Origin of the sequence: Comamonas sp. Z3 (assembly GCF_008121565.1) — a bacterium.
Taxonomy (GTDB): domain Bacteria; phylum Pseudomonadota; class Gammaproteobacteria; order Burkholderiales; family Burkholderiaceae_C; genus Comamonas; species Comamonas brasiliensis.
Map to the genome: position 1 here is coordinate 1 of NZ_VOQU01000001.1, position 56,255 is coordinate 56,255.

The following is a 56,255-nucleotide window of genomic DNA, read 5'->3' on the forward strand; positions in this document are numbered from 1 at the left end:
AGTTTATGCCTGATGACCATAGCAAGTTGGTACCACTCCTTCCCATCCCGAACAGGACAGTGAAACGACTTTGCGCCGATGATAGTGCGGGTTCCCGTGTGAAAGTAGGTCATCGTCAGGCTCTTACAGTGAAAACCCCGTAGTCGCAAGATTACGGGGTTTTTTATTTGATCAATCGGTATTCTTGATATTGCTTGCGCAGTAGCGGACAAGGAAAGGATGAGCATGCAGCTGCAGGACATGTTGTATTCACAGGGCTTTGGCATTCGCCGCGTGTGCTCAGGCTTGGTGCAGCAAGGCTGGGTGGAGCTATGGAACCCGCAGACCTCTGACTGGGAGAAGGTCCTGGATTCCACCCAGCAGGTGGATCCTGAAGGTCTGCGCTTCAGGGTGCAAGGCGTGGAGTGGGAGTATCACGAGCTGGGTTATGTGCTGCTGAACAAGCCAGCCGGCACCGAGTGCTCGCAAAAGCCATCGGCCTATCCCAGCATCTATACCTTGCTGCCGGCTCCGCTGCGTCAACGACCCAACAAAGGGGCGGTACAAGGTGTTCAGGCGGTGGGGCGCCTGGATCAGGATACGACCGGTATGCTGCTGCTCAGCGACGATGGCCAGTTCATCCACCGCATGTCGTCGCCCAAAAAGCATGTCTCCAAGGTTTACCGGGTGACCTGCAAGCATCCGGTGGATGCCAAGCAGATACAGCGGCTGCTGGATGGCGTCGTTCTCGACGATGATCCCAAGCCCGTCAAGGCGGCGGCCTGCGAGCAGGTGGACAGCCATGTGCTGGATCTGACGCTGACCGAGGGCAAGTATCACCAGGTCAAGCGCATGATTGCGGCCGTGAGCAACCGGGTCGAAGGTCTGCATCGCAGAAGAATCGGCGGCATGGAGTTGCCTGCCGATCTGGAGCCTGGCCAATGGCGCTGGCTGACGGCACATGAGCTGGAATTGTTCAAGCCGGGCAAGTAAAACCGAGCAAGATAAAAAGCCTGCTGGCTTGCGCCAGCAGGCTTTTTGATTGGGGACACGGGCAATCAGTGTCGCTGCGCAGGGAGCATGGACGTCTGCTGGAGCTTGCCCGAGGCTTGCAGCGCAGCGCCAGGCAGGAATTCGATGCCGGTGCGGCGCACCAGCTCTGCGTAGCTGATGGGTTCGGTGACACGGGCCGCATCATCATTGGCCTGCCAGTGCGCCCAGGCACGCTGGCTCTGAGCGTCGTAAACCAGCTTGTAGAGAAAGCTGGGCACACGCACCTGGTTGTGGCCGACGGAGGCGGCGCCAGCATCAAAGACCGGGCCGGTGATGATGTAGACATCGCCCTGAGCTCGTTGTGCGTAGCTGCGCGTGTCTTTTTCGATGCGGGCCCAGGGGCCGCCGTTCTGCTTGATGGACTGGGGCACCATATTGGCCAGCGAGAAGCTCTGGGCCATGGCCTGTGCGGTCGGCATGTCGCCAGCGGGAGCCATGTGGCCGCGTGAGTAGCCGGAGCGCTTGTAGTCGTCCAGCTCGGCGCGTTCATCGCGGGGCAGGCGGGCGTCGCTGTAGAACTTGTTGGTGCGCTTTTCGTCGGCATCGGCGACCAGGGCCTTGTTCAGACGTTGAGCAACGAAGACGGGAGTCTTGCTCTGGCCGCTGTGCAGCACGGCAAACGCGTCATAGCACAGCGCACGCAGCTTGGGCTGATCGCTGAGCACGGGAGCTTTGCCATTGGCAAAGAACTGCGGGCATTGCTCAAAGCCCTGGGTGCTGCGCGTGGGATTCTTGACCTGGATGAGCGATGTGGGGCTGACCGCTGCCGAGGGTGCAGGCATCCGGGCGGAGCAGGCCACGCTGCTGATGGCCAGCATTGCGATGCCGGCATGGCGCAGCCATCGGGGGGAGCGTGAGGAGAAAGAGGAAAGCGGTGCTGAAAAAGCGGAAGACATGCGCGAGGAAGGCCGAGGGAGATGAAAAGAGTGCCAGCAGCCCAGGCGCAAGAGCGAGTCTGGCCGTCATCGAGGAGGATTGATTGCTACTTGAATAAGAGCTGCTTACGCAAGCTTTGAAAGCTTTTCAAGGTAAAAGTTTCCTGAAAAGCTTTGTAATAAAGCGCTAAGTGCTCATATTTTATAAGGGCTAGACTTTGCAACAGTCCTGACCCTGCTTACGTCGCCAAGCTTCGGATCCCCGATGGCGTTCCATGCATGAGCAGGATCTGCAGCGCGGCTTGGGTTTTCAGATGCAGCTGCTTGAGCGCCTCATCTTTCTGGGGCGGCAAAATGTACTGGCCCTGTGCGTTCCTCGCATAGGGCTTGCCCAGAATGTCGGCCATATCGATCTGGTAGTAGCTGCGGTCGCCGTATGGCCGCTTGCCGTCGATATAGGGCAAGGGCCAGATCGCCTGGCCGTCTTCCTCCTCGGCCAAAACATAAGGCAGGTCATCGGTACCGACTTCTCGCCACAGGGCGGCATGCAGCAGCGTCAGGTGTTCGGGACGAAAGTCGAAGCTGCTGTCTGGCGCCTGATCTGAGAAGTCGGGCGGCAAGGCATAGCGACCGGGCGCCAAGGTGGCGTTTGCCACAAACTCCGGCAGCCAAAGGCAGACCTCGGCCAGGAGCCTGGTGGCCAGAGCAGGATCGTGACTGCGCAGCACCTGCTGGGCAGTGTCGAGGGTGGACAGATCGCCGCCAAAGGGCTGCACGGGATCGAAGCCGGGTGCTCCCGACTCTATGGGCATCCACTGCACCCGCAGCAGGCGTATCAGCTGCAGATGCTGGGCGCTCAGTGGCGGCAGCGCCTGGCTGAAGACGGTCTGGATCACGGATCGACGTTCGGTACTGCCCGGACGCTTGCGCAGCCACGACCAGCTCAAAGAGCCGGTTGCCGCAACTGCCAGGGTGGAGAGTGTGGAGATCAGCAGCCTGCGCTTCATGGGCGAAGGCTTTCAGTCATCGATGGAAGCGCTCCAGCGGTCGCCCCAGCCGCTGCTGCGTTGCACGCGGTCGATATCCCGGCGGTCACGCTTGGTGGGGCGGCCGGTGTGCTGCGCCGCCAGTGTCGCTGCAGGTTCGGGAGCCAGACGGCGCTGCTCGGCCAGCTGTTCTCGCTGGGCAATGCTTTGCGCTGTTTCCTCGTATAGCTGTTGGGCCACGGGTGCCGGGCCGCGCATGCCGCTCAGCCCGCGCACTATGACTTCCCTGGGAATATTGCCCTGGCGCAGGTGGATATGGTCGCCCGGACGGATTTCACGCGAGGCCTTGGCATTGGCGTTGTTGACCGTGACCCGGCCTTTGCCAATTTCCTCCACAGCCAGGCTGCGGGTCTTGTAGAACCGCGCGCACCACAGCCATTTGTCCAGACGCATGGATTCAGTTTCACTCATGTCGGTATTTTGCGGCGTGAAGGGATGGCGATTCAAGTCAGAGCAGTATCCATGTCCTGGGCATCGCCATTGTGCAGGGGCAGCTGAATCAGCGCCTGCAGGCCACGCACGCGGCCGAGTCCGTCATGCAGATTGCGCAGCTCGATCTGGCCGCCCAGGGTTTGGACGATCTCCTGGCAGATGGCCAGGCCCAGGCCCGAGCCGCTGCGCGCGTTGCCCGCCGAAAAAGGCTGAAACAGCCGCTGGGCCAGTTCATCGTCGATGCCGCTGCCGCTGTCTTCGATACTCAGCTGCGCCATGCCGTTGTGCGCGCGCACATCGACTTGCAGACTCCCGTGCCTGGGTGTGTGGCGTATGGCGTTGTGCAGCAGGTTGCGGGTCAGCTCGCGCAGCATCCATTCATGGGCGGCCACGCAGCAGGCCTGGGTTTCGATGCCGAAGTCCATGTCGTGATCGGCAATCAGCGGCGATAGCTCCAGCGCCACGTCGCGTACGATATCGTCGAGCTGGGCGAGCATGGCGCTGCTCTGGCTGCTGTCTTCCTGGCGCAGCTGCTCGACCTTGGCCAGGGCCAGCATCTGGTTGGCGACGCGGGTGGCGCGGTCCACCGTGTCGTCGATCTCGGCAAAGGCCTGGGCCGGTGGAATATCGCCGCGCTTGGCCGACTGCACCTGGACCTTGAGCACCGCCAGCGGCGTGCGCAACTGGTGCGAGGCGTCGCGCACAAAGCGCTTCTGGTTGCTCAGCAGACCTTGCAGGCGCTGCATGGTCTGGTTGGTGGCCTCCAGCAGGGGCTGGATTTCGCGCGGGGCCTCGGGGGCCGCCAGCGGGCTCAGATCCCCCTGGGCCCGGCCTTGCAGGTCCTGGCTGAGCTGGCGTATGGGCTGGGTGGCGCGCTGCACGACGATGATGACGATCAGCGCGACGACCAGCACCAGCAGGGCCTGTCGAATCAGGGTGTCGCGCAGAATCTGCAAGGCCAGGGATTCGCGCAGCTCCAGGGTTTCGGCGACCTGGATCACGGCCATGCCGCGCCCGTCGGCACTGGCAACCGGCTGCAGCAGCACGGCGACGCGCACGGGGTGGCCGCGAAACTCGTCGTCATAGAAGTCCACCAGCGCCGCATAGGGCGGGCGCTGCGGAATCCTGCCGTTCCAGACAGGCAGCTCCGCAAAGCCCGAAATCAGTTGTCCATCCAGCGTGGAGACGCGGTAGAACATGCGGCTCTGGTTGTCGGCCTCGAAGATTTCCAGCGCCGAATAGGGGACGATGGCGCGCAGCTGTGCGTGCTCGTCGTATCCGGTAACGCCGATCTGCTCGCTGATGCTCTTGGCCGAGGCCAGCAGGGTTCTGTCGTAAGCCGTGTGCAGCGATGCCAGCGTCTGCTGATAGAGGCTCCAGGCATTGAGGGCAATCAGCGCCAGCACAGGCAGCAGGATGCCGGTGAGCAGCAGGCGCCTCAGCGACCAGGCTATCTTCGGCCGCGTCCTTGCCGGATTGGCTGTCACGCCGCCGCCTCGGCTTTGACCAGATAGCCCAGACCGCGCAGGGTGACCAGCTGCACGCCGGTGCCGCCCAGCTTTTTGCGCAGACGGTAGGCCACGACTTCCACGGCCTCGTATTGCACATCGACCTCGCTGGGGAAGACCAGGCTGAACAGCCTCTCCTTGGTGACCGCATGGCCGGGGCGCGCCAGCAGCGCATGCATCATGGACAGCTCGCGCGGGGTCAGCTCCAGGACCTTGTCGTCGAGATAGATCGCGCCGCTTTCCTTCTCATAGCGCAATGCGCCCAGGGCGATTGCCTCGGAACCTGACCGGGGTGTGAAGCTATCCTGACTGCGGCGCAGCAGGGCGCGCAGGCGCGCTTCCAGCTCGTCGAGGTCAAAGGGCTTGGCCAGATAGTCGTCGGCGCCGGCATTCAGGCCCATGACGCGGTCGCCCACGGTGCCGCGCGCGGTCAGGATCAGCACCGGCGTGCGCAGGCCCAGGGCGCGGGCGCGCTCCAGCACCTGCAGGCCGTCGAGACCGGGCAGACTCAGGTCCAGCACCACGGCATCGGGTTCGCGGGTTTGCCAATGGGCCAGGGCACTGGGGCCGTCGGCCGCCACATCCACATTCAGGCCGCGACGCATCAGTGTGCGCTGCAGCGTGGTGCGCATGGCGGAGTCATCTTCAACAAGCAGTAGTTGCATGTTGCCGAACATAGCACTGCGCTGCGAATGCGCAGACAAGTCGTGAAACGACCGGGGCTGCTTAAGGGATAGCCCTAGGTGATTGGACAGCTGTTTGACAGGCAGGCTGTCCATGATTGCATCCACTAACTACATAAGGAGTACATCATGCGTCGTGATACGTTTCTGAAGTCTCTGGCAGCCCTGGCGGCAGCCGGTGCTTTGCCCCTGTCGGCCCAGGCCGCGGCAGCCATCAAGATGATGCTGCCCGCCAACCCGGGTGGCGGCTGGGACACGACAGGCCGTGCCCTGGGCAAGGCCTTGCAGGACGCAGGTGTGGCTTCTTCCGTCACTTATGACAACAAGGGCGGTGCTGCCGGTGCCATCGGCCTGGCCCAGTTCGTCAACGGCAGCAAGGGTGATCCCAATGCCATGATGGTCATGGGCGCCGTGATGCTGGGCGGCATCATTACCGGCAAGCCTCCCGTCAATCTGAGCCAGGCCACGCCTCTGGCGCGCCTGACCAGCGAGTACAACGTGTTTGTGCTGCCCGCCAACTCGCCGTTCAAGAACATGGCGGAAGTGGTGGCCCAGCTCAAGAAGGATCCCGGCTCCGTCAAGTGGGGCGGTGGCTCGCGCGGCTCCACCGAGCACATTGCCGCGGCCATGATCGCCCGTGAAGTGGGCGTGGACCCCGCCAAGATCAACTACGTGGCTTTCCGTGGGGGCGGCGAGGCCATCTCCGCCATCCTGGGCGGCAACGTCACCGTGGGCGGCAGCGGCTTCAGCGAGTTTGCCGAATACATCGCGACCGGCAAGATGAAGCCCATCGGCGTGACCTCGGCCCAGCGCCTCAAGGGTGCGGCATCCAGCGTTCCCACGCTCAAGGAGCAGGGCATCAACGTGGAAATCGGCAACTGGCGCGGTGTGTATGGCGCTCCCGGCATCTCCAAGGCCCAGCGCGACGAGCTGGTCGCCCAGATCGAAAAGGCCACCAAGAGCAAGGCCTGGGCCGAAGCGCTGCAGAAGAACGACTGGACACCTGCCTGGCTGGGCGGCGATGCCTTTGGCAAGTTCGTGGACGATGAGTTCGCCAGCCTGCGCGCCACCATGGCCAAGTCCGGCATGATCTGACGATCACTAGGCCGCTGCGTTCTGCAGCGGCCTTTTCAGGGCATGGCACAGGGCTGGCGACTTCAGCCCTGATCGCGTTGTGTCCTGCTGTTTTCCCCCGCACTGATTGATGGCCTGCCCCTGACGGCGCAAGCCAGGGTTTGTGCAACCCCATGATGCCGTGGGAGCTGCCGCAAGGCGACTCTGGCGGGTTCCGAAAACCATTGAAATCACACACATTCATCATGTCTGATTCCTTCCAAGATCTGGCCCGGGCAGCGGAGGCCGCACAGGTTTCGGCCTATGCAGACCCCGACGAGCCGCAGAGCCCCAACGTACCGTCCAAGAGAGCGCAAACCATTGTCGGTGCGGGCGTGCTGCTGGTCGCTGCGGGACTGGCCCTTGGCGCACTGCAAATTCCTTCGGACTCCGGCTACGGCGGCGTCGGCCCCAATTTCCTGCCCTGGGTCTGCGCAGTGGTGCTGGGTATCTGCGGTGCCCTGCTGATCTGGGAAGCACGCAGCGGTGGTTTTCGCCATGCGGCCGACCCGGGCGGCCAGCCCAAGGTCGACATCCTGCCCTTTGCCTGGGTCTCGGCCGGTCTGCTGGTGAATGCGGCCTTGATCGGTACCCTGGGCTTTATTTTCAGCTGCACCATCTGCTATGTGCTGGCCGTGCAGGGCCTGCGCCGAGCCGCGCATCAGTCGCAGGCGTCCGCACCGGGCACCTGGGTCAAGGATGTGATCACGGGGCTGCTGATTGCGGCACCGGTGTTCTGGATGTTTACCAAGTTCCTGGCCATCAATCTGCCTGGTCTGACTGAAACGGGGTGGCTGTAATGGATATTTTCAATGCTTTGATGGCTGGCTTTGCCACGGCCATCACGCCCGCCAATCTGCTGTGGGCTCTGGTGGGCTGTGCCCTGGGTACGGCCGTGGGCGTGCTGCCCGGTATCGGCCCGGCCGTGGCCGTGGCCATGCTGCTGCCCATCACCGCCAAGGTGGATGTGACGGCATCCATGATCTTTTTCGCCGGCATCTACTACGGTGCCATGTATGGCGGCTCGACCACCTCGATTCTGCTGAACACACCTGGCGAGACGGCATCCATGGTCACTGCCATGGAAGGCAACAAGATGGCCAAGAGCGGCCGAGCCGGGGCGGCGCTGGCAACTGCCGCGATCGGCTCGTTTTTCGCGGGTACCTTTGCCACCGTGGTGGTGACCCTGTTCGCTCCCTATGTGGCCGACTTCGCCGTGAAATTGGGCCCGCCCGAGTACTTCATGCTCATGGTGCTGGCCTTCACCACCGTGAGTGCCGTGCTGGGTCAGAGCACGCTGCGCGGCATGACGGCGCTGTTTGTCGGTCTGGCTGCGGGTTGCATCGGCATGGACCAGATCTCCGGCGCGGCGCGCTATACCGGCGGCAAGATGGAGTTGCTGGATGGCATCGATATCGTGCTGGTGGCCGTGGGTCTGTTTGCCGTGGCCGAAGTGCTGTATGCCGCCATGTATGAAGGCAAGGTCGAGGAGTCGCAGAACAAGCTGACGCGTGTGCACATGACCAAGCGCGACTGGAAGCGTTCCTGGCCCGCCTGGATGCGCGGCACGCTGCTGGGGACACCGTTCGGTTGCATTCCTGCCGGCGGTACCGAGATCCCGACCTTTCTGAGCTACGCGACCGAAAAGAAGCTGGCCAAGGGCGAAGACAAGGCCGAGTTCGGCGGCAAGGGCGCCATCGAAGGCGTGGCCGGTCCGGAAGCCGCCAACAATGCGACCGTGACCGCGGCTCTGATTCCGCTGCTGACTCTGGGCATTCCCACCAGCAACACCACGGCCGTGCTGCTGGGCGCTTTCCAGAACTACGGCATCAACCCCGGCCCCCAGCTGTTTACCAGCTCTGCGGCCCTGGTCTGGGCGCTGATCGCCTCGCTGTACATCGGCAACGTGATGCTGCTGGTGCTCAACCTGCCCATGGTGGGCCTGTGGGTCAAGCTGCTGAAGATTCCGCGTCCCCAGCTGTATGCCGGCATTCTGATCTTCGCAACCGTCGGTGCCTACGGCATGCGCCAGAGCGCATTCGATCTGTTCCTGCTCTACGGCATCGGCGTGCTGGGCGTGATCATGCGCCGCTTCGACTTCCCCACCGCTCCCGTGGTGGTGGGCATGATCCTCGGCCCACTGGCCGAAGCCCAGATGCGCAACGCCGTGTCTATCGGCGAGGGCAGCTGGTGGATCTTCCTGCAGCGCCCCATGTCGCTGACGCTGATCATCATCGTGCTGGCTGTGCTGATCATTCCCCGCGTGCTCAAGCGCCTGTCGCAGGCCAAGCATGCCCGGGAGGCAAGCACCGCCTGAGTCCGCTTTCCTAGCCTGCTGCGGGTGCTTCACGCATGGAGCCCGTTGCATTCACATCCCCTGTCCGGTGAGCCGGACAGGGGATTTTTTTATGGAGGCAGGCTCAGTTCATGGGCGTGGATGCGTTGTCCGCTCAGGCATGGGTGGCGCCAGGAGCGCGGCTACAGGTCTGTGCTGATGGTTGGGCTTCAATGTCGCCCTACCATGACGCGATGGAAATGAGCCAACTGCTACCCCACGATTTCGCTTGTGAGCTACCCGAAGATGCCGACGGCATCTATGCCCTGGCGGCACGGTCCATGTTTCAGCTGTTCTCTTCAATGAGCCAGGGCATGTTTCTGGTCGACAGAAGCGGGCGCATCGTCTGGGTCAACAAAGGCTACGAGCGTTTTTTGCCGCGCCTGGGTGTGGCCGGTGTGGGCGACTTTCTCGGGCATATGGTGGAGGAGGTCATCCCCAACACCCAGATGCGGGGCGTGCTGGAGACCGGCAAGCCGGTCCTGATCGATCTGCTGACCAATAGCGCCGGAACCTTTGTCGTCAGCCGCCTGCCGCTGCATGACGATGAAGGAGGCGTGATCGGTGCCATCGGCATTGTGTTGTTCGACCAGCCAGAAACGACCTTGCAGCCGCTGATCAGCAAGTTCGCGATGCTGCAGCGCGATCTCGATGAGGCGAGGCGCGAGCTGGCTGCCCAGCGCAGCCGCAGCTTGCACGCGTCCGTACAGGGCGCGCGCCGCAGCAAATACAGCTTTGCCAGCTTTGTGGGCAGCAGCCCGGCCGCGGTCGAGGTCAAGCGCCAGGCACGGCGGGCGGCCCAGTCCATGAGCCCGGTGCTGTTGCTGGGCGAGACAGGTACCGGCAAGGAGGTGCTGGCTCATGCCATCCATGCCGCATCGGCGCGGTCTGCCGGTCCTTTTGTGAGCGTCAATATCGCGGCCATTCCCGAGACGCTGCTGGAGGCAGAATTCTTCGGTGTGGCACCGGGCGCATTTACCGGAGCCGAGCGCAAGACACGCGACGGAAAGTTCAAGCTCGCCGATGGCGGTACCCTGTTTCTGGATGAAATCGGCGACATGCCCGCCAGCCTGCAGGCCAAGCTGCTGCGGGCCTTGCAGGAGGGCGAGATCGAGCCGCTGGGCTCCAATCAGATCGTGCATTTCGATGTGCGCGTGGTGGCCGCGACTTCTCGCGATCTGCTGCAGATGGTGCGCGACGGGCGCTTCCGCGAAGACCTGTTCTACCGGCTGCATGTGCTGCCCGTGCGCGTGCCGCCGCTGCGCGAGCGCAGCAGCGATATCCCGGCCCTGGTGGAAATGCTCTGCGAGGACCTGGCACTGCGCAACGACATGGTTCCGCCGGAGCTGGGCAAGGGCGCGCTGGAACTGCTGGTTGCGCAGGCTTGGCGCGGCAATATTCGCGAGCTGCGCAATGTGCTGGAGCAAGCCGCCATGCGCTGCGATGACTCGCACATCGATGCCGGCCTGCTGGCACAGGTGCTGCGCTCGTCCGGGGTCGAGCCTCAGGCTCCGCATCGGCAGCCCCCGGCTCAGGAGACCATGGCGGCAATGCCGGCAACGGGTGATCTTCTCAAGCCGCTGGCCGAGCAAATGGCCGATCTCGAAACCCGCGCCATACGGGCAGCGATGCAGGCCCATGGGGGTAACAAGCTGGCGGTGGCAAGGACGCTCGGCATATCGCGCGCCAAGCTGTACGACCGGCTCGAGACGCTGAATTTCTGAGCCATGCTAGGGATTGCCCTTGGTGGGTAGGACTTGGTTTGTTTTTATAGTTATAAAAAATATCTAATTTAAGTCCGGAGACAGCATGGCATTGGTACAAGGGCAGGAAGTGTGGAGGCCCACCCAGCAACGGCAGGAGCAAAGCGGCCTGTGGCATTACATGAACTGGCTGCGCGACAGCCGTGGCCGTGACTTCTCCGACTATGAGGCGCTGTGGCAATGGTCGGCAACCGATATCGAAGGCTTCTGGCGCTCCATCTGGGACTACTTCGACGTTCAGGCCGATGGTGACCCCACGCAGGTGCTGGCCAGCCGCAGGATGCCCGGTGCCGAGTGGTTTCCCGGCACCCGGCTGAACTACGCAGAGCACATCTTCCGCCAGGCCAGCGATCAGCGTCCGGCCATCATTGCGCGCTGCGAGGGCCAGACTCCGGTCGAAGTCTCCTGGCAGCAGTTGCAGCGCGATGTGGGCGCCCTGGCGGCAAGCCTGCGCGGTCTGGGCATAGGGCGTGGCGATCGCGTGGTGGCCTATCTGCCCAATGTGCCGCAGACCGTGGTGGCGTTTCTGGCCTGCGCCAGCATTGGCGCCATCTGGTCTAGCTGCGCGCCGGAGATGGGTGTTTCCGTGGTGCTGGACCGCTTCCAGCAGATTGCGCCCAAGCTGATTTTTGCGACCGACAGCTACACCTACGCCGGCAGGCAGTTCGATCGCCGTGAAGTGCTGGACGAAGTGCTCCAGGGTCTGCCCGATATCGCCCAGGTGATTCATGTGCCGGGGCCCTTGTTCGGCAGCGATGCCGAGCATGCAGCCGTGCCCTGGCGTGACTGCATGAGCTGGGACGAGGCAACGCGCCATGCAGTGCCACTGCAGTTCGAGCGCCTGCCGTTCTCCCATCCGCTATGGGTGGTGTACTCCTCGGGAACCACCGGCCTGCCCAAGGCCATGGTGCACAGCCATGGTGGCATCGTGCTCACCCACCTCAAGACCAATCGCCTGCAGCACGATGTCTTGCCCGGCGATCGGTTCATGTTCCTGGGCAGCACGGGCTGGATTGTCTGGAATCTGATGATAGGCAGCCTGCTGGCCGGCGCGACCGTGGTCCTGTCCGACGGCAACCCGACGGCGCCCCATGATGATGCGCTCTGGGACTTCATCGACCAATACCAGGTCAGCATCTTTGGTTGCGGCGCGGCCTTCCTCATCAAGAGCATGAAGGATGGTGTCTCGCCGAAGAAGGGGCGCCAGTTCGAGAAGCTGCGTGCCATCAACTCCACGGGCTCGCCGCTGCCTCTCGATGCCTATGCCTGGGTCTATGAGAGCGTCAAAGGCGATCTGTGGCTGGCTTCGATCAGCGGCGGCACGGATATCGCCTCGGGCTTTGTGGCCTGCGCTCCCATACTGCCCGTCAACGCGGGCGAGATCCAGTGCCGCGAACTGGGCGTGGCCGCCCATGCCTTCAACGAGCAGGGCCAGAAGGTGGTTGCCGAAGTCGGCGAGCTGGTGATTACCGAGCCCATGCCCTCCATGCCCGTGTTCTTCTGGAACGACGAGAGCGGGGCGCGCTACCACGACAGCTATTTCGATGTGTTTGCCGGCTACTGGCGCCATGGCGACTGGATCGAGTTCAGCGAGCGCGGCACGGCCGTGATCTACGGGCGCTCGGACAGCACCATCAACCGCTTCGGCATACGCATGGGCACGGCGGAGATCTACCGTGTCGTCGAGGAGCTCGACGCCGTCAAGGACAGCCTGGTGGTCGACCTCGAATACCTGGGCCGACCTTCCTTCATGCCGCTGTTCGTGACTCTGGCCGAAGGCCAGGCATTGACGGGCGAGCTGACCGCCCAGATCAAGAACGCCATCAAGACCAAGGCTTCGGCACGCCATGTACCCAATGTGGTGGTACAGGTGGCCGAGATTCCGCGCACCCTCACCGGCAAGAAGATGGAGGTACCTGTGCGCAAGCTGCTGCTGGGCGCGGACGCCGCCAAGGTGGCCAGCCCCGATGCCATGGCCAATCCATCCAGCATTGATTTCTTCATTCAATTTCGAGAGCAGGTGCCGCAGGCGTGACAAGCGCTTGAGGCTGATTTGACTCAATACCCAAAGCAGACCCACCCATGAACCATCAAGATCTGATCGCCATCGACTTCCACACCCATGCGGAAGTCAGCTGCCGCAATCCCTTTGACAGCTATGGCGAGGAGTACGACCGCGCGGCCGACAAATACTTCGGCAGCTCGCTGCGTCCGACGATCGCCGAAACCATTGCCTATTACCGCGAGCGCAAGATCGGTCTGGTGATGTTCACGGTGGACAGCGAGGCGCAACTGGGTCGTCGCCGCATCCCCAATGAAGAGATTGCCGATGCTGCGCGCGAGAACAGCGACATGATGGTGGCATTCGCCAGCATCGACCCACACAAGGGCAAGATGGGCGCGCGCGAGGCCGAGCGCCTGATCACCGAATGCGGCGTCAAGGGCTTCAAGTTCCATCCCACGGTGCAGGGCTTTCATCCCTACGATCGCATGGCCTGGCCCATCTACGAGGTCATCAACCACTACAAGCTGCCCGCCATCTTCCACACCGGCCACAGTGGTATCGGCAGCGGCATGAAGTGCGGTGGCGGCCTGCGTCTGGCCTATAGCAACCCCATGCTGCTGGACGATGTGGCCGTGGACTTCGGCGATATGCAGATCGTCATGGCGCACCCGAGCTTTCCCTGGCAGGACGAGGCGATCTCGGTGGCGCTGCACAAGCCCAATGTCTGGATCGATCTTTCGGGCTGGAGCCCCAAGTATTTCCCCAAGCAGCTGGTGCAGTACGCCAACACCTTGCTCAAGGACCGTGTGCTGTTCGGCAGCGACTTCCCGCTGATCACGCCGGAGCGCTGGATGAAGGACTTCGAGGTCGCCGGCTTCAAGCCCGAGGTCATGTCGGGCATTCTCAAGGACAACGCCGTGCGGCTGCTGGAATTCGACAAAAAGCGCGATGCCGCGTAAAGAACACAAGGATCACCGCAGTGATCCTTTTTTCATGGCGCTTGAACCTTGGCCGAGGCCAAGCCTGAAGCAGTGTATGGAAAACGCGCAGTGTCTTTTTTGAAGACACTTTCTGTCTGATTTTCAGGCAATAGGGCGCTGACCATCACAGTCCTCAGAGGAAAACCAGACTGGCACGAAGACTGCTAACTGCACACCATACAAAGACAAGCGGAACCACCGCAAACACCGTCAAGGAGACAAACCATGCACAAGCGCAGCCTGCTGCAGTTCGCGGCCCTGGCCGCCATGGCCGCCCATGTTCCGGGGGCTCTGGCTCAATCCGAAATCCGCATCGCCCATGTCTACAGCAAGACCGGGCCGCTGGAGGCCTACGGCAAGCAGACGCAGGCCGGGCTGCTGATGGGACTGGAATACGCCACAGGCGGCAGCATGACGGTGGCAGGCAAGAAGCTGGTACTCATCGAAAAGGATGACCAGGGCAAGCCCGACCTGGGCAAGAGCCTGCTGGCCGCCGCCTATTCGGACGACAAGGCCGATCTGGCGGTCGGCCCCAGCGCGTCGGGCGTGGCGCTGGCCATGCTGCCCGTGGCCGAGGAGTACAAGAAGATCCTGATCGTCGAGCCCGCCGTGGCCGACTCCATCACCGGCGACAAGTGGAACAAGTACATCTTCCGCACCGGCCGCAACTCCAGCCAGGATGCGATCAGCAATGCCGTGGCCATCGACAAGCCCGGAGTGACGATTGCGACACTGGCCCAGGACAATGCCTTCGGCCGCGACGGCGTCAAGGCCTTCAAGGAGGCGGTCAAGAAGGGCAAGCTGGTGCACGAGGAGTATCTGCCAGCGGCCACCACCGATTTCACGGCCGGCGCCCAGCGCCTGATCGACAGGCTCAAGGATGTTCCAGGCAAGAAGGTGATCTGGATTGTCTGGGCCGGTGCCGGCAATCCCTTCAAGATCGCCGACATGGACCTCAAGCGCTACGGCATCGAGATTGCCACGGGCGGTAACATCCTGCCGGCCATGGCTGCCTACAAGAATCTGCCGGGCATGGAGGGCGCCACCTACTATTACTTCGGCATCCCCAAGAACCCGGTGAACGAAGCCATGGTCTCCATGAGCTACAAGCAGTTCAAGGCTCCGCCGGACTTCTTCACGGCGGGCGGCTTCTCGGCCGCGATGGCTATCGTTACGGCACTCAAGAAGACCGGCGGCGACACCAAGACCAACGCCTTGATCAAGGCCATGGAAGGCATGAGCTTCGATACACCCAAGGGCGTCATGACCTTCCGCAAGGAAGATCACCAGGCCATGCAGAGCATGTACCACTTCAGGATCAAGAACGATCCGGCCATGGCCTGGGGCGTTCCCGAGCTGGTGCGCGAGATCAAGCCTGAGGAAATGAACGTTCCCGTGCGCAACCAGCGCTGATCCGGCAGGGAGATCTTCCCGCGCCCACCCGTCCTCTCAATTGATGAACCCTCGGAAACACGAGGGCTGGCATTGCTCATTCCTATTTCAACGATTCACGGAGACAAAGCATGCGAGTTCAATCCTGGAGAAGCGGCGTTGCCGCGCTGGCGCTATGGGGCGGCGTGAACCTGGCCGCGGGGGCGGCCGTGCCGCTGGGGCAATACAACATTGCCACCGACCAGATCAGCGTTTCGGGCCTGTCGTCGGGCGGCTTCATGGCCAATCAGCTGGGCAATGCCTATTCGGCAAGCTTCATGGGGGTGGGGATCTTCGCGGCAGGCCCGTATATGTGCGCCGGCCTGAACAATTACACGGCCTGCATGTACAACGCCAGCATCAGCAGCGCGCAGCTCAATGCCATGCAGTCCAGCATCGACAGTTACAGCAGCGCTGCCAGCATCGACGCCAAGAGCCGAATCGCGGCACAGAAGATCTATATCTTCACGGGCACCAGCGACTACACGGTGGGGCCGAATCTCACCGATGCGCTGCAGACCCAGTATCTGAACAATGGCGTGCCGCAGGCCAATATCGCCTATGTCAAGCGATCGGGGGCTGCCCATGTGCTGCCCACCGACTTCGACAGCAGCGGCAACAATGCCTGCAGCAGCAGCGCTTCGCCCTATATCAGCAATTGCGGCTATGACGGCGCCAAGGCTGCACTCACGCATTTCTATGGTGCGCTCAATCCGCGCAACGATGCTCCGACCACCGGCAACTACATAGAGTTCAACCAGGCCAGCTATACCAATGCCAATCCTGGCATGGCCAGCACCGGCTGGCTCTATGTGCCGCAGAGCTGCGCCAGCGGCACGCAGTGCAGGCTGCATGTGGTGCTGCACGGCTGCCAGCAGAGCACGGACAAGATTGGCGACAAGTTCGTCAGGAACACGGGCTTCAGCCGCTGGGCGGATACCAACAACATCATCGTGCTGTATCCGCAGACCCAGGTGGACAACAACAACCGCAGCACGAGCAAGAGCGGTTCGCTGGCCAATCCCAATGCCTGCTGGGACTGGATAGGCTGGTATGGCAATAACTTTGCGCAAAAGAGCGGCGTGCAGATGACGGCCATCAAGGCCATGATCGATCGCATTGCCTCCGGCGCGGGCTCCGGCACCGGTGGCGGCAACGGCGGAGGAACCCCGACCCAGCCAGCCCTGGCGGCTCCTACGGGACTGGGCGCGTCGGCTGCCACCAGCACCAGCATGCAGCTGGACTGGGCTCCTGTGACCAGCGCTGCGGGCTATAACGTCTATCGCAACGGCAACAAGGCCAATGCGCTCACGGTCTATGCCACCAGCTATGTCGATGCGGCGCTGAACCCTGCCACCAGCTACAGCTGGACGGTGCGGGCCGTGGACGGCAATGGCGCAGAAAGTGCCGACTCTGCCGCAGTGAGCGCCTCGACGCTGACCGGCAGCAATCCTGCGGGCACTTGCACGACGGCCAGCAATTACGCCCATGTACAGGCCAACCGCGCCTATCAGCAAGGCGGCTATGCCTATGCCAACGGCTCGGGCCAGAACATGGGCTTGTGGAATGTGTTCTACACCACCACGCTGAAGCAGACCGGCAGCAACTACTACGTGATCGGTACCTGCCCCTGAGCAGCGACCGCACGCATTCGAGAAGGAAAGATCCGCTTCCATGGGCATTCTGGCAACGCAAGATCTCACCATCCGCTTTGGGGGCCATGTGGCCGTGAACGCTGTGACCTGCTCGTTCGAGCCGGGCACGCTCACGGCCATCGTGGGCCCCAATGGGGCCGGGAAGACCACTTATTTCAACCTGATCTCGGGCCAGCTCAAGGCCAGCTCCGGTACGGTCACCCTGGGGGGGCGCGATCTGAGCGGCCTACCCGCGTCGGCGCGTACGCGAGCCGGGCTGGGCAGGGCCTTTCAACTCACGAATCTCTTTCCGAATCTGAGCGTGCAGGAGAACGTGCGGCTGGCGGTGCAGGCCAGCATGACGGGAGCGCATCGCCGCGGCTTGAACCTCTGGAGCATCTGGAGCGATCACCGGGCGGTTACGCAGCGTGCGCGACAAATCCTGGAGCGGGTCTCCATGTCCGAGCGTGCCGACACCATCGTCGCCAGCCTGCCGCACGGCGATCAGCGCAAGCTGGAGGTGGCTCTGCTGATGGCGCTGGAGCCGCAGGTCTATATGTTTGACGAGCCCACGGCGGGCATGAGCCATGACGAGGCACCGGTGATTCTGGACCTGATACGCGAACTCAAAAAAGACCGCAGCAAGATCATCCTGCTGGTGGAGCACAAGATGGATGTGGTGCGCGAGCTAGCCGATCGCATCATCGTGCTGACCAACGGGCAGCTGGTGGCCGACGGCAAGCCTGCTGAGGTCATCGCCTCGCCCGTGGTGCAGCAGGCCTATCTCGGCAATGCCGTGAAGGAGGACGCATGAGCCAGACATCCGCCCCTTTGCTGCAACTGTCCGGCGTCCATACCCATATAGGCGCCTATCACATACTGCATGGCGTGGACCTGATCGTGCCGCAGGGCGAGGTCACCATGCTGCTGGGCCGCAACGGCGCCGGCAAGACCACCACGCTGCGCACCATCATGGGCCTGTGGCAGGCCAGCCAGGGCCGCATCCAGTTTGCGCAGAAGGACATTGCCCAGCTGTCCACGCCGGCCATTGCACGCCTGAATATCGCCTATGTGCCCGAGAACATGGGCATCTTTGCCGATCTCACGGTCAAGGAAAACCTGTTGCTGGCGGCACGCGCCGCCGCCCATGCGGGCCAGATGGATGCCGCCCGGCTGGACTGGATCTACCAGCTGTTCCCGGCCGTGCAGAAGTTCTGGAATGCGCCTGCGGGCAAGCTCAGCGGCGGGCAGAAGCAGATGGTGGCCGTGGCGCGCGCCATTGTCGAGCCGCGCGATCTGCTGATCGTCGATGAGCCCAGCAAGGGCCTGGCTCCCGCCATCATCAACAACATGATCGAGGCCATTGCCCAGCTCAAGGCCGGCGGCGTGAGCATCTTGCTGGTGGAGCAGAACATTGACTTCGCCAAACGCCTGGGCGACGGCGTGGCCGTGATGGACAACGGCCGTGTCATCCACGCGGGCCGCATGGCCGATCTGGCGGCCGATGCGCAGCTGCAGCAGACGTTGCTGGGGCTGTCCTTATGAAGGGAGTCGTATCCGACATGCCATCCGTCTTTATGTCTCACTCGCAAGCCGCCATGGATCTGGCCGTGTTGGCGGGCAATCGGAGGGAGCCTGCATGAGCTTCAAGGATATGGATTACAAGCCGCTGTTGCTGGTGCCGCTGCTGGCGCTGGTGACGCTGCCGCTGGTGGGATCGCCCAGCACCTGGCTGACGCTGACGGTTGCAGGTTTGGCCATGGGCATGATCGTCTTCATCATCGCTTCGGGTCTGACGCTGGTGTTCGGCCTCATGGATGTGCTGAACTTCGGGCACGGCGTGTTTATCGCGCTCGGCGCCTTTGTGGCCACCAGCGTGCTTGGCGTCATGGGCGACTGGACGGGCTCGGACCAGCTCTGGCGCAATCTGGCCGCCGTCTTTCCGGCCATGCTGGTGGCGATGCTGGTGGCCGGCGCCGTGGGTCTGGCGTTCGAGCGCTTCATCGTGCGCCCGGTCTATGGCCAGCATCTCAAGCAGATTCTCATCACCATGGGCGGCATGATCATCGGCGAGGAGCTGATCAAGGTCATCTGGGGCCCGCAGCAGATACCGCTGCCCCTGCCCGATGCCATGAAGGGGGCGTGGTTGCTGGGCGATGCGGCCGTGGAGAAGTACCGCGTGTTTGCCGTGCTGGTGGGCGCGCTGGTGTTTGCAGGGCTGGCCTGGACGCTTGCTCGAACCAAGCTGGGCCTGCTGATCCGCGCCGGCGTGCAGGATCGCGAGATGGTCGAGGCGCTTGGCTACCGGGTGCGCAGCCTGTTCATTGGCGTGTTTGTGGCCGGCTCGGCCCTGGCCGGGCTGGGCGGCGTGATGTGGGGGCTGTACCAGCAGAACGTGATTCCGCAGATGGGTGCCCAGGTCAATGTGCTGATCTTCATCGTCATCATCATCGGCGGGCTGGGCAGCACCGGTGGCGCTCTCATCGGAGCGCTGCTGGTGGGGCTGATGGCCAACTACACGGGCTTTCTCGTGCCCAAGGTGGCGTTGTTTTCCAATATCGCACTGATGGTCGCCATCCTGCTCTGGCGGCCCCAAGGTGTCTATCCGGTGGCGAACCGATGAGATATCCCCTGAGTCGTTTAGCGCCTTTGCCTGGCCGGGCGCCCCAAGGGGACGCAACCCTCGCTGCGAGGCGGCCCCTGCTTGTTGGCCGCTGGCCGGGGGCATGCTCAGTTCGAGCAACTCGCCACCAAAGAGATGAAAGGTTGATTGGATGTTGAACCGTTTGCTCTCCGGCGATCTGCCGCGCAGTCGCATCCTGGCACTGATGCTGCTGGCGATCTTCCTCGGTCTTGCCGTGGCGCCGTTTGCCTTTCCCGGTGTCAAGGCGCTCAATGTGGCGGCCAAGGTGCTGATCTTTGTGGTGCTGGTGGCCAGCTTTGACCTGCTGCTGGGCTATACCGGCATCGTCAGCTTTGCCCACACCATGTTCTTCGGCATAGGTGCCTATGGCGTGGCGATTGCCTCCGGCAAGCTGGGGGCGGGCTGGGGGGCGCTGGCCCTGGGGCTGGGGGCGGCGCTGCTGTTGTCGCTGCTCTTGTCCCTGGCCATCGGCCTGTTTTCCCTGCGTGTGCGCGCCATCTTCTTTGCCATGATCACGCTGGCCGTGGCGGCCGCATTTCAGACCCTGGCTTCGCAGCTGTCCGACTGGACGGGAGGCGAGGACGGCCTGACCTTCAAGATGCCCGAATGGCTGTCGCCCAGTTTCGAGCCCTTCGAGAACGAGATCTTCGGCACCCTCATCGACGGCCGCATCATCAGCTACTACCTGCTGTTTGTGCTGGCGCTGCTGCTGGTGCTGATGCTGCTGCGCATCGTCAATTCGCCCTTCGGCCGCGTGCTGCAGGCGATTCGCGAGAACGAGTTCCGTGCCGAGGCCATCGGCTACCGCGTGGTGATCTATCGCACCACATCCAGCGTGCTCTCGGCCCTGTTCGCCTGCGTGGCCGGTGCCATGCTTGCGGTCTGGCTGCGCTACAACGGGCCGGACACCACGCTGTCCTTCGAGATCATGATGGACTGCCTGCTCATCGTCGTCATCGGCGGCATGGGCACGATTTATGGCGCGGTGATCGGCTCCGTCATCTTTCTGGTCGCGCAAAGCTATCTGCAGGATTTGCTGCGGCTAGGCAGCGAGGCCACCGTCAGCCTGCCATGGCTGTCGGCCCTGCTGTCGCCGGACCGCTGGCTGCTGTGGCTGGGGCTGCTGTTTGTGCTCTCGGTCTATTACTTCCCCACGGGCGTTGTCGGGCGGCTGCGTGCTGCGGCATCGCTCAAGGAGTGATCATTTCAATTTTTATAGCTTAAAGCGCTTGATGCATAAGCGTTAAAGGCCAATTCATCCAAAAAATCATGAGCCAGACATCTCCCGCCTTGCCCCTGCCCGCATCTTGCTATGCTCTTTGCGCGGGCTATGAGATTCATTACCTTGACTGGCAGCCGCAAGGCCCCACCAAGGCCACGGTGATCGCCTGGCATGGCCTGGCACGCACGGGCCGCGACATGGATGCACTGGCGCAGTTTCTCGTGGCGCAAGGCTATCGCGTCATCTGCCCGGATACGCTGGGCCGCGGCCTGAGCCAGTGGAGCCGCAACCCGCGCGAGGAATATCGGCTGCGCTTCTATGCCCGTCTGGCGCACGAGCTGATGGATGCGCTGGCGCTGCAGCAGGTGCACTGGGTGGGGACCAGCATGGGCGGTGCGATAGGCACAGTCTGCGCATCCGGCCTGTTCGAGCCGGATCTCAGACACCGCATTCTCACGCTTACGCTCAACGACAATGCGCCCGAGCTGGCCGAGCCTGCACTGGCCCGCATCAAGAGCTACGCCGGCCGGCCACCGGTGTTCGACACCGTCGCCGAGCTGGAAGGCTTTTTCCGCGCGGCCTACAAGCCCTATGGCTGGCTCAGCGATTTCGAGTGGCGCAAGCTGACCGAGACCAGCACGCGCCGTTGCGACGACGGCCGCGTCACCCCGCATTACGACCCGCGCATGATCGAGCAGTTCACCGAGCATGACAACGACTATCTGCTCTGGGATCACTATGACGCGTTGCAACTGCCCGTGCTGTTGCTGCGCGGCGAGGAGTCCGATCTGGTGCTCAAGCCGGTGGCCGAGCAGATGCAGCAGCGCGGCCCCGGTGTCCGAGGTCTGCTGACCTGGCTGGAAGTGCCGGACTGCGGCCATGCGCCGGCGCTCAATGTGAGCACGCATTTCGAGGCCGTTCTGTCCCATCTGCACCAGGCTTGAAGCGCAACAACCTCGCAGCCCCGGGGATGTTCACGTCTCGCTAGCATCGGTGGCTAAGCCCGGTCGGGGTAAGGAGCGTGGGTCATGGGTTTTGTCGTCGATCTGATTCGGGAATACGGCTTCGGCATTGTCTTTCTCAACGTGCTGGTGGAGCAACTGGGCGCTCCCATCCCGGCCTATCCGGTGCTGGTGGTGACCGGAGCGCTGGAAGGCGGCAGCCTGGCACGCCTGGGCTGGCTCACCGTGATTGCGGTGGCCGCAGCGCTGATTGCCGATGTGCTTTGGTACCACGCAGGCAGAGCCTATGGGCACCGGGTGCTGGGACGTATCTGCCGCATTTCGCTCTCGCCCGATGCCTGCATCCGTCAGACAGAGTCCGTCTATGGTCGCTGGGGCGCCAGGTCTTTGCTGGTGGCCAAGTTCGTGCCGGGCTTTGCCTCCATCGCCAGCGCGCTGGCCGGCGTGGTGGGCACACCGCTGCGCACCTTCGTGCTGTTCGATACGCTGGGGGCCCTGATCTGGGTGGGCTCGGCGGTGTTTCTGGGCTCGCTGTTCAGTTCCACGGTGCAGGATCTGCTCGATGTGCTGACGGCCCTGGGCAAATGGGGGCTGCTGCTGCTGTGCGTGGCGTTCGCGGTCTTCGTGGCGCGCAAGTGGTGGCAGAGGCAGCGCGTGGTGCGTTCGCTGAAGATGCCGCGAATGTCAGTCGAGGAACTGGCGGGGCTCAACGCCCAGGGCATCATGCCGACGGTGATCGATGTGCGCGAACCCCTGCTCTTCGGTCGGAGTCATATTCCCGGTGCCAGCTCCTGGCTGGAGCATCAGGGCAAGGGCAGGGCGGCCTACGAGCACTTGCTGCCGCGTGAGCGGCATGAGCATGGCCTGGTCGTGTATTGCGACTGCCCCGACGAGATCTCCGCCGCGCGCGTGGCCAGGCAATTGCAGCGTGCGGGATTTCGCAACGTCCGGCCATTGTCCGGTGGCCTGACGGCCTGGGAGGCGGCTGGCTTTGAGCTGGAAAAGCCCGAGGCCTGAGCAGGCCCCAAAGAAAAACGCCCTGACCATTTCTCGGGCAGGGCGTCGGGTGGGGTCGAGGCGCTTACTTGCCGGCAGGCATGGAGCAATGCCCGCCCTGTGCGGCCTGGCCGGAGCCGGCGGCAATCAGCGGTGCTTCGAAGCGCAGGTCAATGGCCGGCGATGTATGAAAGTCCCAGGCCAGAAAGACGAGCAGCACGGCCCAGAATACGGTGCGCAAGGTGCTTGGTGAGGTCATGGTGGTTCCTTGCTCAGAAGCCGAAATGGCGGCGGATGCGCAGGCCGAAGATGGTGCCTGCAAATGCCAGTGGGACCCAGATCCAGCCGTGGATGGAGCCGGTGGAGATGCCCGAGAGCATGGCGCCCACATTGCAGCCGAAAGCCAGGCGCGAGCTGTAGCCGAGCACCAGTCCCGCCACCAGGGCCACGACCCATTGTGTGCCTGTCAGTGCCTTGGCTGCCGCGGGCTTGCCGGCGGCAATCCACAATGCGCCGCCCAGAATCCCGATATTGGTGATGCTGGTCACGTCCAGCAGCACGGTCTCGTGCAGGCGCGCCGCATTGCCGGGCTGGCTCCAGAACCAGTTGCTGGCCAGATCGACGGCGCCAGTGGCATTGGCGATCTTGGCGGCCCACAGACCAAAGCCGTAGACCACGCCCCAGGGCTGGCCCGCAATGATCAGGTTGAGCGTAGCCAGGATAGCCAGCAGCACGGCACCCACCAGCCATTTACGCACCAGCAGCGGCTTGGCCGGGCGGCTCAGGGCGGCATTGGCCTTTTTCACATACAGGGCCACGCCTGCCGCGATCACGGCCAGCGCGACCAGCGTGGCGATCAGCGCTGGAGCCCAGCCCCATTGCGTGACCAGGCCCACGGGTGCCGTATTGCCCAGGTCCAGCCACCAGCCAAGGTGCAGGCTGCCCAGAAAGCTGCCGATCGCGAACAAGGGCAGTATGGCCGTGTTCATGGGGATGCCCATGCCGGCTTTGTACAGCGTGCCGCTGCCGCAACCGTCGGCGATCTGCATGCACAGGCCGAAGACAAAGGCTCCAACCAGCAGGCTGATGCTGGGTGGGCCGAGAGCTGCCGTCAGCTCCGGGAAATGGCCCAGCAAAGGCATGGCCAGTGCCGCAGCCAGCGCCAGCAGCAGCAACTGGCCAAAGATGCCGCTGCCGTCCTTTTCCTCGACCAGCATGCGCCAGCCCGTGGTGAAGCCAAATCGCTTGCCGGCCAGCACCGCGCCCAGGCCTATGCCCACGGCAAACAGCGCCGCCTGACGCACCGAGACCGACCACAGCAGCCAGCCAAAGAAAACCGCCAGCAAGGCGGTTATGGGAAGTCGTTTCATATGTCTTTATGGAATTGATGGGTAAGGACTGCGACGCACTTTCCGCAAAGGGCATGCACCCAGATCAGAGACAACGAGCAAAGGCCGCCCTGCAGCGAAGTTGTCGTCCCCCTTGGGGGCGCCCGGCTTGGGGAAGGCGCGAAGCGACTCAGGGGAGTCATTTAAAAGTTTTTTCCCACCATTTTTGGGCGTCATAGGCCAATGACTGGGCGCGGCCCGGCTGGTTGGCCATGCGCGGCGCGTCCTTGGATTGCGTCCAGTCGACCATGGACCCCGCATACAGCTTCACATTGGGCAGGCCTGCCATTTCGGAGAGGCCGAACCAGTCGGTGGCCGCCCAGTGACCGGTGTTGCAGAAGGCCACCATGTCCTGGCCTTGCGGGCGCTGGACCTTGGCAGCGATTTCCCGGGCCTTGGCTGCATCCACGAACCGCGAGGTACCGGGCACAAACCATTGATTGAAATCCAGTTGCTGGGCGCCGGGCAAGGTGCCCGAGAGCTTGGCGGCTGGCGCGCGGGTCTTGCCCAGATAGAAGGCGTCGGGGCGCGAGTCCACCAGGGCTGCGTTGGAGAGGTCGATATGCTTGCCCACGTCCTGCTGGGTGGCCAGCCAGTTGGCGTCAAAAGTCGGGGCGTAGCTGCTGGGCGCAATCTGCACCTGGGTCTTGCCCAGCGGCTTGCCTGCACCCTCCCAGGCCTTCATGCCGCCGTTGACGATGGACAGCTCCTTGAGGCCCAGGCTCTTGAGCGTCCAGTACACACGCGCCGCGGCACCGAAGTCCGTGGCATCGGCACCGCTGGAGATCACGATGGCATGCGTGGCTGGCGTCAGGCCCAGGGACTGGACCAGCGCCACCAGCTTGGCCTGGTCGGGCAGCTCGCCAGGATTGGTGGCCGGGCCGCGCCATTTGCCGTAGGGGGCGTTGGCGGCCTGGGCGATATGGCCGGCCTCGAAGGCTTTGGGGTCGCGGATATCGATGAGGCGGACATCGGCCTGCTGCAGCAGTGGCTGCAGCTGTTCGGGGTTGAGCAGGGGCTGGGCCGCGAGCGCCCAACCGGTGGCGCCCAGGCTCAAGCCCAGACCCAGTGCATAGCGTGTCAGAGAGTTTTTCATGGCAGGAGTCGGCAAAGCCGATTCGTCAGGGGCATGGCTATGCCCAGGGCCTCTATTGTCCGGCCTTGCCGCGAGAGGGCCAACCAAGAAAAACTTGTCTGCTTATTGCCTGGGGTCATGAACCGGCGAACAAACAGCGTGATTTCTGATAAATGTGGTTAAAAGTGGCTGAGTCGCTTTGTGAGTAAGCGATTGCAGCTATTAATCTTGAACAATCATGCGCGTTGCCCGGCCGCAAACAGCTCCTGCACCGCCCTTCGGATACCGCCATAGCCCGTACAGCGGCAAAGGTTTCCGCACATCTGGGCCTCGGCCTCGGCGGCCGTGGGGCGGGGCTGCTGCTGGTGCAGCCAGCTCATGCTCATGACCATGCCGGAGGTGCAATAGCCGCATTGCACGCCGCCGCAGCGCGCCAGCGCGTCGCGCACCGGTTCGCTGGCGCTGTCCTGTGCCACGGACTCGATGGTGCGCACCGTCTGGCCCTGGATCTGATAGGCCATCAGCAGGCATGCGTTCACGGGCTCCGCATTGAGCCAGACCATGCAGGCGCCGCAGCGCCCCACTTCGCAGCCGGGCTTGGCCCCGGTGAGGTGCCAGTGCTCGCGCAGCAAGGTCAGCAGCCGGGTATCGGGGCTGCAGCTGGCGCTGACCGGCTGGCCGTTCAGATTCAGCTGCAGCACAAAAGCCGAGGCCTCCTTTGCGCTGGCTGCGGGTGGCTTGCCGCCGTGCTCCGGGATGTGGGTCGTCGTCATGGTGTGGAGGACTCCGCGCCCGCTTCCAGCAGCGCGATCACGCGCTCCGGGGTCATGGGCAGTTGCGTGATGGGGCGCTGCAGTGCGGCAGCCAGGGCATTGGCCACTGCGGGCAGGGCCAGGTTGACGCTGATCTCGCCGGCTCCGCGCGGTCCTATGGGATCGCCCTCGGGAATGTTCTCGATCGCCAGCACCTGCATTTCAGGGGCATCGGCCAGCGTGGGGATCAGATAGCCGTCGAGATTGCGTGCCTGGTAGTGGCCGTCCAGGCAAGCCAGCTCCTCCTGCGTGCCCATGGCCAGGCCCATGAGGGCGCCGCCTTCCATCTGGCCCAGATAGCCCTGGGCCGATGCCACGGGGCCCAGGGCCGTGCACATCACCAGCCGCTGCACCCGGACCATGCCGCTCCAGGTGTCGACGCGTACCTGGGCAATGGCGGCGCAGGCTCCGAAGACGAAGTGGGTGTCATGCGCGTTGCCCTCCGGGTCCTCTGCGCGCAGGTCGATGTAGATACAGGGCGCTTGTTCGCCCGATGCCTTTGCCAGATCGGCGTAGCTCAGGCACAGGCCCGCAGCGCTTTCCAGGCCCCATGCGCCGCAGCGCAGAGGGATATCGGGCAGCAGTCTTGCGGCGGCCAGGAGCAAGGCTTGCTGCCAGGGCTGGGCCGCCTCCTGCAAGGCGCGCCATACCAGCGTGGTGGCGCGCGAGGCGGCGACCGGGCCCGAGTCGGGTGTCAGCCGGGTATCGCCCAGCACCGGCCGGATCGCGTCGGCGGAACAGCCCAGATGCTGCGCGCCCAGGCTCTGTATGGTTCCGACCAGGTTCTGTCCCAGTTCGGTGAAGCCACAGCGCAGCTCGATCGCACCGTCGGCGGCCAGGGCCAGCTCCATGCGGCAGTCGCTGGGCCCGCCCTTGCCAAAGCCGTCGCTGCGATGGATCAGCGTGAGGCCCACGCCGTGCAGATGGCGGCCGTCCGCGCTGGCCCAGCGATGCGGCCCGCGCCACAGCGGCTGCTGGCGGGCGACATCGAGTGCGCGCTGGGCGCCGTCAAACGGCACGACATGCTGGCCCAGCGGGCCGGGCGCCTCGGGAGCGGCGAGATTGAGGGCGCGAAACGCGTCAGCTGTCATGCCGACCAGCGCAGCCAGTCTGTCCATCTGCTGCTCGAGTGCAAATTGCACCTGCACGGCGCCGAAGCCGCGGAACGCACCGGCGATACCGTTGTTCGTATAGGCCAGCCTGGCGCCGAGGTCCAGAGCCAGATATCGGTAGGGGCCGGGGGCATGCTCGAGCGCGGCATCCAGCACCTCGGGGCCATGCGTGGCATAGGCTCCGGTGTCGGCCACTATCTGCACCTGGTGGTAGGTGAGCCGCCCCTGTGCATCGCAGCCGGTCTGCATTTCGATCTGCATGGGATGTCGCTTGACACCCAGATCCACGGATTGCGGACGAGTCAGATGCAAGCGCACGGGGCGCTGCGCCCTCCAGGCCAGCAGGGCCGCGATGGGTTGAATCGTCAGCTCGTCCTTGCCGCCGTAGGAGCCGCCCACGGGCGTGGCCACGGCGTGAACCCTGTCGTGCGGCAGGCCCAGCATGTCGGCGATGACCTGCTTTTCCCGCGCGGGGTTGTGGCCGCCGAAGAACAGGCGCAGCCCGCCCGCGCCATCGGGCTCGGCCACACCGCCTTCGGTCTCGAGAAAGGCATGCATCTGGCGTGGCGTGACATAGCTGTCCTGTACCCGGTGCACTGTGCTTGCCCGGGCCGCAGACATGTCGCCCTGGCGGTGGCTGGCGGCATGCAGCAGATTGCCGTCCTGATGGACCGGCTGCTCGGAGGCCGCCGTGCCGTCAAGGGCGGCGTCCGGGTCGCAGACCGGGGGCAGGGGTTCGTAGTCAACCCGGATCAGCGCCAGAGCCTGCTGCGCCGTCTCCATGTCCACGGCCGCAACGGCGGCGACCGGGTCGCCCACATGGCGCACCTTGTCGATGCAGAGCACAGGCCGGTCCACCTTGCGCAAGCCATAGTGCTTGATGCCGGGGATATCGGCATGGGTAACCACGGCATGGACGCCTGGCAGGGCTTGGGCGGCGCTGGTATCGATACGCAGAATGCGCGCATGGGGATGAGGGCTGCCGAGAATCGCTCCACGCAGCTGACCCGGCTGAATGCGGTCGCTCAGAAAGCCCGGGTTGCCGCCGAGCTTGGCCCTGGCATCGGGCCGTACCGGCAAAGCCTCCAGGCCCAGCTCGCGGATGTGATGAGGGGTGTGGAATTCCATGATGGCTCAGGCCAGCAGCCCGCAATGTCCGGCAATCAGGCGGCTGGCAATCCGGGCCAGATCGGGAGGCAGGCTTTGCTCGCAGGTGGTGCGTATATCGCCGAGGGAGGGACGGATCTGCAGCTCCTGCGCATAGCTCAGCAGCTTTTCCGTGGCTTGCAGGCGGTGCACGCCTATGCCCGGGGCTGCCGCCGCAATGCGGTCCAGGTTCAGGCGCTTTTGTGCATCGCTCCAGCGCAAGGCCATGCGCAGGCGCGCGGGGGAGAATGCCGCGCGATAGCCGATCTTCTCGAATACCAGTGGCCGGGGCTCCATCACATCGCCGCGCGGCAGCAGGAACGAGAGCATCAGGGGCCGGTCCATGAGCTTGAGCGTCTGCGCGAGCGACTGCAGGTTGCCGTCCGTCAACTCGACCTGCGCATCCATGGCCAGCAATACCGGGCAGCAGTCGCCTTCGCCCCAGCCTACATTGCCGCCCAGAGTTCCCAGGCGGCGTATTCCCATGGCCCCTAGCTGATCCAGGGCCTGGACGAGCACGGGGGCGTGCTGCTGAACCCAGGGGTGACAGCGGACGGCCTCCAGCCGCATGCCTGCACCGATGTGCAGATATTGCGGGCCGAGGCTGATCTGCTGCATCTCGGGCCAGTGCATCACATTGATGAAATGCGTGGCCGACGGCGCCAGGCGAGGCTCTGCCCATGACTGCTGCAGCAGCGTGCCCCCGGCGATGAAGCAGGCAGCGTTGCCGAGCTTGCGGGCCAGGGCCTGCGCGGCCTGGGGTGACGAGGGATGGGTGAGCAGCATGGCAGCGTCCTGCTGGCGTGGTTCTCAGCGCTGCGCCCAGAAGGCTTGCTGCTGGGCGGCGATCTCGGCCTCCATCTCGGGTACGGGGCCGATCAGTTCCACGGCCTTCTGGCAATGATCGAAGACATAGCGCGACGAGACGCTCATGGTCGGATTCTCGCCATGGCTGCCCGTGCACTCCAGCAATCGGTGCTCGGTCATGCCGAACACGATGCGGCCGATATTGGCCCAGTAGGCCGTGCCGGCGCACATGCAGCAGGGCTCCACATTGGTGTAGAGCGTGCAGCCCCAGAGAAACTCGGCCGTGTAATTGGTGGCCGCCATGCGAGCCAAGGTCGATTCCGCGTGGTTGACGGTGTCGATATTGCACTGCTCCATGAGCACGGTCTCCTGATCGGGGCCCACCAGCACGGCGCCGAAGGGGTGGTGGCCCATCTGGGTGGCGCGCTGGGCCACGTCCTGGGCGCGACGCAGATTGCGCTGGATTTGCTCGGTAGAGGGCGTCAGGCCCTGAGGGGGGAAGTTCTTGTCTGTCATGGTGGCGGTCCTTGTGTTGATCAGGCAGGAGTGCTCTGGCTCCAGGGAAAGAAGCGCTTGTGCAACTGCTGCACGCCACCATAGAGCAGCAGGCTGCACAGCACCAGCAGTGCCAGTGCGGCAAAGGCCACGGGCACCTTGAAGGAGGAGGTGGCAAACAGAATCAGATAGCCCAGGCCCTTTTCCGCAGCCACGAACTCGGCGACCACGGCGCCCACAATCGCCAGCGTGATGGAGACCTTGAGGGCCGAAAACACATAGGGCACGGCAAACGGCATGCGAATCTGCCAGTACTGGCGGCTGGTGGTGGCGCGCAGCGAGCGCGACAGCTCCACCAGCTCAGCCGGCACCGAGGCCAGGCCCAGGGCGGTGGAAACCACCAGCGGGAAAAAGGCAATCAGCGTAGTGATGACCACGCGGGGCAGCAGGCCGGCGCCCAGAGTGACGACGATGATGGGGGCGACGGCCACGATGGGGGTGGACTGGATCACCACCAGCCAGGGCATGATGATTTTCGAGAGCAGCTGCGATCGCGTGATGGCGATGGCCAGCGGAATGGCCAGTGCGATCGCCAGCGCATAGCCGATGAGCGCGACCTGCAAGGTGGCCGTGACATGCTCCAGCCAGCGCTGCAGCCCCATCTCGGAAGCAGCCAGCCAGATCTGGCTGGGAGCGGGAAAAATGTACTCGGGTATATGCGCCAGGCGGCAGGTGCCCTCCCAGAACAGCAGGACGGCGAGGAAAACCAGCAGCGAAGCATGGCGTTGTATGAGGGCAGACATAGGGGCCTCTTGGGGCTGCGGGAGGATCTTCAGGCGTGTGCGGGGTGTTTGCTGAAGACCTGGAGACGAATCTCGTTGGCCATTTCGGTGAACACGGGATCGGCCAGAGTGGCCATGCTGCGCGGGCGTGCCAGCGGCACATCGATGATGTCGGCCACGCGGCCCGGGCGGGCGCTCATGACCACGATGCGGTCGGATAGCAGCAAGGCCTCCTGGATGGAGTGGGTCACAAAGACCACGGTCTTGGGGCGCTCGTTCCAGATGCGCAGCAGCTCCAGGCTCATTTCGTCGCGGGTGAGTGCGTCCAGCGCCGAAAAGGGCTCGTCCATCAGCAAGATGTCCGGGTCGTGGAGCAAGGAGCGTGCAATCGCGACGCGCTGCTGCATGCCGCCCGAGAGTTCGTGGGGCCGCTTGTGGCCGAAATCCCTGAGGCCGATCATCTCCAGCAACTGCTGGGCGCGGGCCTCTTCCTTCATTTCCACATGGCCGTATTTGTGGCGCATGGGGAAGGTGATGTTGTCAAGCACCGAGAGCCAGGGCAGCAGCGTGGGCTTCTGGAACACCATGCCGATCTCGTCGCGTGGTTCGGTCACGGGCAGATCGAAGATGCGTACCTCGCCGCTGCTGGGGCGGATCAGGCCCGCAATCAGGCGCAATATGGTGGACTTGCCGCAGCCCGAGGGGCCGATCAGCGAGACGAATTCGTGGCGGCGCAGATGGAGGTCCACGCCCTGCAGGGCCGTGACGGGGCTGCCATCGCTGGAGACAAAGGTCTGGGTGACCGCGTTCAGATCGATTACGTATTGCATGGCAGGCGATCAAGGAAAGAACAAGGGCGGGAGCGCGAGGGCGGCGCAGCGACGCCCCCGCATGGGATTTACTGGCTCAGAAAGCGGCGATCCACCAGCGTTTCCGGGTCGACCTTCTTGAGGTCGTAACTCATGGACTGTGCCACCCAGCCCCAGGTGGCAGCCAGCAGCCGGGGCTCGAATTTGCCCAGGCCGTCGCGCTGGCTGATCTCGTTCCTGAGCAGCGGGATGGAGGCTTCAAATTCGGCCTTGACCACGGCAAGGTCGGCTTCGGGCACCTGGGCCTTCAGCGACTCGGCCGCCTTTTGCGGGTTCTGGATGGAGAACTCCAGCGACTTTCCCAGTGCCCGCACATAGCGCTTGAGCACTTCGGGGCGCTCCTTGATGGTCCTGTCGCTGGCCATGACGGACCAGCCATAGCCGTCCAGACCGAACTGCGTCCAGGGCAGGACCGAAAGCTCCTTGCCGGCCTGCTTGAGCACGGCGCCGAAGGCCGGACCCACGGTCACCCAGTTGATGGTCGCATCCACGCGGCCCTGGGCCAGCATGGGAGCCAGCGTGGCCGGGTCCGACTTGATGACCTTGATCTTGCTGGCGTCCACGCCGTTCTTCTGCAGCACGATGGGCCACAAGGCATTCGACGAGGAGAAGGTGGGCATGGCCACCGTCTTGCCTTCCATGTCCTTGAGGCTCCTGATCTTGCTGTCGGCGCGCGTGAACAGCGCATCGGGCTGTTTGGAATACAGCGACATCACGGCCTTGACGGGAATCCTGCCTTCGGCAGCGGCCATCATCAGCGCTGAGATACCGCCAAAACCCACATCGGCAGAGCCCGAGGCCACCTTGGTCACGGCATCGGCCGAGCCTCGGCCGGGAACGATCTTCACGTCCAGGCCTTCGTCCTTGAAAAAGCCTTGCTGCACGCCGGCATAGACAAAGGACTTGTCGCCCCCGGGCAGCCAGTCGAGCTGTACCGTGAGCTTGTCGGCTGCCTGGGCCGCTGCGCCACAGGCGACGAGCATGGTGAAAAGGGCGGAGCGTTTGAAGTAGGTGGCGGGGCGCGTCATGAATAACTCCTGAAGAATGCGAGTTTTGGGTAATTGGTTGCTATACATTGATGAGCGGCATGCGCAAGCTCATAAAAGGTTTCGATTGGATTTCATCTAAAGCCGGCAGCAAGGCGTCGCTCAGGGCCTGAGGGCAGGCCAGCTGGGGCACATGGCCGCAATCGAGGCTGATGCGCCGGGCGCCCGGCGTGAGCTGCTGCATGCGTTGCTGCAGCGGCAGCGTCACGGAGCGGTCCTGGCGACATTCCACATAGATCCGTGGCACCTGGCCAAAACGCTCGGCGCTGAGCCGGTTCACCATGGCCCGGCCCGCTTCGGGCTGGACGCAGAGACGGCTGGCCGCCTTGAGCGCTGCGGTCGGCGGGCAGTCATGCAGGAACAAGGCCATGGCGGCTTCCAGCGGCACGCTGCTGGCATTGCGCTGCTCGTTCCAGGCCAGATGCGGGCCTATGCCCTGGTAGTCAAAGCCCGGATCGGCGGCGCGGCATTGCGCGATTACATCGCCATAGCTCATGCCGCTGGGCAGCATCATTCCGGCCAGGTAGACCAGTGCGCTGACCCGCTCGGGGGCGGCCTGGGCGACCTGAGATGCCGTCATGCCGCCACCGCTGTGACCGACCACCACCGCAGGGCCGTCCAGCGATTCCAGCACGCGCAGCACATGGGCGGTGTAGCCGTCGAGATTGGCGCAGCTGTCATCTTCGGCGGCTGCATCGTTGCCCGGCAGATTGACGGCAAGCACCTTCCAGCCTCGGGCCTGCAGCAGCGGCGTCCAGGCCGCAAAAGCCCAACTGCCCTGCCAGGCCCCGTGGATCAGCACCATATTGCGTGAGCTTTTCATGGTGGCCTCCGTCAACCGTAGGTGCGGCGATAGCATTCGATCTGGTGCTGCTCCACCGTGACAGCCGGGTATCTGGGCTGCTCACCCTCGTCCAGGCAGGTGGGAATGCATTCCACCTTGTGCAGCGGGTTGCCCGTGAAGAAAAAGGGCACGGAATAGCGTTCGCGACCCGAGACATTGATGACCCGGTGCAAGGTAGAGACATAGCGGTCGTTGGTCCAGCGTGCGAACAGATCGCCGATGTTGACGACGAAGGCGCCGGGCACGGGGGGCGCGTCGATCCAGCTGCCGAGATCCTTGTCCCAGACCTGCAGGCCGCCGGCCTCGTCCTGCAGCAGCAAGGTCACGCCGCCGAAGTCCGTGTGCTCGCCGCAGCCTTTCTCGCCGGGTTCAGGGTTGGCCGGCTGGGGCGGGTAATGCAGCAGGCGCAGGGTCGCGGCGGCCTCCTTGAGATAGCCGTCGAAGTGGCTGACCGGCACGCCCAGCGACAAGGCCAGGCCGCGCACAATGGTAGCGCCCAGACCGTAGGCGGCCTGGTAATAGTTCTGCATCACGGCGCGGAAGTCGGGCAGGGTTTCGGGCCATTGGTTGGGGCCGGTATTGAAGCGGCCGGCCAGCACGCGCGCATCGTTGGCCGCGACCTCGGCGCCGGCGTAAAAGCTTTCCTTGAGATCGGGCGGTGCGCCGCTCTCCAGCGTCTGGGCGCGCAGCGGCTCATAGCCGCGATTGCAGCGGGAGAGCTTTTTGTCCACGGCCAGCTTTTCGGTCATGGGCAGGTCAAAGAAGCGCTGGCTGGCGGCAAACAGGCTGCTGATCAGCGCCGGGTCTATGCCATGGCCGGTGATATAGAAGAAGCCGCGCTGTTCGCAAGCCTGGCGCAGCTGCTCGGCCACCAGGTGCTGATCCACAGGGTCATGGCTGCGCAGGCCGCTGATGTCGATGAGGGGGAGGGCAGAGGTGCTCACAAATGGCGTCCAGAAACTGAAGAACTGGAGTCAGTTTAGAAAGCGCAGTCCGTGCTGGATAGCGCAGCTTTTGCTGCAGGGTGATCTAAAAATGTGAGCGCTAATCGCTGACGGGGAAAGCTTTGCACGGCATTGGTGCATTCGCGAGAAGCGATGTGCACAATGCCGGTGCAGGCACAGGCCGAGGGTGGTCTCAGCTCCTGGCGGAAGCCGCCGCAGCAGCGGTCTGCGTGCGTGCCACCCATTCACGCAGGGCGACGCTTTCCTCGTCCTCGCGGCTTTCTATGGCATCGGCCGCGATGCGGTTGAAGGCGTCGAGTGCCGATGGCAGCGTGCGTCCTGCACGCACATAGACGCCGAGTTCGGAGTACAGCGTGGTGGGGGTATCCAGCGGCACATGGACCAGCCGGCCTTCGCGCAGCTCGCGCTCCAGCCCCAGGCGGCTCTGGAAGAAAATGCCCACGCCGCGTTCGGCAAGACTCTTGGCCAGCTCGATGGACGAGGTTTCCAGCAACACCTGCAATGCACGCTTGTGGTGCGCCAGCAAGGGTTGCAGCAAGTCGTGCATGGAGAGTTCGGGCGTGGGCAGAATCAGCGGAAAGGTCGCGCATTGCGCAAAGTCCACGCGCTCCAACTGGGCAATCGGGTGCTTGGGCGGCACGATGGCACCCAGCGCAAAGCGGCCCATGGTGCATTGGCGCAGATTGTCGTGGCGCTTGACCGAAAAGCCTATGCCCACGTCCGCATCGCCCTGAATCACGGCCTGTGCCGCCTGCTGGGAGCCGCAGGTGCGCACATGAATCTGAATCGTGGGGTAGCGCCTGTGCATCTGCGTGAGCACGGCCGGCATCAGGTCGGCGTTCAGGCCTTCCACTGCGGCCACGCTGACCGAGCCGCGACGCACGCCGCGCAGCAGCTCCAGTTCGGTGCTGAGGCGGTGCTCGTCCTGCAGCACCGTGATCACATGGCGCGAAAACACTTCGCCAGCGGCCGTGAGCCGCAGGCCCGAGCTCAGGCGCTCGAACAGCGGGCTGCCGATTTCGTCCTCAAGCTGCAGCAACTGGCGGTTGACTGCCGACGAAGCCACATGCAGATGGCGTGCGGCCTCGCGTATGGAGCCGCAACGGCGAATCATGTCGAAATAGCGAATGGAGCGGGCGTGAATATGCATGCTGCCGGAGGCAGCATATGCCGTGCCAGTTCGCTGGATGGCCGCCTACAGCGGCGCGCCGGCCGCCTTGGCGTGCTGGGCGCGGGCATTGAGCTCGGCATCGTCCTCGCGCCCGGTGGGCCAGCCTTGCATATGCCGCTGGGCAATATCGCTGAGTGCGGTGATCCAGGGTGCACTGTCGTTGAGGCAGTCTATGTACTCGAACTGCTGGCCGCCCGCATGCAAAAAGGCTTCACGCGCTTCCTGCTTGATTTCCTCCAGCGTCTCCAGACAGTCGCTGGTAAAGCCGGGGCAGACCACATCGACACGCCGGGTGCCGGCCTGGGCCATGGCAATCAGCGAGGGTTCGGTATAGGGCTCCAGCCATTTGGCCTTGCCAAAGCGCGACTGGAAGGTCACCAGATACTGCTCCTTGCCGAGCTTGAGCCGCTCGGCCAGCAGGCGTGCCGTCTTGTGCGATTCGCAGTGATAGGGGTCGCCCAGATGCAGGGTGCGCTCTGGCACACCATGAAAGCTCATGACCAGCTTGTCCCCGCGACCATGGCCGCGCCAGTGGGCTTCGATGCGCTGTGCCAGTGCTTCGATGTAGCCGGCATCGTCGTGGTAGCGGTTGACAAAACGCAGTTCGGGAATGTGACGCTGGGTCCTGGCCCAGTCGTAGACGGCATCGAACACGCTGGCCGTGGTCGTGCCCGAATACTGGGGGTACAGCGGCAGGATCAGGATGCGCGTCGCGCCGTCTTTCTTGAGTGAATCCAGCTGGGCCGCAATGGACGGCGTGCCGTAGCGCATGGCCGGCAGCACCAGCACATTGTGGCCGCGCTCGCCCAGCCAGCCGCGCAGCAAGGTGGCCTGGCGCGTGGTCCAGTGCAGCAGCGGGGAGCCGTCCTTTTCATGCCAGACGGTGGCGTACTTGGCGGCCGACTTGGCCGGACGGGTGCGCAGGATGATGCCGTGCAGAATCGGCCACCAGGCGAGCTTGGGAATCTCGACCACGCGATCGTCACCGAGAAACTCCGCCAGATAAGGGCGCACTGCCGCAGCCGTGGGGGCGGTCGGCGTGCCCAGATTGCACAGCAGGATTCCGGTGCGTGCGGATTGGTCGTGACGGAAGCGGGGTTCGGGCGCAAAGCGTGATGGCATGGCGCAATTGTGTCAGCTAATCGGATAGGCGCAGCCGCTCTGCGGCATTAGCCGGGCCGCTATTCTTCGGGGCATGCAATCCCAAGACACCACAGCCCCTGCCATTGAAACCCTTCAGCGCCTGCGCCACAGCGGACAGATTCGCGCCATCAGCCTGGATCTGGACGACACGCTCTGGCCCATCTGGCCCACGATTGCCAAGGCAGAGGGCGTTTTGCTGCAGTGGCTCGCGCAGCATGCCCCCTGTACGGCCGAGCACCTGGGCGATACGGACAAGGTGCGCGCCTTGCGCCATGAAATCGTGACATTGCGCCCGGATCTGAAAGCCGACCTCAGCGGCCTGCGCCGCGAGTCCATCCGGCTGGCGCTGACCCGCGCCGGCGACGATCCTGCCCTGGCCGAACCGGCCTTTGACGAGTTCTTTGCCGCTCGCCAGCGGGTCGAACTGTTTGACGACGCCTTGCCGGCCTTGCAGTTTCTCTCGCAGCGCTGGCCGGTGGTGGCCCTGTCCAACGGCAATGCGAATGTGCATGTGGTGGGTATCGGCGAGCATTTTCGCGCCTCGCTGTCTGCCAGCACAGCCGGCATGGCCAAACCCGAGACGCGGTTTTTCCAGGCCGCAGCGGATGCGGCCGGCGTGGCCCCCGAGCATGTGCTGCACATCGGCGACGATGCGCAGCTGGATGCCCGGGGCGCCATGGATGCGGGTATGCACGCAGTCTGGCTCAACCGCGGGCAGGTAGCATGGCCTTGCGTGGGTCCTGAACCCCACGTCACAGTCGCCAGCCTTTGGCAGTTGTGTCAGGGGCTGGCAGATCGTTGACCGGGACGAGCGGGAGCTTTGCGGGTCAGCGAACAAGGACCGCCTATGCCTACCTGTCTGTCTGCCTGCCTTCTCACGCCACCTCCGCTGGCACCTGTGCGAACCATTGCCTGGAGCCGGCCTCTGGTGTGGCTGTCCAGAGCCTTGCAGGACATTTCTAAGGCTCCGTTAATCAGTCTGGCTCATGGTCTGGCCTTGATCCTGATCGGTGCAGCAATCCTGACCCTGGGGCACAATCGCTTCTGGTTGATGGCAGGAGCCTTGTCGGGCTTTCTGGTGGTGGGGCCTCTGGTGGCCACCAGCCTCTATGCCATCAGCCGGGCCATCGAGCGCGGTGAGGTGGCAGACTGGGGTCTGATCCGCCGCACCTGGACGCAATGGCAGAGCTGCCATGCCACGGGCCGGGGAGGGTACTGGTGCATGGTTCGGTTCGGCGCCTTGCTGGCGCTGGCGGCCACGGGCTGGGTGCTGATTTCTGCGTCGCTGATCACCGTGATGTCGCCCGTGCGTGTGCAAACCCTGCAGGATTTCATTGCGCATGTGGTGCTGGCCAGAGATGGTCAGCTGTTTGTGCAATGGATGGCTTTGGGCAGCTTTCTGGCTGCTCCGATTTTTGCGTCCAGCGTGGTGGCCATGCCGCTGATGCTGGACAGGCGAGTGACCGTGCGCCAGGCCGTGCTGACCAGTTGGTCCGTGGTGCTGGCCAACCCGGGCCCGATGGCCTTGTGGGCGGCGCTGATTGTGATGTTGACTTTGCTGGGCCTTGGCAGCTATCTGCTGGGGCTGGTGGTTGTGATGCCCCTGCTGGGCCATGCCAGCTGGCATGCCTATCGGGACCTGGTGGATGCCGCTGCATTCCCTGCCAGGGATGACGAGATGGTGCGTGCCGTCTGAGCGCTGCGCGACCAGGGCCTGGCAAAGGCTGTAAGGACCTGGTTGTCGTGATATTCGGCTATACGGAAGAGCAGATTGCCCACTTTTTCCTGACCTGGGGCGTGGGAGCCTTCATCTTGTTCATGGTGTTCATCATCCTGCAGTTGGCGCGTCAGTCCAAGGCAGGCAAGTTCGGCACCTTTGTGATTTTTCTGGGTCTGGGCGTGGGCTTTGTCGGCTATCTTGCCAAAATCATCATCCAGTGGTGGATAGAGAGCCACTGAGCCCTGCCCCGCAGCCAGGCCCAATGGCCCGAGCAGATCTTCCCTACTGCAACGAGAAAGAGGGAAGGCCTGTGGCGCCCCGGGCGCTCAACCCGGTTTCACCTGTGCGCGCTTGAGCACTTTTTGCCAGCGGTTCTGCTCGATGCTGATGAACTGGGCAAACTGCTCAGGCGTGCTGCCAATGGGTTCGGCCGCATCGCCTTGGAGGCGCTTGAGCGCATCGGGTGCCTTGACGGCCTTGGCGCATTCTGCGGCCAGCTTGTCCACATGGGCGCGGGGCAGGCTGGAAGGGGCCAGCATGCCGTACCACTGGGTCATCTCGAAGCCCGCAAAACCCTGCTCTGCCACCGTAGGCACATCAGGCAGTTGCGTCAGGCGCTTGGTCGAGCCGGTGGCAATGCAGCGCACCTTGCCGGCCTTGATGAAGGGCAGCAGCGCGGCGGCGCCGACCGAGGCCGCATCAAGACGGCCCGAGAGCAGGTCTGTCATCATGGGGCCGGTGCCGCGATAAGGCACGTGGAGCATGAAGATGTCGGCCGTCATCTTCAGATACTCGAATGCCAGATGACCTGCACTGCCATTGCCGGCCGAGCCATAGCTGAGCTTGCCGGGATTCTTCTTGGCATAGGCCACCAGATCGGCAATGTTCTTGACGGGCAGATCGGGGTGCACCACATAGAGGCTTGGCACCTTGGCCAGCAGGCTCACGGGCACAAAGTCCTTTTTGGGGTCCCAGGGCAGCTTGTCAAAAATATAGGGGTTGACGGCCAGTGTGCCGATATGGCCGAGGATGACCGTGCTCTGGTCATCGGCGCGAGCCACTTCCTGCATGGCGATATTGCCTGCGGCGCCGGGCTTGTTGTCCACGAATACGTTCTGACCGATGGTCTTGGACAGCTCGGCTGCGGTGGAGCGGGCCACGATCTCAGAGCTGCCGCCAGGCGCAAACGGCACGACAAAGCGAATCGGGCGGTTGGGCCAGCTGTCATCGGCAGCGCGGGCCATGCCGGGCAGCATGCTGCTGCAGGCCAGGGCTCCGGCGCCGGTCAGCAGGTGACGGCGCGAGATGCTCAGAATTTCGCGAGTGGACTTGTCGAACGTGGATGCCATGTTGTCTCCGTTGCTTTTGGCTTTATGCGGCTGAGAGATTGCCTCTCAAGCCATGGTTGCAACTGTGGCTGTCAAATCGCTGTCAAACCGCCTGCGGCAGCGCGATCCGGGCATCAGGATTGTGCTGATAGGGTTTGCGCTAGAGCTACTCAGTCCTGGTCCTTGCGGACCAGCTCGTCGGCAGCCGTCATCCCGCAACGCACCGCACCTTCAAGCGTCGCCGGGTAGGGCCCGCTCACATAGTCGCCGCAAGCCCAGAGGCCATGGCCTAGCTTCATGCCTGGGCGCTTCACGTCGGGTCTGCAGGCAAATGTGGCGCGCTTTTCAACCACGGTCAGCACGGCTTGAATGTCTTGCCAGCCCAGCTGTTGACGGGCTTGTTCCAGCACCTGCCGCTCCAGGGTCTCGCGGTCTGTGCGGCAGTCGCTGACGACAAATGCCATCAGACCTTGCTGGGCACCATCGGCGGGCTGCAGATGACTGCGGTCGAACACAAATTGGGCTGGAGCCTGGGCGTCGGGTTGCAGTGCCAGCCACGGCAGCCCGACTGCAAGGCGATGGCTGCTGCGCGTATAGACCGTGGCAATGGCCGTGTGCTCCAGCGCCTGCGCGCTCTGTGCCCAGTGCTGGTAATGCACGCCGTCGCGGGCGGGAAGTCGCTGGTCTTCGGCCGCCAGCAGGGCCAGTCGAGCGGCTTCTTGAGGCGGGCAGGCCAGCAGCACGGCATCAAAGCGCGATTGCTCCAACTCTGCGGCAGTGGCGGGGTTGGAGCTGCGCAGCAGCCATTGCTGGCCCTGGGGAATCAGCTCCTGAATGCGGCTGGCCGTATGCACGGCATGCCCTCGGTCTTGCAGCCATTGCGCGGCCGGGTTCGGAAACAGATCTCCGAGTCCGCAGCGCGGCAGCAGAAAATGGGAGCCGCCCGTGCCCGCGAACAGCGCGTCATGCAGCACGCGCAGGAAGATGCTGCCGCTGGCCTGTGCGGCTGGCAGATTGAGGGCTGACACGCACAGCGGCTCGATGAATTCATCGAGCAGGCGATTTGGTAGACCGCTGCAGATATCGGCAACGGTTGCAGCATCTGCGCATCGAAAGCCCTGAAGGCGCCAGCGCAGGGCACGGCCCAGCAGGGCGGCACGTTCGCGTAGCGACCAGCCTCTGGCGCTGACAATTCCGACCAGGGCGTCGAGAGGCGCGGGCAGTTCGGGAAAGCTCAGGCCGCTGCCATCGGCATGGCGCATGGCCAGTGGCCTGCGCAGCAGGGCTTGTTCCGGCGCCACGCCCACGGCGCGCATGAGTCGCAGGCATTCGGCATAGGCGCCGATCAGAATATGCTGGCCGTTGTCGGCGAAGGTGCCGCCCGGCAGTTCCAGATTGCGGGCCCGGCCACCGAGCTGGCGGCCGGCTTCGAAAACCGTGGGCTGATGGCCGCCTAGCGAGAGCTGTACTGCGGCAGCCATGCCGGCCCAGCCGCCACCGATGATGGCAACTTGCATGGCGCGCTTACATGCGGCCCAGTGCCTGCATCTTCCAGACCAGCCAGAATTTGCGCAGCGGTGTGAGGCTGATGCGCTGGTGCAGCACCTGGAAGTTCTCGGACTCGATTTCGCGCAGCAGGGTGCGGTAGATGCTGGCCATCATGAGGCCGGGCTTTTGTGCGTGGCGATCGGCATCGGGCAGCAGGCCCAGTGCCTTGTCATAGAGGCTGTGGGCACGCTCGGCCTGAAAGCGCATCAGCGCCGTGAAGCGATCAGAATACTCGCGCTTGTTGATCTCGTGGGCCTTGACGTCGAACTGCTGCAGCTCGCTGATGGGCAGGTAGATACGGCCGCGCATGGCGTCTTCGCCCACGTCGCGGATGATATTGGTCAGCTGCAGGGCCTGACCCAGCGTGTGGGCGTATTCGGTGGTGCGCTCGTCGGTCTGGCCGAAGATGCGGGCGGCGACTTCGCCGACCACGCCGGCGACCAGATGGCAGTAGCGCTGCAGGCCGGCAAAGTCCAGATAGCGGGTCTGATCCAGATCCATCTGGCAGCCTTCGATGACGGCCTGCAGATGGCGCTCTTCGATGCCATAGGTCTTGGCGTGGGGCATCAGTGCCTGCATCACGGGATGGGCGGACTGGCTGGTGAAGGCCCTGTGCACCTCGGTCTTCCACCAGGCCAGCTTGGTGGCGGCCACGCCGGGGTCCGTGACCTCGTCGACCACGTCATCCACTTCGCGGCAGAAGGCATAGAAAGCCGTGATGGCGGCGCGGCGCTCCTTGGGCAAGAAGAGAAAGGCGTAATAGAAGCTGCTGCCCGAAGAGGCGGCTTTGTCTTGGACGTACTGATCCGGATTCATAGGGGGAGCATTGTCCCATGATGCGGGTTGTCGGCCGACACAATAGTGAAATGCGCGGCATGCACCTGGTTGGACTTCAAATTCAATAGCGACCTGCGCAGGTAAAGCAAGGGTTCAGGGCTATCTTGCTTCGATCACATGCGCAGGGCTTGCCAGAGCATGACGGCCATGTCGAGCTTGCCCAGCTTGATGCGCTGATAGAGGTTGCGCCCCTGCATGGCGTCCAGTCTGTCCAGCATGCGCAGGCCGCCTTGCACGACCAGACGCAGCTCCCAGCCCGTACGGCCGGGCAGTTGATGTACCAGGGGCGCACCATGGTTCATCAGGCTGCGGGCCTGGCGGTTGAGCTCGCCCAGCAAAGATTGAAGCTCGGGCGTCAATGCCGTTGCTTCGGGCTTGATGGCTCGGCGCACCAGGCCGTGGCGGGTCAGATCGGCATCCGGCAGGTAGTGGCGCTGGCGCGGCAAGTCCTGGCTCAGATCCTGCCAGAAGTTGATGAGCTGCAGTGCGGTGCAGATGGCGTCACTCTGAATCAGTGCCTTGGCGTTGACCACGCCATACAGATGCAGCAGCAGGCGGCCGACCGGGTTGGCAGAGCGGCGGCAGTAATCCAGCAACTGGGCCATGTCGGTGTAGTGGGCCTGGGCGGCCGTCATGCGCACATCCTGCTCGAAGGCGCTGAGCAGGTCGGCCAGCAATGGCTTGGGCAGGCCATGGGCCTGAACCTGAACTGCCAGCGGGCCGAAGATATGGGGCCAGGAGGTTCGCGTCAGCATGGCGGCTTCGCCGGCGCTGCCCAGCTGCTGCAGATCGGCGGCATATTGCTGCAACTGTGCCAGGCGCTTCTCTGCGCAATGATCCCCTTCGTCGGCCAGGTCGTCGGCGGTGCGTGCAAAGTGGTAGATGGCGGCAATGGGCGCGCGCAGCCGTGGCGGGCACAGCCAGGAGGCGACGGGAAAATTCTCGTAATGGTTGATGCTGGCCGGCGCATTGGCGACGGTGCTTGCTGGGGGCATATGGTTCACGCCCGTATTGTGGACCGGGCGGGCTTGCCGGCTTGCGGCGGCCCATAAAAAGACGGCGCAAAAGCGCACGTGCGTGCACAATCAGCGCTGACTTTGGTGCAGCGGCCTGCCCGGCGGCTGCGCTTTTCCTATTTTTACAAGCCCAGAACACCATGGCTGTTTCGTCTTCTCGTCGTTTTGCAATGTTGTCTTTGCCGCGCCGGCCTGCCGTGCCCTTGGCTGCGCTGTCCATCGTGGCGGCTGCTGTCATGTTGTCGGCCTGTTCCAAGAAGGAGGCTGCGCCCGAGCCGGTGCGTGCCGTCAAGCTGGTGACCGTGGGTGAGGGGCAGATCGAATCTGCCCAGGAATATTCGGGCGATGTGCGGGCCCGTGTGGAGTCTCGCCTCGGCTTTCGCGTGGCGGGCAAGATCACCAGGCGCGAGGTGGAGCTGGGCCAGCATGTGAAGGCCGGACAGGTGCTGGCGCGCCTGGATGCGCGTGACTATCAGCTCGGTGCCGATGCCGCGCGCGCCCAGCTGGCCTCGGCCACCACGCAGCGCGATCTGGCCGAGGCCAATGCCAAGCGTTTTCGCACGCTGCGAGCCCAGAACTTCATCAGCGCCGCAGAGATGGAGCGCTACGAGGCCAATCTGAAGGCGGCTCAGGCCTCGCTCGACCAGGCGCGAGCCCAGCTCTCCAGCCAGTCCAATCAGGAGAACTACACCCAGTTGCTGGCCGATGCCGATGGCGTGGTCACCGCCGTGGAGGCCGAACCCGGTCAGGTGGTTGCGGCCGGCACGCCCGTGGTGCGGATCGCCCAGGATGGCGCGCGCGATGCGGTGTTCAGCGTGCCGGAAGACCGGCGCAGCGCCATCAAGCCTGGGCAAGGCGTCAAGGTCAGGCCCTGGTCGGATGAGTCGCGCGTGATCAACGCCCTGGTGCGTGAGGTGGCGGCCAGCGCCGATCCGGCCACACGCACCTATGTGGTCAAGGCCGCTCTGCAGGGAACGGACCTGCCCGCATTGGGAGCCACCGTGCATGTCATGCCAGAGGGCATGGGCGTCAGCGGCGAAGCCGTAGGCAGCCAGGTCATCAAGTTGCCAACCACGGCCTTGCGCCAGGAGGGCGGTAACGGTCAGGGTACGGCCGTCTGGCTCTATGACGCGGCCAGCAGCTCGGTGAAGCTGCAGCCGGTGCAGATTGCCAGCGCCGACGGTAATGAGGCGGTGATTGCCTCGGGTCTGCAACCCGGCATGCAGGTGGTGGCCACAGGCGCCCATGTGCTGACCCCTGGCCAGAAGGTGACGGTATATCGCGATAAATACGCCAAGCCGCCACAAAACTCTGTATCAGATCAGCACAAAACGCAGGTGGATAGAATGCAGAATGCTCCTGAATCTGGAGCGTCTCAGCCTGCAGTCGCTGCGGAGGCGGGCAAATGAGCGGCACTGGACACAAAAAGACCGGTGGTGCGCATTTCAATCTTTCCCGCTGGGCGCTCGATCATGTGGCGCTGACGCGCTACTTCATCGTCGTGCTGATGCTGCTGGGCTTTGCGGCCTTTTTTCAGCTGGGGCAGGACGAGGACCCTCCATTCACCTTCCGGGCCATGGTCATTCGTACCTACTGGCCTGGCGCGACGGCCGAGCAGGTGGCTCAGCAGGTGACGGACAAGATCGAGCGCACGCTGCAGGAAGTGCCTTATGCCGACAAGATCAGCAGCTATTCCAAGCCCGGCGAGTCGCAAGTCATCTTCCAGGTCAAGGACTACTCTCCCCCCAAGGAAGTGCCACAGCTCTGGTATACGGTGCGCAAGAAAGTGGGGGATATGCGCTATACCCTGCCTCAGGGCGTGCAGGGGCCGTTCTTCAATGACGACTTTGGCGACGTCTATGGCGTGATCTATGCGCTGCAGGCCAAGGGCTTCAGCTACGCGGAACTCAAGACTCTGGCCGACGATGTGCGTCAGCAACTGCTGCAGGTGCCCGATGTGGCCAAGGTCGAGCAGTTCGGCGTGCAGGACGAAAAGGTCTATGTGGAGCTGTCGCACAAAGCCACGCAGATGGGGCTGAACCTCAAGCAGGTACTCGACCAGCTCAACCAGCAAAATGCCGTGGCCTCGGCCGGTACCTTGCAGACGCCTGCCGAAACCATTGTGCTGCGTGTGCAGGGCCAGTTCAACGACCTGGAGCAATTGCGTGCCATGCCCATCATCGGCCAGGGCGGGGCACAGTTCAGGCTGGGGGATATCGCCGAAGTGCGCCGTGGCTATGCCGATCCGGCCAATGTCATGGTGCGTTTTCAGGGCGAGCCTACGGTGGCCCTGGGAGTTTCCATGGTCAAGGGCGGCGACATCATTGCCCTGGGCAAGGCGCTGACACAGGCCACGGAGCGCATCGCCAAAAGCCTGCCCGTGGGCGTGACGCTGAGCAATATGCAGAACCAGCCCAAGGCGGTGGCGGATTCGGTCAGCGAGTTTCTCCAGGTGCTGGTCGAAGCCGTGGTCGTGGTGCTGGCCGTGAGTTTTCTGAGCCTGGGCCTGCACAAGCGCCCGGGGCAGCATCCGCTGTGGAAGCGCTGGTATATCGACCCGCGTCCCGGACTGGTGGTGGGCATCACCATTCCGCTGGTGCTCGCCGCGACCTTCCTGGCCATGTGGTACTGGAATATCGGTCTGCACAAGGTGTCGCTGGGCTCGCTCATCATTGCGCTGGGCCTGCTGGTGGACGACGCCATCATTGCCGTGGAGATGATGGTGCGAAAGATGGAGGAAGGCTACGACAAGTACCGCGCCGCCACCTTTGCCTATGAGATCACCTCCAAGCCCATGCTGACCGGTACGCTGATCACGGCTGCCGGCTTTCTGCCCATCGGCATGGCCAAATCCATGACGGGCGAATACACCTTTGCCATCTTCGCGGTGACGGTGATTGCCCTGGTGCTCAGCTGGTTCGCCTCCGTGTACTTCGTGCCCTATCTGGGCCTGCTGCTGCTCAAGAAGCCGCCGCATGCGGCCAAGCTGCCGCCCGAGGTGGCGTCCGGAGAGGTGTCGGCCGAGGAGGCGGGAATCAACACCGATGCGGGCGAGCATGAGCTGTTCGACACGCCGTTCTACAACCGCTTCCGCCGCACGGTGAACTGGTGCGTGCAGCACCGCTGGCTGACGATAGCCGCCACGGTGCTGGTGTTCGTGCTGGGCCTGGCCGGCATGGGCAAGGTGCAGCAGCAGTTCTTCCCCGATTCCAGCCGTCCGGAAGTGCTGGTCGATATATGGTTCCCCGAAGGCACTTCCCTTCAGGCCAACAAGGAAGTGACACTGCGCGTGGAAAAGCGCTTCTTGCAGCTCGACGGCGTGGAGTCCGTCAGCGAATGGATAGGCTCCGGAGCGCCGCGCTTCTATCTGCCGCTGGACCAGGTTTTTCCGCAGAACAACGTCTCCCAGTTCATTCTGGTGACCAAGGACCTGAAGGCGCGCGAGGAAATCCGCAAGCAGCTGCCGGCGCTGATGGCCGAGGAGTTCCCCGAGGTGCGGGCGCGTTCCAAGCTGCTGCCCAATGGGCCGCCCGTGCAATATCCGGTGCAGTTCCGTGTCATGGGCTCGGACCCTGCCAAGCTGCGCACCTACGCCGATGAAGTCAAGGCGCTCATGCAAGCCAATGCGGATATGCGTGGCGTCAACGACAACTGGAACGAGTCTGTCAAGGTCATACGCCTGAAGGTTGATCAGGACAAGGCGCGTGCCCTGGGTGTGACCAGCCAGTCGATCGCCGAAGCCACGGGCATGAATTTCAGCGGCACCACCGTGGGGCAGTTCCGTGAAGGCGACAAGCTGATCGATATCGTGATGCGCCCGCCCAAGCAGGACCGCGATGCCATTACGGATATCGCGACTGTCTATGTCACCACGGCGAACGGGCAGTCCATTCCACTCACGCAGATTGCCAAGCCCGTCATGGTCTGGGAGCCGGGCGTGATGTGGCGCGAGAAGCGCAACTTCGCGATCACCGTTCAAGGCGATGTGCGTGAGGGCCTGCAGGGCGCCACGCTGACCAACGAGCTGTTGCCGCAACTGCGCAAGATGGAAGCCGGCTGGCATGCGGCCGGTGACACCGGTTATCGCATCGAGGTGGCCGGTGCCGTGGAAGAAAGCTCCAAGGGCTCCGGCGCCATCGTGGCGGGTATCCCGGTGCTGCTGTTTCTGACCTTCACATTGCTCATGCTGCAGTTGCGCAGCGTCAGCCGTTCGCTGCTGGTGTTCATCACCGGCCCCTTGGGCATTCCCGGTGTGGCGGCGGCCTTGCTGCTGCTGAATCGCCCCTTCGGCTTTGTGGCGCTGCTGGGCGTCGTGGCCTTGATGGGCATGATTCAGCGCAATTCGGTGATTCTGATCGACCAGATTGAAAGCGGGCGTGCCCGCGGCGTGCCGGCCTGGGATGCGATTGTGGAGGCGGCCGTGCACAGGCTGCGTCCCATCGTGCTGACGGCGGCAGCAGCCGTACTGGCCATGATTCCACTGTCGCGCAGCGTGTTCTGGGGTCCCATGGCGGTTGCCATCATGGGGGGCCTCATCGTGGCGACCGTGCTGACCCTGCTGGCCTTGCCCGCCATGTATGCGGCGGCATTCCGCATCAGAAAGGACACGGCCTGAGCCTGGATTGTGCGAAAGACTGCCGATTTTGCGGCTAGAATCTGCGTCTTGACCTCAGTAGGCGTAGATTTGCGCATTGCTGACCGCGCGGGTGGCGAAATTGGTAGACGCACCAGGTTTAGGTCCTGACGGTGGCAACACCGTGCCGGTTCGAGTCCGGCTCCGCGCACCAGATACAGGCACTCTCTGCTGCCCAAGCCCGTAACCCCAAGCCGTTACGGGCTTTTTCTTTTCCCGGCCCCTGCTGTGCAGCTGCGGTGTCAGCTTTTAAGGCAAACCCCTGTAGGGCGATGGCGGAGCCTGCGCGGCGCCTCGTTATAATGGTCGGCTTCGCCTGTTCCTGATTTGAACAAATGCCCGGCGCCAGACGCGGGTGCCAATGACCGGGGCAGGCTCTGGAAATTTGTGGTGCCGCATGTCCCAGGCGATCCCGGGCGTGCGCGCACTGTGACTTTGCGCAACACGGTGCGGGTTGTTAGTCAATCTGCACGGTCCTCATCCCTCTTAGGAAAAATCATGGCCGTTAACGTTGAAACTCTTGAAAAGCTCGAGCGCAAGATCACGCTGAGCGTGCCCCTGTCGGCAATCCAGTCCGAAGTGGATGCCCGCCTGAAGAAGGTGGCGCGCACGGTGAAGATGGACGGTTTCCGTCCCGGCAAGGTGCCCATGAGCGTCGTGGCTCAGCGTTATGGCTACTCCGTGCAATACGAAGTGCTGAACGACAAGGTGGGCGAGGCTTTTGCCGCTGCCGTGAACGAAGCCGATCTGCGCGTTGCCGGTCAGCCCAAGATCACCGAAAAGGAAGGCGCTGCCGAAGGCGAAGCGCAATTCGAAGCCGTGTTCGAAGTCATGCCCGAAGTCAAGATCGGCGACCTGACTGCTGCCGAAGTGGAAAAGCTGACCACCAGCGTGGACGACGCAGCCATCGACAAGACCGTGGACATCCTGCGCAAGCAGCGTCGCACCTTCACCGAGCGCGCTGCCGGTGAAGCCGCTGTGGACGGCGACCGCGTGACCGTGGACTTCGAAGGCAAGATCGACGGCGAGACTTTCTCGGGCGGCAAGGCTGAAGACTTCCAGTTCCTGGTCGGCGAAGGCCAGATGCTCAAGGAATTCGAAGACGCAACCCGTGGCATGAAGGCCGGCGAGTCCAAGACTTTCCCCCTGGCTTTCCCCGCTGACTACCACGGTGCTGACGTGGCCGGCAAGACTGCCGACTTCCTGGTGACCGTCAAGAAGGTGGAAGCTCCCAACCTGCCCGAAGTGAACGAAGAGTTCGTCAAGACCCTGGGCGTGGAAGGCGGCTCCGTCGAAGCCCTGCGCGACGACATCAAGAAGAACCTGGAGCGCGAAGTGAAGTTCCGCGTTCAAGGCCGCAACAAGCAAGCCGTGATGGACGCTCTGGTGTCCGTGTCCGAGCTGGATCTGCCCAAGGCTTCCGTGCAAGCCGAAGTTGGCCGTCTGCTGGAAGGCGCGCGCGCCGAGCTGGAACAGCGAGGCATCAAGGATGCTGCCAAGGCTGAGATCCCCGAAGACATCTTCCTGCCCCAGGCCGAGCGTCGCGTGCGTCTGGGTCTGGTGGTGGCCGAGCTGGTCAAGAGCAACAATCTGCAAGCTACTGCCGAGCAGATCAAGGCTCATGTCGAAGAGCTGGCTTCCAGCTACGAGAAGCCCGAAGACGTGGTGCGCTGGTACTTCGGCGATCGCAACCGCCTGGCCGAAGTGGAAGCCGTTGTGATCGAAAACAACGTCACCGACTTCGTTCTGGGCAAGGCCAAGGTCACCGACAAGGCCGTTTCCTTCGACGAGCTGATGGGCCAGGCCTAAGGGCTGAACCTTTTATCGGTGCTTGCCCTAGGCAAGTTCCGATAACTTAAATTGCGGGGCTTGTGCTTTTGCGCGCAAGCCCCATTTTCTTTTCAGAATGCGGCTACAGTAGGCGCATAGCACTGGAGAAAACATGAGCGCATTGGATACATTGGGTTTGGGCATGGTGCCCATGGTCATTGAACAGTCGGGTCGCGGTGAGCGCTCCTACGACATTTATTCGCGTCTGCTCAAGGAGCGCGTGATTTTCCTGGTGGGCGAGGTCAACGACCAGACCGCCAATCTGGTGGTGGCTCAGCTGTTGTTCCTGGAAAGCGAAAATCCCGACAAGGATATTTCCTTCTACATCAACTCCCCCGGTGGCAGCGTGACGGCGGGCATGGCGATTTTCGACACCATGAACTTCATCAAGCCCGACGTCTCGACACTGTGCACCGGCATGGCCGCGAGCATGGGGGCTTTCCTGTTGTCGGCTGGAGCCAAGGGCAAGCGCTATGCACTGCCCAATGCCCAGGTCATGATTCACCAGCCTCTGGGCGGTGCACGTGGTCAGGCGACCGAAATCGAAATTCATGCCCGCGAAATCCTCAAGACCCGCGAACGCCTGAACAAGATCCTCGCCGAGCGCACCGGCCAGCCCCTGGAAAAGATCCAGAACGACACCGAGCGCGACTATTTCCTTTCCGCCGATGAGGCTAAGGACTACGGTCTGGTTGACCAGGTAATTAGCAAGCGTTCCTGAAATGCATAGCACCCAGGCCCCTGTCTGATTGGGCTTGCGGATGCCGGCAATGAAGATCCCGGGAGTTGCTGACTGGCTCCCGGGACTTGCTCGGCGGCGTTTGTCCCTGAAGGGCTACGCCGCCTTGTCTTTGGTTATCATTAATTTTCGTTTTTTCGTAACGAGGCACAGCCCCCATGGCCGATAAAAAAGGCTCTTCCACCGAAAAGAATTTGTATTGCACCTTCTGCGGCAAAAGCCAGCACGAGGTCAAAAAGCTGATCGCCGGCCCGTCCGTGTTCATCTGCGACGAGTGCATCGACTTGTGCAATGAGATCATTCGCGACGAACAGCCTGCCGCCGATGCCAAGGAAGGCCGCGGCGATCTACCTACGCCTGCCGAAATCAAGGCCAATCTCGACAACTATGTGATCGGTCAGGAACAGGCAAAGCGCACGCTGGCCGTGGCGGTCTACAACCACTACAAGCGACTGAACCACAAGGACAAGGCCGGCAAGGACGATGTGGAGCTCAGCAAGAGCAATATCTTGCTGATCGGTCCCACTGGGTCGGGCAAGACCTTGCTGGCCCAGACGCTGGCGCGTCAGCTCAATGTCCCCTTCGTGATGGCTGATGCCACCACGTTGACTGAGGCTGGCTATGTGGGCGAGGACGTCGAAAACATCATTCAGAAGCTGTTGCAAAGCTGCGAGTACGACGTCGAGCGCGCGCAGCGCGGCATTGTCTACATCGACGAAATCGACAAGATATCCCGCAAGTCGGACAACCCCAGCATCACGCGCGATGTCTCGGGTGAGGGCGTGCAGCAGGCGCTGCTCAAGCTGATCGAAGGCACGATGGCCAGCATTCCGCCACAGGGTGGGCGCAAGCATCCCAATCAGGACTTTCTGCAGATCGACACCACGAACATCCTGTTCATCTGCAGCGGCGCGTTTGCGGGGCTGGAGAAGGTCATCGAGAACCGCACCGAGGCTTCAGGCATCGGCTTTGGCGCTACCGTCAAGAGCAAGAAACAGCGTTCCATCTCGGAAATGTTCCTCGAGATCGAGCCCGAAGATCTGATCAAGTTCGGCATCATCCCCGAGCTGGTCGGCCGCATGCCTGTGGTGACGGCGCTGGCCGAGCTCAGCGAAGAGGCACTGGTCCAGATCCTGACCGAGCCCAAGAACGCGCTGGTCAAGCAATACAGCAAGCTGCTGGCCATGGAAGGTGTGGAGCTGGAAATCCGCCCGGCGGCACTGAAGGCGATTGCCCGCAAGGCTCTGGCCCGCAAGACCGGCGCCCGTGGCCTGCGCTCCATCGTTGAGCAGGCACTGATCAGCACCATGTTCGAGTTGCCAACGGCCGAGAACGTGGAAAAGGTGGTGGTGGAAGAGGCCACCATTGAAGACGGCAAGGAGCCGCTGCTGGTTTACCGTGAGGCGGCCAAAAAGGCCTGATACTGTGCTTGCGTGCGAGGCGCTTCTGTGATGGGGCGCCTTGCTGCATGAGACGGAAAGGCAATGCCCCTGCGGTGGCAAAAACAATTTGCACGCAGGGGTTGAAATACACCGGTAAGCGGACCATCTTCCGCTGATAAACCGAGGATACCTATGTCTGGACAAACCCCTTTGCCTTCCACCGAGCTGGATCTGCCGCTGCTGCCCTTGCGGGACGTGGTGGTGTTCCCGCATATGGTGATTCCGCTGTTTGTGGGGCGTGCCAAGAGCATCAAGGCTCTGGAGCTGGCCATGGAAGGCGATCGCCGCATCATGCTGGTGGCGCAGAAGACGGCCTCCAAGGACGAGCCTGCAGCGGAAGACATGTTTGATGTGGGCTGCGTGTCCACCATCTTGCAGATGCTCAAGCTGCCCGACGGCACCGTGAAGGTGCTGGTCGAGGGCCAGCAGCGTGCCCTGGTCAAGCAGATCACCGACGAAGAGTCTCATTTCACGGCGTCTGTGACGCCCGTGGAGGCTGATGACAATGCCCATGAGCAAAGCGAGATCGAAGCGCTGCGCCGTGCTGTGACCCAGCAGTTTGACCAGTATGTCAAGCTCAACAAGAAGATCCCCCAGGAGATTCTGACCTCGATCGCCAGCATTGACGATGCCGGTCGTCTGACTGACACCATCGCGGCGCACCTGCCTCTCAAGCTGGAGAGCAAGCAGGCAGTGCTGGATCTGGTGGACATCAAGGAGCGTCTGGAAAACCTGTTCGAGCAGCTCGAGCGCGAGGTGGACATCCTCAATGTCGACAAGCGCATCCGTGGTCGCGTCAAGCGTCAGATGGAGAAGAATCAGCGCGACTTCTATCTGAATGAGCAGGTCAAGGCCATCCAGAAGGAACTGGGCGAGGGCGAGGATGGTGCCGACATCGAGGAGATCGAGAAAAAGATCAAGCTCGCCAAGATGCCTGCCGAGGCCCGCAAGAAGGCCGAGGCCGAGCTCAAGAAGCTCAAGCTGATGTCGCCCATGTCGGCGGAAGCTTCGGTGGTGCGCAACTACATCGAAGTGCTGACCGGTCTGCCCTGGAGCAAGAAGACCAAGATCAAGCACAACCTGGCGAATGCCGAGGAAGTGCTGAACGAAGATCACTTCGGCCTGGAAAAGGTCAAGGACCGCATCCTCGAATATCTTGCCGTGCAGCAACGTGTGGACAAGGTCAAGGCCCCCATTCTGTGCCTGGTCGGACCTCCCGGCGTGGGCAAGACCTCGCTGGGGCAGTCCATTGCCAAGGCCACGGGCCGCAAGTACGTGCGCATGGCGCTGGGCGGCATGCGTGACGAGGCGGAAATCCGCGGTCACCGCCGTACCTATATCGGTGCCATGCCCGGTAAGGTGCTCCAGAGCCTGGAGAAGGTCGGCACGCGCAACCCTCTGTTCCTGCTGGACGAGATCGACAAGCTGGGCATGGATTTCCGTGGCGATCCATCGAGCGCACTGCTGGAGGTGCTGGACCCTGAGCAGAACAACAAGTTCGGCGACCACTATGTGGAGGTCGACTTCGACCTGTCCGACGTGATGTTTGTGGCGACCTCCAACTCCATGAACATTCCCTCGGCCTTGCTGGATCGCATGGAGGTGATTCGTCTGTCGGGCTACACCGAAGACGAAAAGACCAATATTGCCATCCGCTACCTGCTGCCCAAGCAACTCACCAACAATGGTGTCAAGGAGGGCGAGCTGGAGGTGACCGAAGCCGCTATCCGCGACATCGTGCGCTACTACACCCGCGAAGCAGGTGTGCGCTCGCTGGAGCGCGAGCTGTCCAAGATCTGCCGCAAGGTGGTCAAGGGCTTGCAGCTCGGCAAGCTCCAGCCCAAGGTGGAGGTGAATGCCGATAACCTCAACGACTATCTGGGCGTGCGCAAGTTCAGCTACGGCCGCGCAGAGCATGCCAATCAGGTGGGGCAGGTTGTGGGCCTGGCCTGGACCGAAGTCGGTGGCGATCTGCTGACCATCGAAGCCGCAACCATGCCTGGCAAGGGTGTCATCACCCGTACCGGCTCACTGGGCGACGTGATGAAGGAGTCGGTGGAAGCTGCCCGTACCGTGGTGCGCAGCCGCGCTCGTCTGCTCGGAATCAAGGATGAAGCCTTTGAGAAAAAGGACATCCATGTGCACGTGCCCGACGGCGCCACGCCCAAGGACGGTCCCAGTGCTGGTGCCGCCATGACGACGGCGTTTGTCTCGGCGCTCACGGGCATTCCCGTGCGTGCCGACGTGGCCATGACCGGTGAAATCACCTTGCGTGGCGAAGTCACGGCGATTGGTGGCCTCAAGGAAAAGCTGCTGGCGGCTCTGCGTGGTGGCATCAAGACCGTGCTGATTCCCGAAGAGAACGTCAAGGATTTGCAGGACATTCCCGATAACGTGAAGAGCGGTCTGGAGATCGTTCCTGTGAAGTGGATCGATCAGGTTCTCAAGGTGGCCCTGGAGCGTGTGCCCGATCCTTTGTCCGAGGAAGCGGTAGCCGCTGTAGCGGCCACCGATGCCAAGCCGGCCGAGGCAGCCATCAAGCATTAAGCTTGTTTTGTGAAAATTGTGGCGTTTTTTCTGGGAGGGCTCAGAACTGCGCTACAATTCATCCATCGCAGCAAACAACGTTGTACAATGTTGGGCTTCGGTAGATATGCGGGAATAGCTCAGTTGGTAGAGCGATACCTTGCCAAGGTATAGGTCGACGGTTCGAACCCGTTTTCCCGCTCCAGGTTTTCAGGACCTGTAGCAATACAGGTTCGCATCGGAAAGCGAGAGCTTTCTGAATGCGGGAATAGCTCAGTTGGTAGAGCGATACCTTGCCAAGGTATAGGTCGACGGTTCGAACCCGTTTTCCCGCTCCAGGTTTTCAGGACCTGTAGCAATACAGGTTCGCATCGGAAAGCGAGAGCTTTCTGAATGCGGGAATAGCTCAGTTGGTAGAGCGATACCTTGCCAAGGTATAGGTCGACGGTTCGAACCCGTTTTCCCGCTCCAGGTTTTTGTGATAGCGGCGCGATAGCAAAGCGGTTATGCCCCGGATTGCAAATCCGGTTAGACCAGTTCGACTCTGGTTCGCGCCTCCAGATTTCTCCAAGGAAATCAACAAGTTAGGCCTCCCAAAGCGGGAGGCCTTTTTTGTTTTCTTGCCTCGTTTGCAGTGAATTTCAGCTCGCTGCTACCCGGTTTAAGTAGCGTGCTACCCAGCAATCGGATCGTGCTGGGCGATGACATGAGTATCATGAATGCCATGGCAAGCATCCAACCACGCGGCAACAAGTTCCAACTTCGGGTAAAGCACAAGCTGCTTTCAAAGCCCTTTTTCTTCACGTTCGACACCGAGCAAGAGGCACGCGCATACGGGGACCAGCTTGAGGCAGTGCTGTCGCGCGGCATTGTTCCTTCCGAGCTGCTGGCTGTGCCGGAAAAGCGTGAAGACGACTTGGTGCTATCGCGGGTGATCCTTGAATACTGCAAGCAAGCCCCGGTTACTTCGTCCGACAGTGAATTGCTGGGGGTGCTGGTAAGCGAGGTTGCGGGCGTGCGAGTGTCAGGAGTCACATTCGCCTGGTGCAGCGACTATGTGAACCGCCTCAAGCGCGAAAAGAACCTTGCGCCAGGAAGCATCCGCAAGCGCATTGGCTCGCTTGGCCGCGTGCTTGACTGGCATATCAGGAAGACGACGCCGGTGGATGTCCAGCCCAAGGCAAACCCGCTGCGCCTTCTTCCGCGTGGATACAGCCTGTACTCTCAAGCCGATGTGGACGCCGGCGCGACCGTCAAGCGCGACAAGTCGCGCGATAGGCGTCTTGGGCCGGGTGACCATGAGCGCATTCTTTCGGCCCTGAGTGGGGTGAAGCGGGAGGACCGAGAGCGTGCGTTGGCGAATGACCCTGCTTTCACGCTGCTGTATTCGCTGATTGTCGATACCGGCATGCGCTTGTTTGAAGCGTACCGGCTGCGGGTGGACTCCATTGACCTGGAGCGAAACATCATCAATGTGGATGGTTCCAAGGGGCACCGGGGCGCGATCAAGTCGCGTGTGGTGCCCATCAAGCCAGTGCTGCGCGAACCGTTGCGCGAATGGTGCAAGGATCGCGTGGGCTTGGTATTCCCGTTCTGGGATGGAACTGAGAGTGAGCGTGCCAGAACATCAAACCGGCTGTCATCGCGGTTTGCATCGCTGTTCGGCTATGCAGGAGTGAAAGACTTCACAGAGCATGACTTGCGTCATGAAGCTACTTGCCGGTGGTTTGAATTGCGCAATCCCACTGGCTGGGTTTTTTCTGAAATTGAGGTATGCCGCATCATGGGCTGGTCAGACACCCGCATGGCGTTGCGCTACGCCAGTTTGCGAGGGTCTGACCTGTCTTCGCGCCTAGGTTAGATTTGGCAGGGTAGGCGGTGCGCGACGGCCGGCAGGCTTGCGAGTGACTGCCTTGGGCGCTGCAGCTTGCTGGATTTGGTTTTCCAACGCCTTGCGGTTCAGTGCCTCAAGCAATGCCACTCGTGGAAAGCGCCAGGATCTGCCAATCTTGATGCCTGGCAGTTCGTGCGCACGGGCTTGTGCTTGGATAGTTGATGGCTCGCAGTCGAGAAGCGCGGCTACCTCGTCTGCAGTGAGGATGTCGGACATCAGTGCTCTCCCTTCTGCAAATTCATTCGTGACTTGGCCGTAGCGGCCCGTAGATATAGGTTCCAAAGACGCAGGCCTTCAGCGCAGCGCGCCTGCTTCCCCGGCGTAGCGCCGGCAGCTATGCAGGTAGGGCAGTTGAAGTGGTGGGCTATGTAGGCCTTGTCTTCTGGCAGGCCCACGGTGCTGGCGCTGGTTGCCTGGGTCATGGCT

At 62.9% G+C, this 56,255-nt stretch carries 50 protein-coding genes, 5 tRNA genes and 1 rRNA gene (1 of these 56 running past the window's edge); 31 read left to right on the plus strand and 25 right to left on the minus strand.

The window, feature by feature from the left end; translation table 11 throughout:
- Positions 1–8 precede the first annotated feature (8 nt).
- Positions 9–121, plus strand: a 5S ribosomal RNA gene (gene rrf / locus FSY59_RS00005).
- 104 nt (positions 122–225) lie between these two features.
- The gene (locus FSY59_RS00010) at positions 226–972 is read left to right on the plus strand and encodes a 16S rRNA pseudouridine(516) synthase (protein WP_003057583.1); all 747 of its coding nucleotides are present in this window, start codon (positions 226–228) and stop codon (positions 970–972) included.
- A gap of 65 nt (positions 973–1,037) precedes the next feature.
- Here the strand turns inward: FSY59_RS00010 and FSY59_RS00015 are convergent, their stop codons facing one another.
- The 5 genes from FSY59_RS00015 to FSY59_RS00040 form a co-directional block, all read right to left on the minus strand.
- Positions 1,038–1,850 (minus strand): DNA/RNA non-specific endonuclease, encoded by an 813-nt coding sequence (locus tag FSY59_RS00015; RefSeq protein WP_003057581.1) that lies wholly within the window; start codon positions 1,848–1,850, stop codon positions 1,038–1,040.
- A 296-nt stretch (positions 1,851–2,146) separates the two neighbouring features.
- Positions 2,147–2,914, minus strand: coding sequence for a hypothetical protein (locus FSY59_RS00025; RefSeq protein ID WP_148728216.1), 768 nt, complete (start codon positions 2,912–2,914; stop codon positions 2,147–2,149).
- Positions 2,915–2,926: 12 nt separating this feature from the next.
- Positions 2,927–3,364, minus strand: a complete 438-nt coding sequence (locus FSY59_RS00030) for an RNA-binding S4 domain-containing protein (protein ID WP_043376163.1) — start codon at positions 3,362–3,364, stop codon at positions 2,927–2,929.
- A 32-nt stretch (positions 3,365–3,396) separates the two neighbouring features.
- Entirely contained in the window at positions 3,397–4,872 is a 1,476-nt protein-coding gene (locus tag FSY59_RS00035) for a sensor histidine kinase (protein ID WP_148728217.1), read from the minus strand.
- The gene (locus tag FSY59_RS00040; protein ID WP_148728219.1) at positions 4,869–5,570 is read right to left on the minus strand and encodes a response regulator; all 702 of its coding nucleotides are present in this window, start codon (positions 5,568–5,570) and stop codon (positions 4,869–4,871) included. Before FSY59_RS00040 ends, FSY59_RS00035 begins: the two co-directional genes overlap by 4 nt.
- 135 nt (positions 5,571–5,705) lie before the next feature.
- Between FSY59_RS00040 and FSY59_RS00045 the strand changes: the two genes are divergently transcribed.
- From FSY59_RS00045 to FSY59_RS00110, 14 genes are all read left to right on the plus strand, one after another.
- Positions 5,706–6,671: a tripartite tricarboxylate transporter substrate binding protein gene (locus tag FSY59_RS00045; protein ID WP_003057571.1), complete on the plus strand. Its 966-nt coding sequence runs from the start codon at positions 5,706–5,708 to the stop codon at positions 6,669–6,671.
- A 224-nt stretch (positions 6,672–6,895) separates the two neighbouring features.
- A complete protein-coding gene (locus FSY59_RS00050) occupies positions 6,896–7,489 on the plus strand; it encodes a tripartite tricarboxylate transporter TctB family protein (protein ID WP_003057569.1) in 594 nt (197 codons plus the stop codon).
- On the plus strand, positions 7,489–9,006 hold the full coding sequence (locus FSY59_RS00055; RefSeq protein WP_003057567.1) for a tripartite tricarboxylate transporter permease: 1,518 nt from the start codon (positions 7,489–7,491) through the stop codon (positions 9,004–9,006). Before FSY59_RS00050 ends, FSY59_RS00055 begins: the two co-directional genes overlap by 1 nt.
- A 218-nt stretch (positions 9,007–9,224) precedes the next feature.
- Positions 9,225–10,748, plus strand: a complete 1,524-nt coding sequence (locus FSY59_RS00060; protein WP_050872856.1) for a sigma-54-dependent Fis family transcriptional regulator — start codon at positions 9,225–9,227, stop codon at positions 10,746–10,748.
- Between the two features lie 85 nt (positions 10,749–10,833).
- Complete coding sequence (locus tag FSY59_RS00065) at positions 10,834–12,822, plus strand: acetoacetate--CoA ligase (protein WP_148728220.1); 1,989 nt, start codon at positions 10,834–10,836, stop codon at positions 12,820–12,822.
- A gap of 47 nt (positions 12,823–12,869) precedes the next feature.
- Positions 12,870–13,751, plus strand: coding sequence for an amidohydrolase family protein (locus tag FSY59_RS00070; protein ID WP_148728221.1), 882 nt, complete (start codon positions 12,870–12,872; stop codon positions 13,749–13,751).
- A 246-nt stretch (positions 13,752–13,997) separates the two neighbouring features.
- Positions 13,998–15,185, plus strand: a complete 1,188-nt coding sequence (locus FSY59_RS00075; RefSeq protein WP_043008572.1) for a substrate-binding domain-containing protein — start codon at positions 13,998–14,000, stop codon at positions 15,183–15,185.
- A gap of 110 nt (positions 15,186–15,295) precedes the next feature.
- A complete protein-coding gene (locus FSY59_RS00080; RefSeq protein WP_148728223.1) occupies positions 15,296–16,837 on the plus strand; it encodes a PHB depolymerase family esterase in 1,542 nt (513 codons plus the stop codon).
- Positions 16,838–16,877: 40 nt separating this feature from the next.
- A complete protein-coding gene (locus tag FSY59_RS00085; RefSeq protein WP_003057553.1) occupies positions 16,878–17,651 on the plus strand; it encodes an ABC transporter ATP-binding protein in 774 nt (257 codons plus the stop codon).
- A complete protein-coding gene (locus tag FSY59_RS00090; RefSeq protein ID WP_148728224.1) occupies positions 17,648–18,382 on the plus strand; it encodes an ABC transporter ATP-binding protein in 735 nt (244 codons plus the stop codon). The genes FSY59_RS00085 and FSY59_RS00090 overlap by 4 nt, the downstream gene beginning before the upstream one ends.
- Before the next feature lie 94 nt (positions 18,383–18,476).
- On the plus strand, positions 18,477–19,460 hold the full coding sequence (locus tag FSY59_RS00095) for a branched-chain amino acid ABC transporter permease (protein WP_003057547.1): 984 nt from the start codon (positions 18,477–18,479) through the stop codon (positions 19,458–19,460).
- 151 nt (positions 19,461–19,611) lie between these two features.
- The gene (locus FSY59_RS00100; protein WP_148728225.1) at positions 19,612–20,682 is read left to right on the plus strand and encodes a branched-chain amino acid ABC transporter permease; all 1,071 of its coding nucleotides are present in this window, start codon (positions 19,612–19,614) and stop codon (positions 20,680–20,682) included.
- 68 nt (positions 20,683–20,750) lie between these two features.
- Positions 20,751–21,647, plus strand: coding sequence for an alpha/beta fold hydrolase (locus FSY59_RS00105; protein ID WP_148728226.1), 897 nt, complete (start codon positions 20,751–20,753; stop codon positions 21,645–21,647).
- 84 nt (positions 21,648–21,731) lie between these two features.
- A complete protein-coding gene (locus FSY59_RS00110) occupies positions 21,732–22,682 on the plus strand; it encodes a VTT domain-containing protein (RefSeq protein ID WP_148728228.1) in 951 nt (316 codons plus the stop codon).
- A 64-nt stretch (positions 22,683–22,746) separates the two neighbouring features.
- Here the strand turns inward: FSY59_RS00110 and FSY59_RS27260 are convergent, their stop codons facing one another.
- The 14 genes from FSY59_RS27260 to hemH form a co-directional block, all read right to left on the minus strand.
- A complete protein-coding gene (locus FSY59_RS27260; protein ID WP_003057543.1) occupies positions 22,747–22,920 on the minus strand; it encodes a hypothetical protein in 174 nt (57 codons plus the stop codon).
- A gap of 13 nt (positions 22,921–22,933) precedes the next feature.
- Entirely contained in the window at positions 22,934–24,031 is a 1,098-nt protein-coding gene (locus FSY59_RS00115) for a YeeE/YedE thiosulfate transporter family protein (protein WP_003057542.1), read from the minus strand.
- A 157-nt stretch (positions 24,032–24,188) separates the two neighbouring features.
- Complete coding sequence (locus FSY59_RS00120) at positions 24,189–25,145, minus strand: sulfurtransferase (RefSeq protein WP_148728229.1); 957 nt, start codon at positions 25,143–25,145, stop codon at positions 24,189–24,191.
- Positions 25,146–25,360: 215 nt separating this feature from the next.
- The gene (locus tag FSY59_RS00125) at positions 25,361–25,897 is read right to left on the minus strand and encodes a (2Fe-2S)-binding protein (RefSeq protein WP_003057540.1); all 537 of its coding nucleotides are present in this window, start codon (positions 25,895–25,897) and stop codon (positions 25,361–25,363) included.
- The gene (locus FSY59_RS00130; protein WP_148728231.1) at positions 25,894–28,176 is read right to left on the minus strand and encodes a xanthine dehydrogenase family protein molybdopterin-binding subunit; all 2,283 of its coding nucleotides are present in this window, start codon (positions 28,174–28,176) and stop codon (positions 25,894–25,896) included. Before FSY59_RS00130 ends, FSY59_RS00125 begins: the two co-directional genes overlap by 4 nt.
- A gap of 6 nt (positions 28,177–28,182) precedes the next feature.
- A complete protein-coding gene (locus FSY59_RS00135; protein WP_019043333.1) occupies positions 28,183–28,980 on the minus strand; it encodes a xanthine dehydrogenase family protein subunit M in 798 nt (265 codons plus the stop codon).
- 24 nt (positions 28,981–29,004) lie between these two features.
- Positions 29,005–29,517, minus strand: a complete 513-nt coding sequence (locus FSY59_RS00140; protein WP_148728232.1) for a nucleoside deaminase — start codon at positions 29,515–29,517, stop codon at positions 29,005–29,007.
- A 20-nt stretch (positions 29,518–29,537) separates the two neighbouring features.
- The gene (locus tag FSY59_RS00145; protein ID WP_043371226.1) at positions 29,538–30,299 is read right to left on the minus strand and encodes an ABC transporter permease; all 762 of its coding nucleotides are present in this window, start codon (positions 30,297–30,299) and stop codon (positions 29,538–29,540) included.
- 29 nt (positions 30,300–30,328) lie between these two features.
- Positions 30,329–31,108 (minus strand): ABC transporter ATP-binding protein, encoded by a 780-nt coding sequence (locus tag FSY59_RS00150; RefSeq protein ID WP_003078463.1) that lies wholly within the window; start codon positions 31,106–31,108, stop codon positions 30,329–30,331.
- A 68-nt stretch (positions 31,109–31,176) separates the two neighbouring features.
- Complete coding sequence (locus FSY59_RS00155) at positions 31,177–32,175, minus strand: ABC transporter substrate-binding protein (RefSeq protein WP_148728234.1); 999 nt, start codon at positions 32,173–32,175, stop codon at positions 31,177–31,179.
- A gap of 40 nt (positions 32,176–32,215) precedes the next feature.
- A complete protein-coding gene (locus tag FSY59_RS00160; protein WP_003057526.1) occupies positions 32,216–33,016 on the minus strand; it encodes an alpha/beta fold hydrolase in 801 nt (266 codons plus the stop codon).
- An 11-nt stretch (positions 33,017–33,027) separates the two neighbouring features.
- A complete protein-coding gene (locus FSY59_RS00165) occupies positions 33,028–33,981 on the minus strand; it encodes an isopenicillin N synthase family oxygenase (RefSeq protein ID WP_003057525.1) in 954 nt (317 codons plus the stop codon).
- 193 nt (positions 33,982–34,174) lie between these two features.
- The gene (locus tag FSY59_RS00170; RefSeq protein ID WP_003057523.1) at positions 34,175–35,152 is read right to left on the minus strand and encodes a LysR family transcriptional regulator; all 978 of its coding nucleotides are present in this window, start codon (positions 35,150–35,152) and stop codon (positions 34,175–34,177) included.
- 45 nt (positions 35,153–35,197) lie between these two features.
- The gene (hemH, locus tag FSY59_RS00175; RefSeq protein WP_148728236.1) at positions 35,198–36,295 is read right to left on the minus strand and encodes a ferrochelatase; all 1,098 of its coding nucleotides are present in this window, start codon (positions 36,293–36,295) and stop codon (positions 35,198–35,200) included.
- A 73-nt stretch (positions 36,296–36,368) separates the two neighbouring features.
- Between hemH and FSY59_RS00180 the strand changes: the two genes are divergently transcribed.
- From FSY59_RS00180 to FSY59_RS00190, 3 genes are read left to right on the plus strand one after another with little or no spacing between them, the layout of a single operon-like run.
- Complete coding sequence (locus FSY59_RS00180; protein ID WP_003057519.1) at positions 36,369–37,118, plus strand: HAD family hydrolase; 750 nt, start codon at positions 36,369–36,371, stop codon at positions 37,116–37,118.
- Positions 37,119–37,163: 45 nt separating this feature from the next.
- The gene (locus FSY59_RS00185) at positions 37,164–38,012 is read left to right on the plus strand and encodes a DUF2189 domain-containing protein (protein ID WP_003057516.1); all 849 of its coding nucleotides are present in this window, start codon (positions 37,164–37,166) and stop codon (positions 38,010–38,012) included.
- 47 nt (positions 38,013–38,059) lie between these two features.
- Positions 38,060–38,275 (plus strand): DUF2788 domain-containing protein, encoded by a 216-nt coding sequence (locus FSY59_RS00190; RefSeq protein ID WP_003057514.1) that lies wholly within the window; start codon positions 38,060–38,062, stop codon positions 38,273–38,275.
- 87 nt (positions 38,276–38,362) lie between these two features.
- Here the strand turns inward: FSY59_RS00190 and FSY59_RS00195 are convergent, their stop codons facing one another.
- From FSY59_RS00195 to hpnC, 4 genes are all read right to left on the minus strand, one after another.
- Positions 38,363–39,385, minus strand: a complete 1,023-nt coding sequence (locus FSY59_RS00195; RefSeq protein WP_003057513.1) for a tripartite tricarboxylate transporter substrate binding protein — start codon at positions 39,383–39,385, stop codon at positions 38,363–38,365.
- Positions 39,386–39,534: 149 nt separating this feature from the next.
- Complete coding sequence (hpnE, locus tag FSY59_RS00200; protein WP_050872825.1) at positions 39,535–40,881, minus strand: hydroxysqualene dehydroxylase HpnE; 1,347 nt, start codon at positions 40,879–40,881, stop codon at positions 39,535–39,537.
- 7 nt (positions 40,882–40,888) lie between these two features.
- Entirely contained in the window at positions 40,889–41,728 is an 840-nt protein-coding gene (gene hpnD, locus FSY59_RS00205; protein ID WP_003057509.1) for a presqualene diphosphate synthase HpnD, read from the minus strand.
- Between the two features lie 134 nt (positions 41,729–41,862).
- A complete protein-coding gene (gene hpnC / locus FSY59_RS00210) occupies positions 41,863–42,744 on the minus strand; it encodes a squalene synthase HpnC (RefSeq protein WP_148728237.1) in 882 nt (293 codons plus the stop codon).
- A 191-nt stretch (positions 42,745–42,935) separates the two neighbouring features.
- On the opposite strand from hpnC, the gene FSY59_RS00215 reads away from it, so the two are divergent.
- The 12 genes from FSY59_RS00215 (at position 42,936) to FSY59_RS00270 (ending at position 55,796) form a co-directional block, all read left to right on the plus strand.
- Positions 42,936–44,174 carry an efflux RND transporter periplasmic adaptor subunit gene (locus FSY59_RS00215; RefSeq protein ID WP_043371238.1) on the plus strand — a complete coding sequence of 413 codons (1,239 nt, stop codon included), beginning with the start codon at positions 42,936–42,938 and terminating at the stop codon, positions 44,172–44,174.
- Positions 44,171–47,380: an efflux RND transporter permease subunit gene (locus FSY59_RS00220; protein WP_019044061.1), complete on the plus strand. Its 3,210-nt coding sequence runs from the start codon at positions 44,171–44,173 to the stop codon at positions 47,378–47,380. Before FSY59_RS00215 ends, FSY59_RS00220 begins: the two co-directional genes overlap by 4 nt.
- Before the next feature lie 85 nt (positions 47,381–47,465).
- A tRNA-Leu gene (locus FSY59_RS00225) sits at positions 47,466–47,552 on the plus strand.
- A 344-nt stretch (positions 47,553–47,896) separates the two neighbouring features.
- Positions 47,897–49,207, plus strand: coding sequence for a trigger factor (gene tig / locus FSY59_RS00230; RefSeq protein ID WP_003057505.1), 1,311 nt, complete (start codon positions 47,897–47,899; stop codon positions 49,205–49,207).
- A 133-nt stretch (positions 49,208–49,340) separates the two neighbouring features.
- Entirely contained in the window at positions 49,341–49,949 is a 609-nt protein-coding gene (gene clpP / locus FSY59_RS00235) for an ATP-dependent Clp endopeptidase proteolytic subunit ClpP (RefSeq protein ID WP_003057504.1), read from the plus strand.
- A 176-nt stretch (positions 49,950–50,125) separates the two neighbouring features.
- A complete protein-coding gene (gene clpX / locus FSY59_RS00240) occupies positions 50,126–51,388 on the plus strand; it encodes an ATP-dependent Clp protease ATP-binding subunit ClpX (RefSeq protein ID WP_003057503.1) in 1,263 nt (420 codons plus the stop codon).
- Between the two features lie 153 nt (positions 51,389–51,541).
- A complete protein-coding gene (lon, locus tag FSY59_RS00245) occupies positions 51,542–53,956 on the plus strand; it encodes an endopeptidase La (protein ID WP_003057502.1) in 2,415 nt (804 codons plus the stop codon).
- A gap of 108 nt (positions 53,957–54,064) precedes the next feature.
- Positions 54,065–54,140, plus strand: a tRNA-Gly gene (locus FSY59_RS00250).
- Positions 54,141–54,197: 57 nt separating this feature from the next.
- Positions 54,198–54,273, plus strand: a tRNA-Gly gene (locus FSY59_RS00255).
- Positions 54,274–54,330: 57 nt separating this feature from the next.
- A tRNA-Gly gene (locus tag FSY59_RS00260) sits at positions 54,331–54,406 on the plus strand.
- A 15-nt stretch (positions 54,407–54,421) separates the two neighbouring features.
- Positions 54,422–54,495, plus strand: a tRNA-Cys gene (locus FSY59_RS00265).
- 146 nt (positions 54,496–54,641) lie between these two features.
- Positions 54,642–55,796 (plus strand): site-specific integrase, encoded by a 1,155-nt coding sequence (locus tag FSY59_RS00270; protein WP_148728238.1) that lies wholly within the window; start codon positions 54,642–54,644, stop codon positions 55,794–55,796.
- Here the strand turns inward: FSY59_RS00270 and FSY59_RS00275 are convergent.
- The gene (locus FSY59_RS00275; protein ID WP_148728239.1) at positions 55,788–56,045 is read right to left on the minus strand and encodes a helix-turn-helix domain-containing protein; all 258 of its coding nucleotides are present in this window, start codon (positions 56,043–56,045) and stop codon (positions 55,788–55,790) included. The genes FSY59_RS00270 and FSY59_RS00275 overlap by 9 nt on opposite strands.
- A 202-nt stretch (positions 56,046–56,247) precedes the next feature.
- On the minus strand, positions 56,248–56,255 hold the 3' portion of the coding sequence (locus FSY59_RS00285) for a class I SAM-dependent methyltransferase (RefSeq protein ID WP_148728240.1). It continues 484 nt past the right edge of the window; the window shows 8 of its 492 coding nt (coding positions 485–492); its start codon lies beyond the right edge, outside the window — the gene reads right to left on this strand; the stop codon is at positions 56,248–56,250.

What these genes read in the sequence shown, in the direction of transcription:
- FSY59_RS00010 (WP_003057583.1), top strand. Translation starts at nt 226, where the DNA reads ATGCAGCTGCAGGACATGTTGTATTCACAGGGCTTTGGCATTCGCCGC.
- FSY59_RS00015 (WP_003057581.1), bottom strand. Translation starts at nt 1,850, where the DNA reads ATGCTGGCCATCAGCAGCGTGGCCTGCTCCGCCCGGATGCCTGCACCC.
- FSY59_RS00025 (WP_148728216.1), bottom strand. Translation starts at nt 2,914, where the DNA reads ATGAAGCGCAGGCTGCTGATCTCCACACTCTCCACCCTGGCAGTTGCG.
- FSY59_RS00030 (WP_043376163.1), bottom strand. Translation starts at nt 3,364, where the DNA reads ATGAGTGAAACTGAATCCATGCGTCTGGACAAATGGCTGTGGTGCGCG.
- FSY59_RS00040 (WP_148728219.1), bottom strand. Translation starts at nt 5,570, where the DNA reads ATGTTCGGCAACATGCAACTACTGCTTGTTGAAGATGACTCCGCCATG.
- FSY59_RS00045 (WP_003057571.1), top strand. Translation starts at nt 5,706, where the DNA reads ATGCGTCGTGATACGTTTCTGAAGTCTCTGGCAGCCCTGGCGGCAGCC.
- FSY59_RS00050 (WP_003057569.1), top strand. Translation starts at nt 6,896, where the DNA reads ATGTCTGATTCCTTCCAAGATCTGGCCCGGGCAGCGGAGGCCGCACAG.
- FSY59_RS00055 (WP_003057567.1), top strand. Translation starts at nt 7,489, where the DNA reads ATGGATATTTTCAATGCTTTGATGGCTGGCTTTGCCACGGCCATCACG.
- FSY59_RS00060 (WP_050872856.1), top strand. Translation starts at nt 9,225, where the DNA reads ATGAGCCAACTGCTACCCCACGATTTCGCTTGTGAGCTACCCGAAGAT.
- FSY59_RS00065 (WP_148728220.1), top strand. Translation starts at nt 10,834, where the DNA reads ATGGCATTGGTACAAGGGCAGGAAGTGTGGAGGCCCACCCAGCAACGG.
- FSY59_RS00070 (WP_148728221.1), top strand. Translation starts at nt 12,870, where the DNA reads ATGAACCATCAAGATCTGATCGCCATCGACTTCCACACCCATGCGGAA.
- FSY59_RS00075 (WP_043008572.1), top strand. Translation starts at nt 13,998, where the DNA reads ATGCACAAGCGCAGCCTGCTGCAGTTCGCGGCCCTGGCCGCCATGGCC.
- FSY59_RS00080 (WP_148728223.1), top strand. Translation starts at nt 15,296, where the DNA reads ATGCGAGTTCAATCCTGGAGAAGCGGCGTTGCCGCGCTGGCGCTATGG.
- FSY59_RS00085 (WP_003057553.1), top strand. Translation starts at nt 16,878, where the DNA reads ATGGGCATTCTGGCAACGCAAGATCTCACCATCCGCTTTGGGGGCCAT.
- FSY59_RS00090 (WP_148728224.1), top strand. Translation starts at nt 17,648, where the DNA reads ATGAGCCAGACATCCGCCCCTTTGCTGCAACTGTCCGGCGTCCATACC.
- FSY59_RS00095 (WP_003057547.1), top strand. Translation starts at nt 18,477, where the DNA reads ATGAGCTTCAAGGATATGGATTACAAGCCGCTGTTGCTGGTGCCGCTG.
- FSY59_RS00100 (WP_148728225.1), top strand. Translation starts at nt 19,612, where the DNA reads ATGTTGAACCGTTTGCTCTCCGGCGATCTGCCGCGCAGTCGCATCCTG.
- FSY59_RS00105 (WP_148728226.1), top strand. Translation starts at nt 20,751, where the DNA reads ATGAGCCAGACATCTCCCGCCTTGCCCCTGCCCGCATCTTGCTATGCT.
- FSY59_RS00110 (WP_148728228.1), top strand. Translation starts at nt 21,732, where the DNA reads ATGGGTTTTGTCGTCGATCTGATTCGGGAATACGGCTTCGGCATTGTC.
- FSY59_RS27260 (WP_003057543.1), bottom strand. Translation starts at nt 22,920, where the DNA reads ATGACCTCACCAAGCACCTTGCGCACCGTATTCTGGGCCGTGCTGCTC.
- FSY59_RS00115 (WP_003057542.1), bottom strand. Translation starts at nt 24,031, where the DNA reads ATGAAACGACTTCCCATAACCGCCTTGCTGGCGGTTTTCTTTGGCTGG.
- FSY59_RS00120 (WP_148728229.1), bottom strand. Translation starts at nt 25,145, where the DNA reads ATGAAAAACTCTCTGACACGCTATGCACTGGGTCTGGGCTTGAGCCTG.
- FSY59_RS00125 (WP_003057540.1), bottom strand. Translation starts at nt 25,897, where the DNA reads ATGACGACGACCCACATCCCGGAGCACGGCGGCAAGCCACCCGCAGCC.
- FSY59_RS00130 (WP_148728231.1), bottom strand. Translation starts at nt 28,176, where the DNA reads ATGGAATTCCACACCCCTCATCACATCCGCGAGCTGGGCCTGGAGGCT.
- FSY59_RS00135 (WP_019043333.1), bottom strand. Translation starts at nt 28,980, where the DNA reads ATGCTGCTCACCCATCCCTCGTCACCCCAGGCCGCGCAGGCCCTGGCC.
- FSY59_RS00140 (WP_148728232.1), bottom strand. Translation starts at nt 29,517, where the DNA reads ATGACAGACAAGAACTTCCCCCCTCAGGGCCTGACGCCCTCTACCGAG.
- FSY59_RS00145 (WP_043371226.1), bottom strand. Translation starts at nt 30,299, where the DNA reads ATGTCTGCCCTCATACAACGCCATGCTTCGCTGCTGGTTTTCCTCGCC.
- FSY59_RS00150 (WP_003078463.1), bottom strand. Translation starts at nt 31,108, where the DNA reads ATGCAATACGTAATCGATCTGAACGCGGTCACCCAGACCTTTGTCTCC.
- FSY59_RS00155 (WP_148728234.1), bottom strand. Translation starts at nt 32,175, where the DNA reads ATGACGCGCCCCGCCACCTACTTCAAACGCTCCGCCCTTTTCACCATG.
- FSY59_RS00160 (WP_003057526.1), bottom strand. Translation starts at nt 33,016, where the DNA reads ATGAAAAGCTCACGCAATATGGTGCTGATCCACGGGGCCTGGCAGGGC.
- FSY59_RS00170 (WP_003057523.1), bottom strand. Translation starts at nt 35,152, where the DNA reads ATGCATATTCACGCCCGCTCCATTCGCTATTTCGACATGATTCGCCGT.
- hemH (WP_148728236.1), bottom strand. Translation starts at nt 36,295, where the DNA reads ATGCCATCACGCTTTGCGCCCGAACCCCGCTTCCGTCACGACCAATCC.
- FSY59_RS00180 (WP_003057519.1), top strand. Translation starts at nt 36,369, where the DNA reads ATGCAATCCCAAGACACCACAGCCCCTGCCATTGAAACCCTTCAGCGC.
- FSY59_RS00185 (WP_003057516.1), top strand. Translation starts at nt 37,164, where the DNA reads ATGCCTACCTGTCTGTCTGCCTGCCTTCTCACGCCACCTCCGCTGGCA.
- FSY59_RS00195 (WP_003057513.1), bottom strand. Translation starts at nt 39,385, where the DNA reads ATGGCATCCACGTTCGACAAGTCCACTCGCGAAATTCTGAGCATCTCG.
- hpnE (WP_050872825.1), bottom strand. Translation starts at nt 40,881, where the DNA reads ATGCAAGTTGCCATCATCGGTGGCGGCTGGGCCGGCATGGCTGCCGCA.
- hpnD (WP_003057509.1), bottom strand. Translation starts at nt 41,728, where the DNA reads ATGAATCCGGATCAGTACGTCCAAGACAAAGCCGCCTCTTCGGGCAGC.
- hpnC (WP_148728237.1), bottom strand. Translation starts at nt 42,744, where the DNA reads ATGCCCCCAGCAAGCACCGTCGCCAATGCGCCGGCCAGCATCAACCAT.
- FSY59_RS00215 (WP_043371238.1), top strand. Translation starts at nt 42,936, where the DNA reads ATGTTGTCTTTGCCGCGCCGGCCTGCCGTGCCCTTGGCTGCGCTGTCC.
- FSY59_RS00220 (WP_019044061.1), top strand. Translation starts at nt 44,171, where the DNA reads ATGAGCGGCACTGGACACAAAAAGACCGGTGGTGCGCATTTCAATCTT.
- tig (WP_003057505.1), top strand. Translation starts at nt 47,897, where the DNA reads ATGGCCGTTAACGTTGAAACTCTTGAAAAGCTCGAGCGCAAGATCACG.
- clpP (WP_003057504.1), top strand. Translation starts at nt 49,341, where the DNA reads ATGAGCGCATTGGATACATTGGGTTTGGGCATGGTGCCCATGGTCATT.
- clpX (WP_003057503.1), top strand. Translation starts at nt 50,126, where the DNA reads ATGGCCGATAAAAAAGGCTCTTCCACCGAAAAGAATTTGTATTGCACC.
- lon (WP_003057502.1), top strand. Translation starts at nt 51,542, where the DNA reads ATGTCTGGACAAACCCCTTTGCCTTCCACCGAGCTGGATCTGCCGCTG.
- FSY59_RS00270 (WP_148728238.1), top strand. Translation starts at nt 54,642, where the DNA reads ATGAGTATCATGAATGCCATGGCAAGCATCCAACCACGCGGCAACAAG.
- FSY59_RS00275 (WP_148728239.1), bottom strand. Translation starts at nt 56,045, where the DNA reads ATGTCCGACATCCTCACTGCAGACGAGGTAGCCGCGCTTCTCGACTGC.